The sequence below is a fragment of the Pseudoalteromonas prydzensis genome (assembly GCF_011050055.1).
Classification (GTDB): domain Bacteria; phylum Pseudomonadota; class Gammaproteobacteria; order Enterobacterales; family Alteromonadaceae; genus Pseudoalteromonas; species Pseudoalteromonas prydzensis_A.
Window position 1 is genome coordinate 1 of the sequence record NZ_DRGM01000166.1, and the last position, 51,322, is coordinate 51,322.

Sequence of the window (51,322 nt, forward strand, 5' to 3'; positions counted from 1 at the left end):
CGTACTTTTTCAGATTATGACGACATTGTGGAGCAAGTAAGTAGAGCGTGGAATGTGTTTCGTTCAAATATTACTAACATTAAGCATATGTGCTTTAGAGCATGGACAAATTTGATCACTTAATAAATAGTATTGGTATTACCAATAAAGTGATCCTGCTTTTAAACTAACATGATAGACTTTTGTTTCTATTTTCAATGCCTGTGAGGGTTACGTTGCCTACCTCAGATTACCAACATGTGTTAAATGAAATTACCGCTGAAGTTCAACCATTGCTATCTCAGGGGAAAGTTGCTGATTATATCCCCGCGCTAGCTGAGGTTGATGCCAATCAATTTTCCATTGCTATCTACACAACGGATGGACAGACCTTTTGTGCAGGTGAGTGTACTCAGCGTTTTACTATTCAGTCTGTATCAAAAGTGATGACATTGACACTTGCCTTACAGCGTTATGGGGATGAACTATGGCAACGGGTAGGCAAAGAGCCTTCTGGTACGGCGTTTAACTCGCTGACACAGCTTGAGTTTGAAAAAGGTGTACCTCGTAATCCGTTTATAAATGCTGGCGCTATTGTGACCTGTGATGCGTTATACAGTCGTTTGTCTGCACCTATGCATTCAATGTTAGAAACATTTAGGTTATTGTCTGGAAATAAGGGCATAGTGATTGATAAGAAGGTCGCTAATTCTGAGTATGAATTTCGCCATCGTAATGCTGCTATGGGGCATTTGATGAAGTCGTTTGGGAATTTTCATAATGAAGTTGATGATGTACTGTGGGCTTACTTTAACTTTTGTGCGATTGAGCTTAACTGTGTTGAATTAGCTAAAGCGTATAATTTTTTGGCGAATAAAGGTATTTGCCATTTGAGTGATAAGCGAGTGCTTTCCAGCTTGCAAACTAAACAGTTAAACTCTTTGTTATTTACCAGTGGTTTATATGATGCTGCAGGTGATTTTGGTTACCGAGTGGGGATGCCGGGTAAATCAGGTGTGTCGGGCACCATTTTGGCTGTGCTACCAGGTAAATTTACTGTGGCGGTGTATTCGCCTGGGTTGAATTCATACGGTAATTCAGTGGCAGGAATAGCAGCCCTGGAGCTGCTATCTAAAAAGCTCGATATTTCTATCTTTTAATTGATAAGGCAAGTCTACTGTTCCCAGTAGACTTGTTCTAAGCAATCTTCACGCTCAGGTAAACCGCGCGATAAGCGAGGTGAATGTTGTACTAATACTTCATAACTTGCACGGTTGGCATATTTACTGATCTGTGCCAATGATGAGTAGGTCATTGCAGGTTGTTGGTGTTTGGCCGAGTTACCCACATTGAGTTTGTGATAAACGTTGGCTGATAGGTCATGTAACACTGCTGCTAATGCACAATCACCGGCGCCATTGGTATTTTTAATTGAGTCAGGGCCACCCATGAAAGGGGCTGTGTGGCTGTAAGCGCGGATTGGCGTTTCGCAATCGGCTTTGCGCATAGCACGAGAGAATTCATAGCGGTTAAAGTCAGCTATTGCACCAGGTAATAATGGGTATTCAGTTTCCCGTTTAAATTGCTCGTCAACAAAGCCTGCCATAAATAAGCCTTTTTCACCTGCTGTGCAGATCACTAAATCGACCCAATCTAGCGCTTTATCTGCGGCCAGTAGTGGATCTTCAAAACCTGTGATTGCTAGCCCTTCTTCTTCATTCATCGCTAAAATATCAACATGCTTAGCAACAAACTCTGCCCACCAGGTTGGATCTTGCTCGATTAGGAATTTTGTTCCAAGCGTTAATACTACTGGCACGCCAGCATCATTAGCATATTTGACCGCTTGCATAGTTGCTTCGGTCATCGTCTCAGAACCTTGTGTACGCATTAAGTAAGCGCTGATCACTAAAGCTGATGAGTTTTCTATTAGCTCTTTATCAATTGATTCAGGGCGTAAATGATTCATCAGCCCGGCGCTAATTGCAAAGGTACGTTCGCCGGTATCATCAATTAAAGTGAAGCAGCGGCCAATAGGGCCATCGACAGGTTGCAAATAATCTAAATCTACACGGCTGGAGGTGTTACATAAAAAGCGATAAGCGTAGCTACCAATTTTAATGTTTTCACTCATTACACCAAGTAGCACTGAGCGATCATCAGCAAGCACTGAATAATTGTGCATCGTGTTACCAATGGTGCCACCGGCAAACTCATAGTCGACCATATCGTTGAGTTTTAAGCGGTCATATAATGCATTGGTAATATCATTATCAATAACCTGCGACATACCTCTACGCAGCTGAAATTCATCAAGGAAAGCTTGATCAACTTTAGCTTCTATATCAACCACGATTTGATCGATCCCGGTAATATAGCTGCGCTGTAACCGATCACTGGCGTTAAGTTGATTTGTTAGTGGATCTTTGGCTTCCACTGGAAAATAATGTTTATGCCTGCGGCGTCCAGGAAATTTCATTTGCTACCCGTGTGTTGTGAGCTAAATAAAAAAAGCGGGAGATTATAGCGTATATCACCTAGGGTGAGCCATGTAAAAGCGGCTTTAATTTGGTTTATTTTTGTCACTAAGTACTATGTTTAGCGTTTTAATCGCCTAAGTGAGTATAATTAAACAATAATTAGTTAAAAGGTAAGTTGATGACCGATCAATATTGGATGGCAAAAGCACTTGAGTACGCCCACAAGGCTGAACAATTGGATGAAATTCCTGTGGGTGCAGTGCTAGTTAAAAATAACCAGTTGATTGCAGCTGGGTATAATCGTTCAATTACAGATAATGACCCTTCTGCTCACGCTGAGATGATAGCAATTCGCGAAGGTGGTAAGGCACTTAATAATTATCGCTTAATCGATTGTACGCTGTATGTCACGTTGGAGCCGTGCTCAATGTGTGCGGGTTTACTGGTACACAGTCGTATTAAGCGGCTAGTGTTTGGTGCTGCTGATGAAAAAACAGGTTCTGCGGGTTCAATAATGAATTTATTGCAAGATTCAAGGTTAAATCATCAAGTTGATGTAGAAGCTGGGGTATTAAGTGAATTATGTGGACAAACAATTTCAGACTTTTTTAAACGTCGCCGCCAAGAGATCAAAGCTAAAAAACAAGCGCAGCGCGACCTGAAGGCTTAGCCTACAGGCGTAGCTGTACTTAATTCTGCCATTTGCTGCATCGCAAACATACGACGGCGCCAAATAACTTTTTTATGTAAATTACGCAGCATGATTCTGCGGCGTGTGGATGATGAATAAATCACGTTGCGTTTGAACGAATGAGTACGCCGACGTTTCAGCATGGTTGCTCCTGAAAATGTGAGAGTGAGAAAAGATAATAAGTTAATTATATACTTGATACTACACAGTAGTGATCATTTGATGACAAGTAAATAGATATTTTAGTTTGCGAGTACCTATCGCATTTAAAGTTATTTTTATTGTTCGCCGTTATCTTTTTTTGACGGTGACAGCTCATCTATACTGTCATCTTTTGTTGGGGGGAGCGTGGTTTGTATTGTGGCAGGCTTTTGATTTTTAACCTCAGCAGCTTGAGCCGCAGGTTGAGCTATTTGTTCAGCCTCATCGGGTTCTGTGGTCGGTGTGCTGATCGCATCATTTTCATCGAGCCATACCAGCGCGTCGTAATAACGGCGAATATTATCAACGTATTGCACCGCAACATCACCGCGTGAATAGCCATATTTGGTTTTTCGGTAGTATCTCTTTTTGATTAATAACGGCAGGCGTTTTTTTACATCGGCCCATTTATCAGGGCTTGCGCCTTGTTGCTCGGTGATGATCCGTGCATCGTTTACATGACCCCAACCAATATTGTATGAAGCCAACGCCAGCCAAGTGCGATCCGGCTGTGGCACACGATCAGGAATACGCTTTTCTAGTTTCATTAAATATTCAGCGCCGCCTTTGATGTTCTGCTCTGGCGCTAAACGGTTAGTGACACCTACTTGCTTGGCTGTATCGAGTGTGAGCATCATAATACCACGTACGCCAGTTGGCGATTTTGCTCGTGGATTCCACATTGATTCTTGATAACTTAAAGCTGCAAGTAGTCGCCAATCTAGGCTGCCAGCATATTGCTCAAACCAAGGTTGGTATTTTGGGAGGGTTTCTTTAATTGCTTCAATATAGGCAAGGGTATTTACGTAATTAAACTGACGTACATGACCAAAGTACTTTTCTTCAAGTACGTAAAGTTGGTTACTTTGTTTTACTTCACCGAAAAATGGCACCATTAGCGCATAGAGCGAATCATCGCCATCTTTACGAAGTAACCATGCGATAGGGTCGTTGCGTGTGACAGAAAAGCCGATGCTTAGATTGGGGTGATAACGACGAAATAAAGATAGTGTATGGGAGTCTGCTAGGGTGTAATCAATTTCGCCATCGATCACTGCTTGTAATAGCTCTTCTTCATCTAAATCTTCTGTTTCGTGCCAAGTTAAATCAGGGTGAGTTTGCTTTAGCTGTTGTAGGGCTAGTGAGTGACTACTTTTGGCCAATACGGTGAGATTATCTGTTAGATCATCAAAATCACGTGGTCTAACTCTACCTTGTTTATAAACCAACTTTTGACTAATAGTGCGGTAAGTCGGACCAAATCGATAATTTTGTGCTCGGGCTTTATTATAGGTTAGGCCAGATGCAATTAAGTCTAAATCACCGTTGTCTAAACGTGAAAACATATCGGATAAGTTAAAAAACGGCACCATTTCAAGCTCAACACCTAAGTGATCGGCAAACTCTTGCGCTAGCTCATATTCAAAACCTTGCTCGCCTTGCACCGCTTGATAATAATTACTCGCGCCAGCTAACGTACCCACTCTTATTTTATTTTGAGCTTTAATATGACTCAGTTGAGATTGTTGTTGCTGCATATCGCAGGCACATAAAAGCATTACTAACGTAATGATTGTTATTAGCTTTTGTTTAAACATACTGCGCCCCTTGAATGCTACTACTCCCTTATATCAAAACTTTTCGACGCCGTCACTTGGCGATTGGTTTTAAGTGTTGCTTTGTCACGACAACTTAAGCCACTGTAAACAGCAAACATCTTAGCTAACTGTTGGCTTTAAACAATTTTAATTCCCCCCCGATCCTGTATTTCCGAGTTACTTGAGTATATAATACGCGCCTAAAATATCGTTCAATCCCTAACCCCGGATGAAAATACCTATGTTGATCCTTCGTGGTGCACCAGCACTTTCCGATTTTAGAGTTCAGAAAATTTTAGCCCGTTGCCAACAGGCGCAACTTCCAGTTACTAACGTATACGCTGAGTATGCGCACTTTGCTGATTTAACAGCACAGCTGTCAAGTGACGAGCAAACTAAGCTTGAGAAGTTACTTACCTATGGTCCAACGATTGCCGAACATACACCTGCAGGCACTTTAGTGTTAGTAACGCCACGCCCTGGCACTATTTCACCATGGGCTTCAAAGGCGACGGATATTGCTCATAACTGTGGCTTAGCACAAGTGCACCGTGTAGAGCGTGGTATTGCTTACTACGTTGAAGGTGACTTAAGCGCCGAGCAATTAACTGAAGTTGCTGCTTTATTACATGACCGTATGACCGAAGCGACACACAGCACAATGGACGATGCTGGCAAGTTATTCCGCACTGACGCTCCAGGCAAAATGTCATCTGTTGATATTTTAGGTGGTGGTCGAGAAGCTCTCGCTACAGCAAACGTTGAGCAAGGCTTTGCACTGGCGGATGACGAAATTGATTACTTGGTAGAAAACTTCCAAAAGTTAGGGCGCAACCCGAACGACATCGAATTATTTATGTTTGCACAAGCAAACTCTGAACATTGTCGCCATAAAATCTTTAATGCTGATTGGACAATTGACGGAATTGAACAGCCTAAATCTCTGTTCAAAATGATAAAAAATACCTATGAGCTAAACCCTGAGAATGTGTTATCAGCTTATAAAGATAACGCAGCGGTAATGAAAGGCTCTAAAGCAGGTCGTTTCTTCCCAAATGCTGAAGGCGAATACGCTTATCATCAAGAGAACATTGAAATCCTGATGAAAGTTGAAACCCATAATCACCCAACTGCAATTGCGCCATTCTCTGGTGCGGCAACCGGTTCTGGTGGTGAAATTCGTGATGAAGGTGCAACGGGCCGTGGCTCTAAGCCAAAAGCGGGTTTAGTTGGTTTTACTGTATCGAATCTACGTATTCCAGGCTACGAGCAACCATGGGAAACTGATTTTGGAAAACCAGGCCGTATTGTTAACGCACTTGATATTATGATCGATGGCCCACTAGGCGGCGCAGCATTTAACAATGAGTTTGGTCGTCCTAACTTGTTAGGCTATTTCCGTACTTATGAAGAACAAGTAAATAGTCATAATGGTGTTGAAGTTCGTGGTTACCATAAGCCGATCATGCTTGCCGGTGGCTTAGGTAATATTCGTACAGACCATGTGCAAAAGGGTGATATCCCAGTTGGTGCTAAGCTGATTGCCTTAGGTGGTCCTGCAATGAACATTGGTTTAGGTGGCGGCGCCGCTTCATCAATGGCATCAGGTCAGTCAAATGAAGATTTAGATTTTGCCTCAGTACAACGTGAAAACCCTGAAATGGAACGTCGTTGTCAGGAAGTAATCGATAAATGCTGGCAGTTAGGTGATGCTAACCCAATCGCGTTTATCCACGATGTGGGCGCGGGTGGTTTATCAAATGCCTTCCCCGAGCTTGTTAATGATGGTGGCCGTGGTGGTAAATTTCAACTGCGCGATATTCCTAATGATGAGCCGGGCATGGCACCGCATGAGATCTGGTGTAACGAATCGCAAGAGCGTTATGTGCTTGCTGTAGCCGTTGAAGACTTTGACCGTTTTGAAGCCATTTGTAAGCGTGAACGTGCGCAATATGCGGTGATTGGTGAAGCCACGGAAGAACGTCATTTAACTGTTGCTGATAGTCATTTTGATAACAACCCAGTTGATTTACCACTGGATGTATTATTAGGTAAAGCACCGAAAATGCACCGCGAAGCGTATTCTTTAAAAGCTAATAGCGACGCGCTAGATACAACAAAAATTGATATCGCAGAAGCCGCAGAGCGTTTATTACGTTTGCCAACAATTGCAGAAAAAACCTTCTTGATCACCATTGGTGACCGCTCTGTAACCGGTTTAGTTGCGCGCGACCAAATGGTTGGTCCTTGGCAGGTGCCAGTTGCTAACTGTGCAGTCACAGCTGCAACTTATGATACTTACCATGGTGAAGCAATGTCACTGGGCGAACGTACGCCTGCGGCACTACTTAACTATGGTGCTTCTGCTCGTTTAGCTGTGGCTGAGTCGTTAACTAATATTGCCTGTGCAAATATTGGCGGCTTAGAAAACATTAAGTTATCAGCTAACTGGATGGCAGCAGCGGGTCACCCAGGTGAAGATGCTGGTCTTTACGAAGCGGTTAAAGCCGTTGGTGAAGAGCTTTGTCCTGCATTAGGTTTAACAGTTCCAGTGGGTAAAGACTCTATGTCGATGAAAACCCAATGGGATGAAAATGGCGAACAGAAATCTGTTACTGCACCGCTTTCATTAATCATCACTGCATTTGGCCGAGTTGAAGATGTGCGCAAAACGGTTACCCCTCAGTTACGTACAGATAAAGGTGAAACATCACTGATCTTGGTTGATTTAGGTGCTGGCAAAAACCGTATGGGTGCATCAAGCTTAGCGCAAGTTTATAAGCAGCTAGGTGATGTAACCCCTGATGTTGATAGCCCTGAATTACTAAAAGGCTTCTACAACGCGATGCAAGCGTTAGTTGCTGATAACAAGTTACTCGCTTATCATGACCGTTCAGACGGTGGTTTGTTCACTGCAGTTGCTGAAATGGCTTTTGCAGGTCATACCGGTGTAACCATTGACCTTGATGGTTTGACTGGTTCAGATATTGAAGTACTTTATAACGAAGAGCTTGGCGCTGTAATTCAAGTTGCTAATAGCGATTTAGACGCTGTAAACGCTGTGTTTGCTGAGCACGGCATTGCAGCAATTAGCCATGCAATTGGTACATTAAATAGCGATGACACAGTGGTATTTAATCGTGCAGGTAACACTGTTCTTAGCAATACACGTACTGAGCTTCGTACTATTTGGGCTGAGACTACGTACCAAATGCAAGCACGTCGTGATAACCCTGATTGTGCTAAGCAAGAGTTTGATGCCAAGTTTGATGCTAAAGACCCTGGTCTGAACGTTAAACTAAACTTTGACTTAAACGAAGATGTCGCTGCACCTTATATTGCTACAGGCGCTAAGCCTAAAATGGCTATTTTGCGTGAGCAAGGTGTTAACTCGCATCTAGAAATGGCTGCGGCATTTAACCGTGCAGGTTTTGCTGCGGTTGATGTACACATGAGCGATATTCTGGAAGGGCGTTTAAGCCTTGAAGAATTTAAAGGCTTAGTAGCCTGTGGTGGCTTCTCTTACGGTGACGTATTAGGTGCTGGTGAAGGTTGGGCTAAATCAATCTTATTTAACGATATGGCACGCGATCAGTTCCAAAGCTTCTTTGAGCGTCAAGATTCATTTAGCTTAGGTGTGTGTAACGGTTGTCAGATGCTATCAACATTAAAAGAGTTGATCCCTGGTACTGAGCATTGGCCACGCTTTGTAACGAATAAATCTGAGCGCTTTGAAGCACGCTTTAGCTTAGTTGAAGTGCAACAGAATCCTTCAGTATTCTTCAGCGGTATGGCGGGCTCTCGTATGCCTATCGCTGTATCTCACGGTGAAGGTCATGCTGAGTTTGCAAACGATGCAGCAGTGAAAGCGGCACTTGACTCAGGTACTGTAGCGGTTAAGTTTGTTGATAACTACGGCAATCCAACCACTCAATACCCTGCTAACCCGAACGGCTCGCCAGAAGGTATCACAGGTATAACGTCAGCTGATGGTCGTGCTACTGTAATGATGCCACACCCTGAACGTGTATTCCGTGCGGTTGCTAACTCTTGGCACCCAGATGAGTGGCGTGAAGATAGCCCATGGATGCGTATGTTCCGTAACGCACGTAAAAATGTCGGTTAAACTTCATTTATACACACTAGATTCATGATCTAGTTATAAAATAAAAGGCTGCACTGTGCAGCCTTTTTTGTTTATGCTGGGCAAAGATTAAAATAGTTTTAAGGATGATATGTTTAAGCGTGTAGGTTGGAGTTTATTAATTCTATTGCTAAGTGTGCTGACACTTGGCTATGTTTTTCGCATGCCGATCACTTTGCACTTTGTTGCTCCTTCACTACAGGATTCGGGTGTTGAACTGCATTGCTTGGATTGGTCGTTAACAACTAATCTAGAGCTCCATGTACAGCGAGCATGTATTGGTTACCAAGGTCAACAACTAGAACTTGCAGATATAACGGTTAATACCAAGCAGGTTATTATCAACCGCGCGAATCTTAGGTTAGCAACTCCAGCTTCATCGGCGGGATCTTCAGCTGCAACAAAATTGGCTTTAACGCTGATTGAAAATAGACCACTACTGACGGTAAACCGATTAGTGATCTCACATCCGCAATTAGCAAAGTCACTGGCTATCAGTGTGCATGAACCTATTTTAAATCAATTTGCTGTTAGTGGTGATATAACGGCTCGCGCGTCGTTATTTACAGATCACGTAACTGGACAAGTTAAGCTTGATAATGAGTTAGTTAGTAAAGTGAAGCACATTGCTCGCTTGAATATTAATAGTCAAAATCGTTTTAGTTTTGATGGTGTTGGTTTAACGCTTGATTCACAGATTGATGGGCAATACGCTGCTGAGCTTGAAAGCTGTGCGATTACATTTAAGGTCAACGGCAATGTAAGCAGTCAGTATGATTTAAATACTAAGCGATTAACCCTAGATGGCCAGCAATTAATAAGTTCGCTAGCCGCACAAGAGAATTGTTTGCAGCAAATAGCAAAGTTAACAACAGATACAAAGCAACAGCAATTTATTGCTAAGCAAACGCCACTACATTGGCAGCTGCAATTACCAGCACAAATACTCTGGCAGGATAATACCCTGCAACTAGATACAGTTAATTTTGTAGCTGCTACAAGCGAGTTAAAGGTAAACAACCTCAATGTGAATATTAACGATTTGCCCAATAGCTTAAAAGCAGAGCTCGCTTTTTCGCTGCAAAATGATGAGATTAAAAAGTTTAATTTAGCTGCTCAGATCGCTGCTCATGAAGCTATTGGTAAGTATCAGTTAGACTTAGTACAGCTGCCCGATTTTATAGTCGAGGATGCAAAAAACTTAACCAGTAATGGTGAGTTTACAGTTAACGATATTTTTACTGCAGCGTATGGTCGACTATCTGCGCAGTTCGCTATTGGCAAGCTAACTATTAACGAGCTTGTAGTAAATCGTTATCAAGGGACACTAACCGCAGGCATTAATAAACAGCGTTATTTAACTGCCGCGCTCGATAGCCAAATCGATACACTTAATGTCAGCGATTATAAATTAACGCAATTAACAAATAACTTGAATGCCTCTGGAAGTCTTGGGCTCGGTGAACTGTTTATTGATATAACCAGTGAAACAACTTTAGCTGCACTACAAAGTGAGTTAATTAACCTTAACAATATCAAGGTAAGCTCTCGTGCCATGCAAAGCCGTGCATTACAGGCTTCGCACCAAGTGATGATTGATGATATCGAAGTGATCGTTACACATCATATGAGCAGCACGGCGCACCCTGTTGACGTGATTATTCCGGAGCAATCGATAGCGCGATTTAACCCCATTTTACATCAGTTTGCTCCGCTGGCGACATTAACAGATGGCACTGTTTCAGCACAGGTTAAAGGGGATATTAATTTACTCGCTGCTGAGATGACTTTGCAGCTAAATGGCGTAAATGGTTTATATAATGATTACCTGATCAATGGCTTTAATAGTCAATTAGCAGGGCGGTATGATTCAGGCCAGCTTAATGTTAAGCCGACTAAATTTGATATCAATGAACTACGTGCCGGTGCGATTGTTGAAAATATAACGGGGTTTTTGCAACTGCAAGATAGTGAAGCTGTGCTCACAACACTTAACGGGGAAGTGATGGGCGGTAGTTTTACACTTGATAAGTACCGAGTAACAGGGCAAGCTCAGCAAGCATTGCTAACATTTAAAAATATTGATGCGAGTAAGGTGATCACCCTTGATGAAAAGTCAGGAGTCAGTTTAACGGGGCGAGTTGCAGGTACGTTACCGGTGTATTTTACTGACTCAGGTATTGAGGTGAAGGATGGTCAGCTCACCAATCAAGGAGCGGCTAAGTTACTGATCACTAATAATGCCGCTTTTAATGCGGTCAAAGCGCAGCAACAAGAGTTAGGCCCTATATTAGGGCTACTTGAAAATTTAGATATTCAGAGTATTAAAAGTAGTGTTAACTTAAAGCCTGATGGTTGGATGACCTTAGGCGTTAATTTACAAGGTTATAATAAACCCCAAGCGCAGCAAGTTAACTTTAACTACAATCATGAAGAAAATGTGTTTACGCTATTACGAGCATTACGCTTAAGTGATGAGATTACGCAAAAGGTTGAACAAGAGTATTCAACAAAAGGAAGTAATAATGACTAAATGGTTAGTGATATTTACAGCATTGGGATTACTCAGTGCATGCACACATCGTGTTGAGGTGGCAGCAAAAGAGCCAATTACAATCAACTTGAATGTGAAAGTCGATCATGAGATCCGCGTAAAAGTTGATAAAGAACTCGACAATTTATTTAGTGATGACAGCGAATTATTCTAAGGAACTATTATGAGCAGAGTAAAAAATAAAAAACTAAACATGATCACGTTATTGAGTGCTGTTTGTTTGTCGTTTTCGGCGTGGGCAATTTCTCTAGACGATGCCAAAAATCAGGGTTTAGTAGGCGAAGATAGCTCGGGTTATTTAGGCCTTGTGGTACAAAACGCAGCAGCAAAAGCGGTGGTTGATGAAATCAATGCAAAACGTAAAGCACAATATTTAAAGCTTGCGAAAAAGAATAATTTGTCTCTTGCTCAAGTTGAGGCATTAGCGGCGGCAAAGACCATCGAGAAAACTCAAGCCGGTCACTTTGTTGAAGTGAACGGCAAATGGGTTAAAAAGTAACTTTTTTTGTAAAAAGCTGAGTGATTAAGCGCTCGGCTTTTTACATCCAGCTAGGAGCTGCTGCCAAAAGTCGATGCCTTTGCGCCGAGCTAAATTAATATTGTGCTCAGGAATGGACTCAGGTTCGTCATATTCATCTAATGCGGCACTCATACTTGCTTCACGAATTAAATGTAGGGTTGGAAAAGGTGCGCGGTTAGTATAGTTAGCAGCGTCGCTGTCATCGCTATCGGCAAACACATAGTCAGGATGAAAGTTGGCTATTTGGTATTTACCTTCAAAACCTTGTGCCACTAACAGTGCATTGGCTAAATCCACTAAATCTAAAAACTCCTCAAAGTCAGTAAAGCCTTGTTCAAACATCAATAATGTAGTCTCTCGAGTCGGTTGTTGATCAAGTTCTATACATTGTTCGATCATCTCCATTACAGCATCATCAATGCTGGTGGCAAGGCTGGTTTGATAATGAATACAATTATTCTCAACCTCTTTGCGAGCGAAAGGACAAAAGTTATATTTAACAATGACATTCGATACCCATAGGCGGGTTTGCTGTTCTGCTAATGTGGGGTTTGTGAGTTTAGTCATTGTGTGGCTCTAAATATTCGTTAATGATATGGATGGTTTTGGCTATCGCGCCTTGATTATTGGCAACACATTGCGCAGCTTGCAAACCTAACTGTTGGCAAATTACTGGTTGCTGATAAAGTTTTATTAATTGCTCTGCTAAACTCGTGGCATCACTTACTTGGACACAACCACCGAGTGTAATGAGCTGCGGATAAACATGGTTAAAATTATAGGTATGTGGGCCGCTTAAAATACCGACAGAAAATGCCGCCGATTCGAGTGGGTTGTGACCACCGCGCTCAATTAAGCTACCGCCGATATAACTAATATTTGCCATCCCATATAAACATTGCAGTTCACCTAAAGTATCAGCAAGCAGTACTTGTTCGTTTTGGTAGTTATTTTTACTTCGACGGCTAAAGCTCAATGTTGAATCTTCAAGTAATGTTGCGACCTTATCAAATTGCTCTGGGTGACGCGGTGCAATAACCAGTAGTGCATCTGGAGCTATTTCTAAAAGGCGCTGATGCGCAGTTAAAATTAATTCATGCTCAATAGGGTGTGTGGAACCGGCAACCCAGATAAAACGTTGCTTGTTGTATTGGCTTTTTAGGGTATCGACTTTGTCTAACTGTTCGCTAGTTGGCTTTATATCAAATTTAATTGACCCCGTAATATGCACTTTTTTTGCATCAAGACCAAGCTCGATAAAGCGAGTGGCATCGTTTTTATTGTGACTCGCCAGTGCTGAAATAGAGGTCATCAGTGTTCGCGTCAGTGGCGCTACTTTTTGGTAACCCTGCTGGGATTTAGCCGACAACCGAGCATTGAGCACGAGTACCGGAATATTACGTTGCTGACTTTGTGCAAGCAGGTTTGGCCAAAGCTCGGTTTCTAAGATACATAATAAGGATGGCTGGAGTTTGTTTAAAAAACGCGCAGTGGCACAGGGGAAATCAACAGGTAAATAGACACATCGTACAGAGTCTTTAAAGTTGGCGTGTATTTGCTCGCGACCTGTGGGGGTGTTGCAAGTAAGCGTAATCGAATAATTGGGCTGCTGATTTTGTAATTCTTTAATTAAAGGTGTTGCAGCGAGTACTTCACCGACCGAAGCGCAGTGAATCATAATTGTTGGATTTTTACTTTGCGGATTGTTCGCGCTGACGAAGCCGAATCGCTCAGCGAAGTGGGCTCGATAGCCCGCATTTTTTTTACCTCTTAATACATATAAATAAAAAGTAATGAGGGGGCTTAGCAAATAAAGAATGAGTGAATAAAAAAAGCGTGCCATTTTCTAGCCTCAAAGTATAAAGGTTAATGATAACGCGGATACCCGCTAAGCAACATGCGAAATTGTTAAAAATCGTTACAGCAGCTAGTTTTGGGTGTTTAGTTGCGACTAATTTGGTAATATTTCTCTACCTTTATGAAAAATATAGTCGTTATGAAATTCAAATTGATAAAAGCCGCGGTATTAACCAGTTTTATAAGTTGCGCATTCTCTGCATTTGCAACACCTACTGCATACTTACCGGTTGGCATGGACGCACAGCTTGATCATCAGCTCGATACTTTATTTGCGCTTACCTCTGGCACACCTATGGCAAAGCCTTATCGCTTAACGGAAGTTGAAGCGGCGCTTACTAAATTGCAAAACTCACAACCAAGTTTAGTGTCAGCGATACGCGCTAAAATAAAGCCTTACCAAGGCACTGATAATATTACGCGTGTTGGCGTGAAACTTAGAGTTGATGGTGATAAATCAACCAAACTCGCCAATCAACGTGGTGTGAGTTCTGATGAGTGGGGGCAAGTGTTTTTCGAAGGTATTTGGCGTCCTAATGATTACACCTTAGTGCAAGTGGGCGCTGATTATCGTGCCAAGCAAAATAAATTAGTTAACTATAATAGTTTTGTGAGTTTTGCCGGCGATGATTTACAGCTCAACATTGGTTATAAAGAGCATTGGTTTTCACCATTTAAACAATCAGCGCAAATTATCTCTACTAATGCCCGTACCTCACCATCGATTTCATTAGGCATGGTGGCGCCAGCTCATAACTGGTGGAACTTTGATTTTGAATTTTATTATTCTGAGCTTGAACATGTTGAAAAAGGTATTTTATATCAAGATGAACTACATAATGGAACGCCTCGTTTAGCGGGCACACATATCAGTTTCGAGCCCGTAGCTGGTTGGAAAATTGGCTTAAATCGTATGATGCAGTTTGGTGGTGGGCCACGGGATGTTGGCTTTAGCGATGTAGTTAAAGCATTCTTTGACCCTGCGGGCAATGACAATGCAGGCATGGTTGAAGGTGGCCGAGATAATGAATTAGGGGATCAACTAGCCTCTATAACCTCCAGCTTTAACTTTAACTGGGGAATGCCAGCCGAGCTATACTTTGAATATGGTGGTGAAGACACTAATAATCATAATAATTGGCAACTTGGCAACTTGGCCACCAGTGTAGGACTGTTTTTACCAACACTTACACCCAATATTGCATTGCGTTACGAATATACCAAAATGGAAAGCTTATGGTATGTGAATGCTATTTACCCAACCAATGGAAACACAAAGGACGGTTTTGTTTTTGGTCATTTTGCTGGTGATCAGCGTACCTTTGGTGATGCCGCGCCCAGTGATATCCATGTTATTGAAATGGCATATAATGAGAACTTACATTCTTTATGGCGTGCTAAATTTACTTTAGTTGACAATACTAGTAATTACTTGAATGAACTAGGGCAATTGGGTGATGATTACGAACAAGCGATTGAATTACAGCTAAGTAATAATCGCAAATGGCAAGAGTACAATATTGAAACTACTTTGACCTATGGTGAAGATGTTTTTGGTGATAACTATACGTGGTTATCTGTGGCACTTTTTTGGTAGTAGCTAATCAGACTAATTTTAAGAGGATTACCCATGTCTAATATTGATTCTGTAGCGACCAGCTACCTAGAAAGTTTAACCCGTCACCAAATCTTGTTTGAAACGATGGAAACATATCATCCTCAAGTAATGCAATTACTTGAGGTATGCCACAGTGCCTTGCAAGCTGGTGGTAAAGTGATTTGGTTTGGTAATGGCGGCAGCGCAGCAGATGCCCAGCATTTAGCGGCGGAGTTTGTTGTTCGTTATAAGTTAGAACGTGGTCCATTAGCATCTATGGCGTTAACCACTGACACTTCCATCCTAACTGCACACAGTAATGACTATCACTTTGATACGGTTTTTGAGCGTCAGGTTCTTGCGTTATGTAAGCCTGAAGATTTAGTGATTGGTTTAACTACCTCAGGTACAAGCGCTAACATTAATTTAGCGTTAGCTGCTGCAAATGAAATAGGCGCTTATACAGTTGCATTTACAGGCCGCGATGGCGGTAAAGTAAAAGATATCGCTAAATTACCCATTATTATTAAAAATGACGAAACTGCGCGTATTCAAGAAGCACATATGTTTATTGGTCATTGGTTATGTGAAGCCATTGATATGGTTGTAGCGGGGCAGAGTTAATGGATTTAGGGCTGTTTAAAAACCTGTCGAACGCTAAAATATTAGTGGTTGGGGATGTGATGCTTGACCGCTATTGGCATGGTGATTCAGGACGTATATCGCCAGAAGCACCAGTGCCTATAGTAAAAGTAAGTAAATTTGAAGATAAAGCTGGTGGCGCTGCAAACGTAGCAAAAAACATTGCCCGTTTAGATGGTAAAGTTGGCTTGTTGGGTTTGATTGGTGAAGATGAAAGCGGGCAAATCTTAGAGCGAATTCTTGCTGATGAACGTATAGATTCACAATTAGTTAGTGTTTGTGATTTGCCGACTATTTCAAAAATGCGCGTAATTAGCCGTCATCAGCAAGTTGTCCGCCTTGATTTAGAAGAGATGTTTACTGAGCAACACAGTCAACTACTTTTAAATCGTCTGCAATTAGTTTTAGATGACTACGATTTTGTCTTGTTCTCCGATTACAATAAGGGCTCATTAAGCCTGATCCAGCAAATGATAAAACTTGCTAAAGGTGCTGGAAAAACAGTGTTAATTGATCCTAAATCCTCAGACTTAAACTTATATCGCGGTGCTGATTTTATTACTCCTAACTTAAATGAGTTTAAGCTTGCCGGTGGTAAAACAGATTCAGAACAAAGCTTAACTGATAGTGCGCGGGCATTAATTAAAGATGCAGGTGTTGCAGCAATGCTTTTAACACGCTCAGAGCAAGGTATGTCGTTGATCAGCGCCGATGAAAAACATGACTTTGCTGCACAACAGCTCGAAGTGAGTGATGTCACGGGGGCCGGTGATACCGTTATCGCAACTCTTGCGGTGATGTTAGGTGCTGGGATGCAGCCTAAAGATGCAGTTGAAATCGCTAATCTAGCTGCTGGCATTGCAGTGAGTAAGCTAGGTGCTGCGACGGTATCGCCTGAAGAGCTAAGCCGCAAATTGGGTCAATATTTACAAAAGACTGGTGAGCATTATCAAACTCCATTTGATGATGTGCTGAAGCATATTGAGTTTGCAAAACAAAATGGTGAAACTATCGTATTTACCAATGGCTGTTTTGATATTCTTCATGCTGGACATGTGCGCTATTTAGCGCAAGCTAAAGCACGTGGTGACCGTTTAGTGGTTGGCTTAAATAACGATGAATCAATCACCCGTTTAAAAGGCCCTGAGCGTCCAATTAACCCACTTGATGAGCGAGCCATGGTGCTGAGCGCTTTGGCATCAGTTGATTGGGTTATTCCATTTGGTGCAGTTGAAGAAAACGATACACCCGCTAAATTAATTGAACTGATCAGCCCTGATATTTTAGTGAAGGGAGGCGATTACACGGTTGAGCAAATTGCCGGTGCTGAACATGTACTTCGCCATGGTGGAAAAGTAGAAGTACTTGAATTTCTAAATGGCTGCTCTACGTCTAAAGTGATCAGTAAAATAAAGGCTTAACGGCTATATTTTTAGAGTGGACTGGTATGCTGTGTGTAACTGCTGCCAGTCGCTTTGTTGCCAATGCATGACTTGATTTCTGCCTTGCTCTTTATGGAACGAACGAGCAAGGCGGGTCATATTAGCTTGCTGCCAATGACTGGCAGGGGGTTTTAGTTCACCGCGGTCAAAGTCAATAATATATACCTCGCCCGTTTCATCAAAGAGAATGTTGTTAATATTCAAATCAGCGTGATACACGCCATGATTATGAAAATCCGCAATCGTATGAGCAATTTGCTCAAGCTCTTGTTTCGTTAAAGGGCGAGTTTTTAGCACATCCAGCACACTTTGCGCGCCAGCAATCGCTTGGGTAATAATATCGCCGCGGTATATTAAACCTTGTACACTGATCTTTGCTGCAATCGGCATTGGCACGTTTAAACCGAGTTCAATTAGTTGCATCATCAGCGTAAACTCTTGGTAAACACGGGTGTTTTTAATGCCTCTGTAAAGGTATTGATCGCTTAATACTTTACCCACTAAACCACCACGCCAATAATGCCTAAGTACAGCGGTTAAGTCGTGGTGACAAAAAAACCAAGCCGTGGCGCGGCCTTTTTTTGTGCCGACGATTTTTTCTTGCTGCTGCCAATATTCATTATCAAACCAATTTAAGCTAATTTGAGCGCTGTACTCAGGATGGCTTAAAATAATATGCTCATTAATGATTTGTTGATTAAACATGGCTAACTTACTTAATTGCAGGTGAAGGCACTATCTTAACCTGTTTTAAAGCCGAGCATAAGTGCTTGCAATAGTGAGCGGTTAATTTAAGATCACCCTAATTATCCAGCATAAAGCAAAGGACCCCTGTGACTGACTCAACCACCTATTCAGATATTTGTATTTTAAGACTCTCAGCAATTGGTGATGTTTGCCATGGTGTTTCAGCAGTACAAGCAATTCAAAAAGCGCACCCCAATGCAAAAGTTACCTGGGTGGTCGGCAAAGTCGAAGCCATGCTACTGGCTGATTTACCAGGTGTTGAGCTGGTGGTGTTTGATAAAAAACAAGGCAAAGCAGCTTATCAGCAGCTAAAACGTCAGTTTAAAGAGCGTCAGTTTGATGTGCTACTGCATATGCAAGTGGCGCTTCGGGCTAACTTGGTGGCGCGTTGTATCCCTGCTAAAGTTAAAATTGGCTTTGATTGGGCGCGCTCAAAAGAGTTACATAGTTTATTTATTAATAAACGCATAGCACCACAGCAACAAGCGCATGTGTTAGAAGGTTTTAAAGGTTTTGCGCAAGCGATAGGTGTAGCAGATTATCAGCCTAACTGGGATATGCCATTCAGCGAACAGGATCAAAGCAATGCAGATGAGTTACTAGGGACGGAGCGGTTAGCTGGGCGAATTTTTGTGATTTCCCCTGCGGCCAGTAACAAAGAGCGCAATTGGCTGCCTGAACGCTATGCTAAGCTTGCAGAGCATGCCCACAAGCAAGGGTTTCATGTGGTGATCACGGGTGGCCCAACTCCCTTTGAAGTGACGCTGAGTAATGAGATTATTGCAGCCACGACAACGCCTATCCTTAATTTAGTGGGTAAAACCAAGCTTAAAGAGCTGCTTTGTGTATTAAAGCGAGCGGCATTGGTATTAGCACCGGATACTGGCCCTGCGCATATGGCAGTTACCGTAGGCACTCCGGTTATTGGTTTATATGCCCACTCGAATCCAAAGCGTACTGGCCCTTATTTATATCAAAATTATGTCGTCGAGGTTTATCATCAAAACTTGCTTAAGCAAACTGGTAAAAGCGCTGAACAATTGCCATGGGGCACGCGGGTTAAAGGCAGTGACCTAATGAGCCAAATAAGTGTTGATGAAGTAACTTTGATGTTTGACCTTGTGGTTGAGAAAGAGCAACTGCTGCAAACAGAGGGGGAGCAATATGAATAAGGCCCTGTTTTTAGACCGTGATGGCGTGGTTAATATTGACCATGGTTATGTTTATGAGCCGGAACAATTTGAATTTGTGCCAGGCGTATTTACTGCATGTAAGGCGTTTGTTGATGCGGGCTATAAACTGATCATAGTCACTAATCAATCGGGGATTGGCCGTGGTTACTATTCAGAGGCGGATTTTCACGCGTTAACACAGTGGATGATTGCTCAATTTGCGGCGCATCAAGTAACGGTGACAGATGTTTATTTTTGCCCACATCATCCGAAAAAAGCATTACCCGAATACCTCAAAGAATGTGATTGTCGTAAACCAGCGCCAGGAATGTTACTGCAAGGCATCGCTGAGTATCATATAGATCCAACGCAAAGTATTATGGTCGGAGATAAACTCAGCGATATGCAAGCGGCAACAGCTGCCAATATAGCCACGCGTGTGTTAGTGCGCTCAGGGCAAAGCTTTGATGAGACTGCGATCGCTAATGCGCATCATGTGTGTGACTCCCTTGCTGATTTAGCAGAAATACTTTTAAAATAATTTTCATTCATAAACAACTGGCAGCAAAAGTTGTCAGTCCTTATTTATGCGATGAACTACAAACAGTGCATTTGTTTGGCTAAACTTTTACAATAGCGGCAAAGATGAGCCGTGTTAATTCATGTTCGCTCGCCCCGTTCAATAAATTGGAGATTTCAGATGAGAGCATCTGCGTTTTTTAGCCAGCTTCAGCAGCAAATTGATGAAGTAAAAGCTGAAGGTTTGTACAAAAATGAGCGAGTGATCACTTCACAACAGCAAGCTCAAATCCAAGTGGCTTCTGGCGACAAGGTTATTAATTTTTGTGCTAATAATTATTTAGGTTTGGCAAATAGCCCCGAGCTTATTCAAGCTGCACAAAACGGCTTAAATGACCATGGTTTTGGCGTTGCTTCTGTTCGTTTTATCTGTGGTACGCAAGATATTCATAAAACCTTAGAGCAAAAAATCAGTGCGTTTTTAGAAACCGAAGACACGATTTTATATTCATCATGTTTTGATGCCAATACCGGTTTATTTGAAACAATTTTAGGCGCTGATGATGCGATTATCTCTGATTCGTTAAATCATGCATCTATCATTGATGGCGTGCGTTTATGTAAAGCAAAGCGCTTCCGTTATGCAAATAACGATATGGCAGATCTTGAAAAACAACTGATTGCAGCTGATGAAGCGGGTGCCAAAACAAAATTAATCGCTACAGATGGCGTGTTCTCAATGGACGGTGTGATCTGTAATTTAGAGGCAGTCTGTGATCTTGCTGATAAATACAATGCTTTAGTGATGGTTGATGACTCTCATGCTGTTGGCTTTGTTGGCGAAAATGGCAAAGGCACACCTGAGTACTGTAACGTTTTAGACCGTGTCGATATTATCACCGGTACTTTAGGTAAGGCGCTTGGCGGTGCATCGGGTGGTTATACATCTGGTAAAAAAGAAATTGTTGAATGGTTACGCCAGCGCTCTCGTCCGTATTTATTCTCAAACTCACTAGCGCCTTCAATTGTTACAGCATCAATCAAAGTACTGGAAATGCTCGAAAATGGCAGTGAATTGCGTGCTAAGTTATGGTCAAACGCTAAATACTTCCGTGAGCAAATGGAAGCGGCTGGATTTACCTGTGCGGGTAAAGATCACGCGATTATTCCAGTAATGTTAGGCGATGCTAAAGTTGCGTCTGCGATGGCTGATAAATTATTAGCAGAAGGCATTTATGTCACTGGTTTTTCATTCCCAGTGGTGCCAAAAGGCCAAGCGCGTATTCGTACACAAATTTCTGCTGCGCACAGCATTGAGCAATTAGATACCGCAATTGACGCCTTTACCCGTATTGGTAAAGAAATGGGCATTATCTAATTAATTTATTTTAAACCGTCGCCTTGGCTGCGGTTTTTTTATTGAGTGTGATTCATGAAAGCATTATCTAAATTAAAAGCAGAGCCAGGCATTTGGATGACAGATGCGCCAAAACCTGAAGTTGGTCATAACGATTTATTAATCAAAATTCGCAAAACTGCTATCTGTGGTACTGACGTACATATTTATAAGTGGGATGAGTGGGCACAAAACACCATTCCTACGCCTATGGTTGTAGGCCACGAATATGTCGGTGAAGTGGTTGATATGGGTCAAGAAGTACGCGGTTTTAGTGTTGGTGACCGAGTATCGGGCGAAGGTCATATTACCTGTGGCCATTGTCGTAACTGTCGTGCTGGACGTGTTCATTTATGCCGTAACACCACCGGGGTAGGTGTTAACCGCGAAGGTGCATTTGCTGAGTATTTAGTGATCCCAGCATTTAATGCATTTAAAATTCCTGACAACATCAGCGATGAATTAGCATCAATTTTTGACCCATTCGGTAATGCGGTACACACTGCACTATCATTTGATTTAGTGGGTGAAGATGTCTTGATCACGGGGGCAGGGCCAATTGGTATTATGGCCGCCGCAGTTGCAAAACATGTTGGCGCACGTCATGTAGTAATTACTGACGTTAATGAATACCGCCTAGATTTAGCCCGTAAAATGGGCGCAACGCGTGCAGTTAATGTGGCTAATGAAAAACTTGAAGATGTTATTAAAGAGCTTGGTATGACTGAGGGCTTTGATATAGGCCTTGAAATGTCAGGCGTGCCGGTTGCATTTAATAGCATGCTAAATAATATGAATCACGGTGGTAAAATTGCCATGCTCGGTATTCCACCGTCTGATATGGCGGTTGATTGGAATCAAGTGATTTTTAAAGGCTTAGTGATCAAAGGGATTTATGGCCGTGAAATGTTTGAGACTTGGTACAAAATGGCCAGTCTTATTCAGTCAGGGCTTGATCTAAACCCAATCATCACTCATCAATATTCAATAGATGACTTCCAAGCTGGCTTTGATATGATGATTTCAGGCCAATCGGGTAAAGTTATTTTAAATTGGGGTTAATCCCAAAAATTGAAAAAGGCGGCCATATTTGCCGCCTTTTTTATTGATAATACATATTTTAAAGAGGCTGTAATGGCATTTAAGCATATTTCAATTAGCGAAACTCAGGCACTACTTAATAAAGATGATGTCGTGATTGCTGATATTCGCGATCCTAACTCGTATCAAGCAGGGCATATTCCGGGTTCAGAGCATTTATCAAATGCCAATATTGGCGAATTTATGATGAACAAAGAGTTTGATCAGCCAATTATTATTGTTTGTTATCATGGTATGAGTTCACAAGGCGCAGCCAACTACTTAGCTGAGCAAGGCTTTGAAGATGTATACAGTATGGATGGTGGTTTTACCCAGTGGCAAGCACAATTGCCGGAGCAAGTGGAACGATGATCGAACTGGGTAGTATAAATAATCCACGTGCAGCACAAGGCTTTATTGATTATATAAAAAGTCAAGGCTTACAGGGCGAGCTTCGATCGCAAGATGGAAAAACGGTGATTATTTGTGTTGCCCCTGAGCATTTCCATCAAGCCCAATCGTTATGGCAAGTATTCGTAGAAAACCCCAATCATACACGTTATCAAGAAGCATCCTGGCAAGTAGGAAGCACGCAGTCACCGTTGAGCTATCAAGGCCAAGAGTTAAATTTAAAAGCACGCTTTAAAGCACTCAGCTGGTTAAATCAAACGGTCACTTTATTATGTGTGGGTATTTACATTGCCTTCTTACTCGGTGGCTTTGAGTCAATTTATAGCGTATTACAGTTTAAACCCGATCAACCATTAACTTGGCTTACACCAGCAATTGTCCATTTTAGTGCTGTGCATTTAGTGTTTAATATGATGTGGTGGATCATGCTCGGCGATGGTATTGAAAAACTCAGTGGTAAAAGTACTTTAATAGGTCTTTTTTTAGTGACCGCGCTATTTAGTAATTGGGCTGAGTTTATTATGGTTGGCCCTAACTTTGGCGGCTTAAGTGGTGTTGTATATGGTTTACTTGGGTTTTGCTGGATCCATCGGGTATTGAACCCACAACAACCGGCTTTAGTAACCAATGGTATTATCGGTTTTATGTTAATTTGGTTAGTGCTTGGCTTTGCCGATATGCTGTTTGTAAGTATGGCTAACTGGGCACACTTAGGTGGCTTATTAAGCGGTATGGCTTATGCGTTTACCGCTCAGTTATTTACTAAAAATACAGTTAAACATCAGTGATAAAGATATTTAGTAAATAGCACTTCGCGGATGATCTCTTGTCCTGTTTCTTGTTTTAGCAGGGTTTTGAGTTTATCCGCACAGCGCTTTCTGATCTCTTCACGGCCAGTCAGTGATTTAATTTTCTCTTCAGACTCTTTGGATAGAATTTCTACTAAGGCATCTCTAAGTAACGGGGTGTGATGCTCAACAATAGCAATGTTTGACATATCACTGAGCATTAGATCTACAGTAATGCGCACATAACCCAACTTTTTATTACTCTGACCAATGTAGTTGGTAATGATATCGGGTTCAAAACCAAAGTAGCCCACAGTTGATTCAGCTTTGCTTGCAAAGCTGCTAAACAAACCAATAAATAAAGTGCTAATTAATATGCCAGCGTAAAGCGTTTTTTTCATATCCAGTAGAGAGCCCTGTAATTAATTGTTATTAGTCTATACGTAATAATGGCTAAGATACAGGCTGATGCAGCTATTATATTCATTAATCATCACTTTTTCCCCGACGCGGGCAGTGGTATCATTTACAGGGTTATTATTAAATAGAGTTATCGTGATCACATTTCCTGTTTCTGTAACTGCAAATTGGCAGTTAGGTACATCAATAAATTCTTTGTCGGGTAACGAGCAAGACTGGCTACTTGAGCCCAACTCACTGACGGCTAAATTAAAAACACAGTGTGTCAAATTCTCTGTAGAAGTGCTTAGTGAGAAAGAGTTTGAACTGAGTACTTCACAACAACAATTATTAGATTGTTCACAGCGTATTGGTATCAATCGTGAAGTTTTATTGCTTTGTGATGGTATTCCTATGGTGTATGCACAAAGCTGGCTGCCTGCTACCGATGATATGCAACAACAGCAATTACTGGCACTGGGTAACCGGCCTTTAGGTGATGTTATCTTTCAGCATCCTGATCTTAAACGCACCGACATAGAAGTGGCACAGTTTGATTGCCAGCATCCAGTGCAGCAGCTTGTTAGCCAATATTCAGAGGTCACAAAGCCGTTATGGGGCCGCCGCAGTGTATTCTCATTGGCACAAAGCCGTTTTTTAGTGGCTGAAATATTTTTACCAGAGGCTTACCTATATTTATGAAATTTGCCGCCTTACACATTGCTCATATACCTTATTATAAGCAGTTAATGCGCACCGATAAGCCCATCGGTACCTTATTGCTATTATGGCCTACATATTGGGCGTTGTGGCTTGCAAGTGATGGTATGCCAAGTTTACTTAACTTTGTGGTATTTAGCTTGGGTGTATTTGTTATGCGCAGCGCAGGCTGTGTTATTAATGATTACGCAGATCGTAGAATTGATGGCGCGGTAAAACGCACCGCACAAAGGCCTCTTGCCGCAGGGTTGGTCAGTAGTGGCGAAGCTCTGAGTTTATTTTTATTGCTTATCATAATTGCTTTTATACTGGTGTTGTTACTGAGTTGGCAAACCATATTATTGTCAGTAGGGGCATTGCTATTGGCATTTAGCTATCCCTTTATGAAACGCTATACTAATTTACCGCAACTGGTGTTAGGTGCTGCCTTTGGCTGGGCTATTCCGATGGCTTTTATGGCTGCAACAGGCACTATCCCACTGCTTGGCTGGTTGTTATTTACCGCTAATATTGCGTGGACTACCGCCTACGATACTATGTATGCCATGGTAGACAGAGATGATGATTTAAAAATTGGCGTAAAGTCTACAGCGATACTGTTTGGCAGTGCCGATCGAGTTATTATTTTTGCGCTAAATGGTGTTTTTGTTGGTTTGTTGGCTTTAATTGGTTATATGAGTCAAATAGCCATGCCGTATTGGCTTGGTTTATGTGTGGCATGTGGCTTTTTGGTTTACCAACAATTGCTAATTCATAGCCGCAATAGAGAACAATGTTTTAAAGCTTTTTTAAACAATCATTATGTCGGTATGGTGGTTTTTATTGGCTTAGTGGCATCCTTGCCATTTAATCTATAGTGTTAGCGAGGTGGGTCAATAACGCCACTGATTGAAGTATTCTTCCTAAACCAGCCCGCGACTGAATAACGGTTATCGACGGTCGGCAGTACTTCATGCATAAAGCGCTCGCTCTCAAACATCACCAATGTGCCAGCTTTAGGCTGAATAGTGATTTCGACGTCTTTACTTTTAGGTTTGTAAATCACTAACTCACCACCAGATTGCACGGTATTCAAGTAAAATACGGTGGTAAATACACGGTTCGATCGTCCTTTGAACGCGTCATAATGCTTTTTATAAAAGTCGCCATGTTGGTATTTGGCGTAGTGACACTCATAATCAAATAAACCCAAAAAGAAATAACGATTCAAGTTTACTCTAATATCTTCCAGTGCATTTTGATAATCAATTTGAGCTTGGCTACTACCATCAAACCAAAAGGTCTTGTCGGTGCGTATGCTTTTGTCTATTTGTAAATCCTGCTGACGGCCAATACCCGCTGATTTAAAGTTGGGGTTAATACGATAACAATCTTGCATCAGAGCATTAGTCAGTGTTGTATCAAACATATTTTCGATCACGGCGTAGCCATGAGTTTCTATGTCAGTTAAATAACGTCCAGGGATCAGGTTAAGGCTCATTAATTGTACTATATAGCAGCGAAGGTGCGTAGTTTAGCTTAAAAAGAACAGAAGGTACTACTGTAGATTTAGAAACCAAGCCTAAGAAATGCTTTCGGCTTGGTTTTCATGCTGTTACTTAAGAATTTATTGACAACGCTGTCTTTTCTATCAGTGACAGTAATTGATTTATAGGGTCACCAGCGGCAACTTGCTGACTGGTTTGTACAATCAATTGCTCGTGGGATAAATTTTTATTGGTCTTTAACTGTAATAAGTTACTGTTCTCCGCGACTGAACTGGCGTGTTCAATACTACAAATAGCAACATGGTTTGATTTACATAACCCATCCATAACTTGTTCAATACTGCCTACTTTAATACTGCTAGTTTTGTTTAGGCTATCGACAGCTTCATTGAGCATCGCTTGAATTTGTTTTGATTGTGAAAAACAACTATACATAGGGTAGTCAGTTAAATCTTGCTTGCAAAGATCACTCTTATTGGCAAGAGGGTGGTTTTTTGCCACGAATAAAATCAATTGATCAGGTAAGTGTATGTCATTGCCAATGTTATTAACTGCTTGCGAACAAACGCTAATATCAATTTCCCCTAACTGCAGCTTACGTACCAGTTCACTTTGTTCTTGTAATTGCATTTCGATTTTTACATGCGGGTATTGTGCTAAAAATTGGCCACATGAAATAGGCACTATGGCACTGGCATTGTTGGTATAGCCAATCACCAGCTTTTCATTTGAGCAGCCATTAAGAGATTGGAATAATCGCTTTTTAGTGTCTTCAAGCTTAGTGAGCGTGTCTTGTGCGTACTCTAAAAAAAGCTCACCTTCCGTCGTTAACTTCACTGAGCGAGTCGAACGTTTGACTAATTCATAGCCAACTTCATCTTCTAAGGTCTGAATACTGCGTGTTAATGCTGAGGTGCTAATTTTTGTTGTTTCGGCCGCTTGGCGAAAATGCCGTAGCTGACCCAATGCTACAAATTGTTCTAATTGTTCAAATCTCACTTTTATAGTCCTTTGTATAAGTAAGTCGCACTACTGGCGAACATAATTGATATTATTTTAATAGATAGTAATCCATTGTACCCAATTTGAAAAGTGCATTTCACACAATTGTTACAACTATCAGTTAGGGTAACGCTCTTTTATCTCCAAAAAAAGTGTTAAATTGTTAATAAATATGTCTACAAGTTTTGGCTCAAACTGTTTGCCACTTTGCTCCTTAAGCAAATCGAGTACTTCTTCAAGCGGCCACGCTTTTTTGTAGCAACGATCGCTGCCCAATGCATCAAATACATCAGCAAGTGCAGTTATGCGTCCAACTATATGAATATCTTTACCTGCAAGTTGATTGGGATAGCCAGTACCGTCCCATTTTTCATGATGAGAATGAGCAATGATTGAACCACACTTTAAGATTTCGTTATTTGAATTTTTGAGAATATCATAACCAACTTCGGCATGAGTTTGCATAATTGCCCACTCTTGAGCATCCAGCTTACCGGGTTTATTGAGAATATGATCTGGGATACTTATTTTTCCAATATCGTGCAAGGGTGAGGCGAGCTTTATTACTTCACACTCGAAGTTATTTAAGCCATATAACTTACCCAACAGTTCACTATAGTGAGCAACTCTTTTAACATGTGAACCGGTTTCTTTTGAGCGTTTTTCAACAGCTTCACCGAGAATATACGACAGCTCTTTTTGCGAATCCTTCATCATTTCACGTAATTTTAGGTTATCGTAAGCCAGTGCAATGTTATTAGCAAAAAACTCCAAAAGCTGATAATCGGTGGTTCCTAATAACGAGCCTTTACGTACATACAACATGGTTTCAAGGCCTGCCTGAGTTGGAAAATAGCCGATGTAGTCATGCATGGTTTTTTGTGATGATTTGCGATTGTGAGCCTCAACAAATAATTGCTTTACATTTTCGGGGATCACATTGGCATTAGGCTCAGGCTCAACACCTGACGCTGCCAGTAGCTTAAAATCAGTTGCCGGGGATGTTTGTTGGTTAACAGCTGCAGCACAATAAATTTCAGTGTCATCTAAGCCCATAACATTGGTTACATGGGATAAAATTGTTGATGCAAATTCATGGACGCTATCACATTTTAAAAATGAGCTAGAGGCGTTGATTATTTTTTCAAGCCCTTTTCTATGGCGCTCAATAATTTGAATATCACGATGTGAACGCAGCGCTGAATACAATAAGGTTTTCATTTTTATTGCGGTCAGCTCGGTTTTATTTTTGTAATCGTTAATGTCGTATTCACGGATCACAGCTTCTTCAGGGGCTTCACCAGGTTGACCTGTTCGTAAAATAAGGCGGATGTCGTGGTTATTGATATCATCACGGATAAACTTTATGAGGTCTAAACCAGCATGACTGGTTTCCATTACTACATCGATTAAGCCAACCGAAAAATCGAGGTCTTGTTGTAATAATTCTTTTGCGGCTTGCGCTGAGTAAGCATGATGCAAACATAAGGCTTTATCTTCAAAGGTAAAGCCTGATAATACAAGCTTAGTGACTTGGTGAATATCATCCTCATCATCAACCACGAGGATATTCCAGAACGCTTGTGGTGACTGAGCTTCTGACTCTTCAATGGCATTTTCTGAAAATAAAAAGTCGTTCACATTTACACCGTTAGTTTAATAATCCTGCTAAAGAGTATAGTGCTTGTTTTTTAGTCTGTCTTATTGCTCAGTGGTTTTTTTTCAATGTTTTTAAGCTCAATTTCAATCGCATCACATGAAATATGTATTTCATATAAAGAGGTTAGCAACGATAGCGCAAGGCACGCTAAGCTTACCCCAAATAAAATCACACCAGTGGTTTTAAACTCGATAAATAATGCAAACATTGACAGCGTACACATTAAAAAAGAAGCAACGCCATAGACTTGCATGGTTCTTATAAGTTTAATGCGTTTTCTTAGATTAGTGATTTGTGCGACAACGAGCGGTCGTATAGTATCGCCTTCGCGGGCATTGAGTTCACGAATTAATTGCGCAAGTACTAAAAAGCGGTTGGTGTATGCTAATAACAACAAAGAGATTGCAGGGAATAGCAGTCCAGGTGTTGTGAGGGTCATGATTATTTCCTATATAACAATTACTTCGCTTAGAGTAGCTTAGGGTAATTAATTCGCAAAGTAAAAGAGGTTGTCATTGCAAAATAAAATAAATAACAATACAGAACAAGCGCCATTTCAATGGTTAACTATCTATTGCGCTGCGAATGCTGTAGAGGCAAATATTGTGAAAGGATTATTTCTTAACAATAATATTGAATGTCAGTTACTCGGTGAATCGTTACAAGGAGCTGTTGGCGAAATACCTTTAGATCAAACCCAAGTCAGAGTGCAGGTTTTTGTGATTAAAGAGCGCCAGGCGCGGCAAATATTGGTAAACTACACTCAAGTACAACAATCCGCTCCTGATTGGGTATGCCCCAACTGTCACGAGCATAATGGGCCAACATTTGAAATTTGTTGGTCTTGTAGGACACCAAATAATGACTAAAGCGAATAATTTTCAGCGTATAAGAGAGCTTAACTATTTGCAACAAGCGGTATTGGCGGCAGCATTAATTGAGCGCATGTTACCTAATTATGGTTTATTTAGTGAAGCAACAGGATTTGGTGACGAAGCTATTTTACGCAGTGCACTTAATTTGTGTTGGGAAAAAATCTTACTGCCGAAAAGTAAAATAAGCCTTGAAAAGCAAATTGAGAAAATTGAACCAAATGTCCCTGAACTTGCTGATTTTGATATGTTCGGTACTTATCCAGCAATTGATGCAGCCACCGCTTTATTAGGTTTAATGCATGGTTTAATTGCCAAAGATGAGCAAGAATTTATCAGCATTAGTAAAATATCACAGGCGACTGTTGCGCGTTTTATTGAATATCAATTAACGGTTGAAGGTGAGCTGGCTGATAATACCGCGGTACGTGAACATCCGTTGATGCAATACGAAATTGAAGTGTTAGGTGAGTTAATTGATTTTGTTGAGCAGATGGGCAGAGTAACAGCTGAAAACGTGAAAGCGTTAAAGCAACACGCTATCGCTGATGGACAAACAAACATTGGTATTACGCTTTAATTACTTCACTATTTTAAAAAGTGCCAAAGGGCATGGGAGAAAACAGCAGTGCGAATTTTAGGCATTGAATCGTCGTGTGATGAGACGGGAATTGCAATTTATGATGATGAACAAGGTTTGCTTGCTCATCAACTCTACAGCCAAGTAAAAGTGCATGCAGATTATGGTGGTGTAGTGCCAGAGCTTGCATCTCGTGATCATGTTCGTAAAACCTTGCCATTAATCGATGCTGCTTTTGCACAGGCCGGTTGCGGACCTGAGGATATCGATGGTATTGCTTACACCGCAGGTCCAGGACTAGTGGGAGCATTATTAGTGGGCACTTCAATTGGACGCTCTCTTGCCTATGGCTGGAATATTCCTGCAGTGGCTGTGCATCATATGGAAGGTCATTTACTGGCGCCTATGCTTGAAGAAAACGTGCCTGAATTTCCGTTTATTGCTTTACTAGTATCAGGTGGACACACCATGATGGTGAAAGTAGCAGGGATTGGCCAATATGAAGTATTGGGTGAATCGGTAGATGATGCAGCAGGTGAAGCATTTGATAAAACCGCCAAATTACTCGGTTTAGATTACCCTGGTGGCCCACGCCTCGCTAAACTTGCCGAGCAAGGTGTGCCTAAGCGTTTTATCTTTCCACGACCAATGACAGATAAACCTGGCCTTGATTTTAGCTTTAGTGGCTTAAAAACAGCGGCAGCAATCACTATTCGTAATAATGATGACGACCAGCAAACCAAAGCCGATATCGCTCATGCGTTTCAAACCGCAGTTATTGATACCTTAGTTATTAAATGTAAGCGCGCCTTAAAGCAAACAGGTATAAATCGCTTAGTAATTGCTGGTGGTGTCAGCGCCAATGTACAGCTACGTGCGCAGCTAGAGCGGGTAATGCAAGGCATGCAAGGGCAGGTTTATTATCCGCGCACAGAGTTTTGTACTGATAATGGTGCCATGATCGCCTATGCGGGTATGCAGCGGCTAAAGGCAGGGCAGTTTGCCAGCCTAGATATGAAAACCAAACCTCGCTGGCCGATTGATAGTTTAGAGGCTATCTAAGTATTGTTATCATCTTTAGTTGGCGGTGTTTTTTTGTCGCCAATTTTAGGTTCTTCGCCACTAAATAAACGTTTGATATTAGCGTGGTGGCGAAAGATTATCAAAATCGTTAAAAAAGTAACCGGTAAAGTGTACAGCGGTTTGATCCACCAAGTGTATAATGGCGCTAACGAAACGGCGATTAACGCGCCAAGTGACGAATAGCGCGTAATGGCAACAACTGCCACCCAAGTTGAAATTAATAACCCGCCTAGCAATAAGCCAATGGGGAGCAATGTTCCAAATGCAGTTGCTACCGCTTTACCACCTTTAAAGTGAAAGAATATCGGAAACATATGCCCTAAACACGCAGCAACCCCGACCAATCCCAGCATTAGTGGATCAAGTTGTAAAAAATAAGCGCCCCAGACAGGAATCGTTCCTTTGAGAATATCAAACACTAAAACTAAGCAGGCAGGAACAGCCCCGCCAAGACGATAAACATTAGTTGCGCCTGGGTTGTTTGAGCCATTGCTGCGAGGATCGGGTAGTTTAAACAGCCGAGATACTAGAATAGCCGATGAAATCGACCCCAGTAAATAGGCTAAAACTAACATTAAAACAGCTATCACGCGCTTCCTTATTTTTTAATCACCGTTTTTCGGCTATTATTGGCCGCAAAAATCGCATTCATACTTTTTGTAATTGAAATAGCAGATACATGATGTACCTATTCGCTTTATTATATGGGTAATTTTATATGATGTACCTATAGACTATTGTATGGGTAATTTTTACATAATAAAACACAGTTAAAGTGTATAAACGCTATAAATGCAAATTATAGCCGATGTAGACTCAAGTCAATGAGTTTTAAGTTTTTGCCAGTTGGAGCAGTTATGGATAAGGTTTTTATATCGCAACTACATGTTGACACTATCATAGGCGTGTACGATTTTGAAAAAGAAACTAAGCAGAGTTTGTATTTTGATATCGAAATGCTGTGTGATATTAAACCTGCAGCAGCAACTGATGATATTGCTCTAGCACTTGATTATGCAAAAGTAAGTGAGCGCGTTATTGCTCACACTACATCAAAACCGGTTGAGTTATTAGAGACTTTAGCTGAGCAACTAGCAGCGATTATTTTAACCGAGTTTGCTACAACACAAGTGACCATTCGGATTAGTAAGCCCGCAGCTGTGGCGCAAGCACGCACTGTAGGTGTTGAAATTACTCGACGCAAGGCTTGTTAAGATGGCGCAAATTTACATTAGCCTTGGCTCCAATGTTAATAAAGAACATTATCTTCGCCAAGCGCTAATCGCCCTTAAAGCTCATCTGACTGAGTTTCAGCACTCCAGCGTATTTGAAAGTGAAGCCGTTGGTTTCGCAGGTAATAATTTTTACAACTCAGTCATTGGTGCGCAAACACAAATACCGCTTGCTGAGCTTTGCCAATTACTGAAACAGATTGAACGTGATAATGGCCGCACCGATCACGACAAAAAATTTAGCCCACGTACACTTGACCTCGATTTATTATTTTACGACGATGTGATCTGTGACACACCAGCGCAGTTACCCCGTGATGAAATAACCAAGAATGCCTTTGTACTGCAGCCATTAGCTGAAATAGCCCCCGATTTTTATCATCCCACAGCAAAGCAAACAATCGCCCAGTTGTGGAGTGCTTACAACAACCCCAAGCAAAAACTATGGCAGGTGGAGTTTACTAACCCATGAGTATTATCGAAATTATCGTTTTAGCCCTGATCCAAGGATTGACTGAATTTTTACCAATATCTAGCTCAGCTCACCTTATTCTCCCTTCACAAATTCTTGGCTGGCAAGATCAAGGCCTTGCCTTTGATGTTGCGGTGCACGTTGGCACCTTGATTGCCGTAATAATTTACTTCAGAAAAGAGGTTGTCGAAATACTTGCTGCATGGTTTAAGTCATTTGGCGCACAAGGTGCTACAGATGACAGTAAGCTTGGCTGGTGGATTATTATAGGCACAATACCGGCCGCTGTACTGGGTTTAATTTTTAAAGACTTAATCGAGCTCTATTTACGCAGTGCGTGGGTAATTGCAATCACGACTATTTTGTTTGGTTTATTACTTTGGTATGCCGATGTAAAAGGTAAGCAAACTAAAACAATTTATCAATTAACTTGGAAATCAGCATTGATGATCGGCATGGCGCAAGCGATGGCGATGATCCCAGGTACATCACGCTCGGGTATTACTATGACCGCCGGTTTAATGCTTGGCATGAATAAACAAAGCGCTGCGCGTTTTTCATTTTTACTGGCAATTCCAGTGATCTCAATGATGGGCTTGTATTACACCATAGAACTTGCCTTAGGCGATCATATCGTTGATTGGACTACGTTAATTCTAGGCGCTGGTTTATCGTTTATCTCTGCGTATACATGTATTTTCCTGTTCTTAAAAATTATTGAACGTATGGGTATGATGCCATTTGTTATTTACCGATTATTATTAGGCGTTGGTTTAATCGCATTTTTAATGATCTAACACTGATCTAGAAAAGATAAATAAAAACGCCTTAACTCAATGAGCTAAGGCGTTTTTTTACAGCTAAATACAATTTGAACTAGCAGCTATATTTAGCATCGAATGGTAAACGCCAAGCGTTCACATCAGAAACTTATCATCATCATGATTAAGCGAGTTAATTAGCTTTGTTTTGGCAAAAGTGTAATGCTAGATGGCAATGGTAACTAAGCGCTATTTTTGGCATTATGGCGGGTATATTACTGGTATTTAAAAAGTGCTGCGCGCAATAAATGCAGCAAAGGAATAATATGCATATTCATATTTTAGGCATTTGCGGCACCTTTATGGGTGGTATTGCAGCGATAGCTAAGTCGTTAGGTCATACCGTCACGGGCTCTGATCTAAACGTATATCCGCCAATGAGCACGCAACTCGAAGAGCTTGGTATTAAATTAACCCAAGGTTATGATGTCTCTCAGTTAGAACCTGCGCCAGATATGGTGGTTATTGGCAATGCAATGAGCCGCGGCAACCCGTGTGTTGAATATGTATTGGATAAGGGCTTAGCGTATACTTCCGGTCCTGAATGGCTAAAGCATAATTTATTACAAAACTGCTGGGTACTGGCGGTTGCTGGAACGCATGGTAAAACCACCACTGCAAGCATGCTGGCATGGATTTTAGAATTCGCGGGTTTAAAGCCGGGGTTTTTGATTGGCGGTATCGTGCAAAATTTTGGTTTGTCGGCACGGGTTGGCGAAACGCCATTTTTTGTTATTGAAGCTGATGAATACGACACTGCATTTTTTGATAAACGCAGTAAGTTTGTTCATTACTTACCGCGCACACTAATTTTAAACAATCTTGAATTTGATCATGCTGATATTTTTGAAGATTTAAACGCGATTAAAAAACAATTTCATCATTTGATGCGTACACTACCAAGTAGCGGCAAAGTTATTTGGCCACAACAAGATGATGCTCTGCAAGATGTGCTCAGGCAAGGTTGTTGGAGCGAAAGTGAAACACTGGGCGCCGATTGGGGATATGAGCTGATTAATGCTGATGGCAGTGAGTTTGCAGTGTCACTCAATGGTGAATACCAAGGCACGGTAAAATGGCAAGCGTTTGGTGAGCATAATGTTAAAAATGCTATTATGGCGATTGCTGCCGCGCGCCATGTCGGGATTGCCATAGAGCACAGTATTGCGGGGTTAGGGGAATTTATTAGTCCTAAACGCAGAATGGAACTAAAAGCCGATATTGCCAATATTAAAGTGTATGACGATTTTGCTCATCACCCAACAGCTATCACTACAACCCTTGCGGGGTTACGTGCAAAAGTAGGCAATGAAAAAATTATTGCCATATTAGAGCCGCGCTCAAACACTATGAAAATGGGCGTGCATCAACATACGTTATTAGCGTCATTAGTTGATGCTGATGAGGTGTATTTATTCGAGCCAGATAATTTAAGCTGGTCGTTAAGTGAGCAAGCCAAACAGGCTGGCATGGTATGCTTGAGTGATACCGATAAGATCGTTGAGCAAGTAGTCTCGCAAGCGCAGCCGCAACAACATATTTTGATCATGAGTAATGGTGGCTTTAATGGCCTCCACGACACATTGATAACAGCTTTGCAGCATAAATTTACCCAGCAATAAACCGGAGCGACAGTGCAATATAAAGAAACCATTACGCTTGCTTTTAGTGGTGCGTCAGGCGCGCCATATGGCTTACGATTACTCGAAGTATTGCTCGCGCAGCAGTTTCGCGTGTATGTATTGATCTCCAGTGCAGCTCGAGTGGTGTTAGATACAGAATCAAATATCAAGCTTTCAGGAAATGAAGATAAAGCGACCGAACAGTTAAGCACGCTCTTTAATGCTGCTGAAGGTCAATTACAGGTGTTTGGCAAAGACAATTGGTTTAGCCCAGTTGCATCAGGTTCCGCCGCGCCGAAAAAAATGGTCGTGTGTCCGTGTAGCGCAGGCTCGGTTTCTGCCATTGCGATGGGAGCCTCGGATAATTTATTAGAGCGCGCCGCAGATGTCGTGATTAAAGAGCGTGGGCAACTAATTTTAGTGCCACGAGAAACCCCGTTTAGTGAAATTCACCTTGAGAATATGCTTAAGCTCGCGAAGCTTGGGGTGACCATTATGCCAGCTGCACCTGGATTTTATCATCAACCGCAAACCATTAGTGACTTAGTTGATTTTATGGTGGCACGTATTTTAGATCATTTAAATATTGCACACACACTCACGAAACGTTGGGGTTATGGAGAAGGTAAATCATGAGTAAAGCATTGGCTTTGAATATTGAAGGCCTTACCAAGGTTTATAAAAATGGGGTTGAAGCCGTTAAAGGCATTGATTTACAAGTTTATGAAGGCGATTTTTTTGCGTTATTGGGCCCAAATGGCGCGGGTAAGTCAACTACCATCGGGGTGATCTCATCATTGGTTAATAAAACCAAAGGTTTAGTAGAGGTGTTTGGTCACAATATAGATTCAGATTTAGAAGCCGCCAAGTCACAATTGGGCTTAGTGCCACAAGAGTTTAACTTTAGCCAGTTTGAAACCTTGACACAAATACTGGTCAATCAAGCGGGTTATTATGGAGTACCTCGTAAGGTGGCGCATCAACGAGCGGATAAATATTTAGCGCAGTTAGGCTTGCTGGAAAAGAAAGACAAACAAGCACGTACTTTATCAGGTGGTATGAAACGCCGCTTAATGATTGCTCGTGCCTTAATGCATGAACCAAAGCTGCTTATTTTAGATGAGCCAACCGCTGGTGTTGATATTGAATTACGCCGCTCGATGTGGGATTTTTTAAGACAAATTAATCAGCAAGGGGTGACGATTATTCTCACCACCCATTACTTAGAAGAAGCAGAATTACTGTGTAAAAATATTGCCATCATTGATTCTGGCATTATCGTTGAAAACACTACCATAAAGGCCTTACTAGCTAAATTAGATAAAGAAACCTTTATTCTTGATTTAAAACAGCCAGTACAGCCCGTTACCGTTACGCTTGATGGTTATAAGTTTACGATGGCTGATGATCATACCATTGAGGTGGAAGTGGCTAAATCACAGGGCTTGAATGCAGTATTTACAGCATTAACCGAGCAGGGTAATACCGTGCTCAGCATGCGTAATAAAGCTAATCGATTAGAAGAGTTATTTGTCGGTTTACTAGAGCAAGGGCGGGGCAAGTAGATGTTTAAATATGGCGTAGCCTTAAAGAGCTTATGGTTTAAAGAGTGCATTCGATTTTTACGTATTTGGGTGCAAACCTTGGTACCACCTGCAATCACGATGAGTTTGTACTTTGTGATTTTCGGTAATCTTATTGGCTCTCGGATTGGTGATATGGGTGGCTTCAGTTATATGGAGTTTATTGTACCGGGTCTTATTATGATGTCGGTGATCACTAATTCCTATTCTAATGTGGCATCAAGCTTTTATTCAACCAAGTTTCAAAAAAGTATTGAAGAGCTGTTAGTCGCTCCTGTGCCAAATTACATTATTGTGCTTGGCTATATGGGCGGCGGTATGACCCGCGGCATGTTGGTGGGATTAATTGTTACCTGTGTGTCGTTATTGTTTGTTGATATTCAAATCCATAATATTTTTGTGATCATCGCTACAGTAATGTTAACCTCTGCGGTATTTGCGTTAGGCGGTTTGATCAATGCTATTTACGCCAATAGTTTTGACGATATCAGTATTATCCCAACCTTTATTTTAACGCCATTGACCTATTTAGGTGGGGTGTTTTACTCAATCACATTATTACCTGAGTTTTGGCAAGGTGTATCGCAGGTTAATCCAATTATTTATATGGTTAATGCCTTTAGGTATGGTTTCTTAGGCGTGTCGGATGTTGATTTAACGGTCGCATTTGGCGTGTTGTTATTATTTATTACAGTCTTATTTACGTTAGCTTTAACGTTAATTAAAAAAGGTGTGGGGTTAAGACACTAATGAGTGATGCAAATTCACGTAGTATTGTATCGAATCAACTAGGCTTACATGAAAAGCTGGATGAAATAGTAACTAAGCATTTAACCGCAGAGTTCAAAAAGCCTATTGCAGCACATACGCAAACGGCGTTCGATCAAGTAAATGAAAAAGTACAGGCATTTGCTGGGCCACTTATTCTAGATTCATGCTGTGGCGTCGGTGAGAGCACCGCTAACTTAGCAAAGCGTCATCCCGATGCACTCGTCATTGGTATTGATAAATCATCGCATCGTTTAGATAAGCATGACATTGAATATAAACAAACTGACTCAGGTCAGTACATTTTAGTGCAAGCGGATCTCAATGACTTTTGGCGTTTAGCTGTGGCTGCCAATTGGCAGCCAACGCATCATTATTTGCTGTATCCGAACCCTTGGCCTAAAGCGAAGCATCTGCAACGTCGCTGGCATGGTGCTGCTATCTTCCCATTTATAGTAAAGCTAGGTGGTCGTTTAGAGGTGCGCAGTAACTGGGATATATACGTTAAAGAGTTTGCGCAAGCACTTCACCTCGCTGGGTACAGCTGTGAGGTCGAGCAATATGAAAGTGATATTGCTATCACTCCGTTCGAACGTAAATATTGGGCGAGTGGTCAACAGAGTCACCGGCTAGTGCTCCCATTGGCAGCGCGTTCTTAACTACTGGGTTTACTTGTGGCGCTGCTTCACTAAAATGATTACCTTGCATCAGCGTCACATTCGCTTTACGTAGCGCATTTACGATGGGGCGGCTTTCCACATTTTCAGCTATTAGTTGTAAATTAAGTTGTTTTGCAAAACTGGCTATGTGCTCAATATATAAATAAATATCTTGGTCGTTAACTATTTGGCGAATTAAAGTACCATCAAGTTTAATACCATCCACTTCTAACTTCAGTACATTAGATATATTCGAATAACCAGTACCAAAATCATCGATGACTACACGCACACCGCGATTTTTTACCATGGTTATAAACGCTTTTACTTCAGAAAAGTTAGCAATCGCCTCGGTTTCTAAAAGTTCTAAGGTGATATTACGCGGTTGTGGGTAACGTTTAAGTTCATTTTCCAAAAATTCCGTTAGGCTTGGGTCGAGCATATCTTGAACGGTAATATTAATGCTCCAGCAAGTACTGGTTTTTCTAAAGCGCGCAAAGCACTGTGTAAGCATAGTGCGGGTTAACATGCCATCCATTCTAGAGCGATTCACAACGTCTAAGAACGATTTTGGTTTAAGAATTTCACCATGGCAAGTGATCATTCTAGCTAAGCACTCATACTGAATAATGGTATTTTTTTCACTGTTATAAATAGCTTGAAAGTAAGGAACAATTCTATTATTTTCAAATGCTTCTCGTACTTCTTTGGCCATGGCTACATTGTATTGATATTGATTTTTTACATTATGAAGAGCGCTTGAATAATTAACTACAGTGTGACGACCTTGTTTAGCTTGTAATGCAGCAATATGCGCATTTTCAAGTAACATTGACTTATTGCCGCTAGCGATGCCTGCGCATAACGTTATATAAATAAAGGGATCAGTTAGCAGTGGTGTACTGTAATTATAGGCTTGGATCATCTCAGTAAAGCTCATGTCATCATCATTGAAAGACGCTATAAGGACAATTTTATTCGTTGCTAAGCGAAATATCTGGCTCGTCGCAGGGCGATTCTTTTTAAAATGTAGTAACAGACTTTTCATCACCCGATCACTTACTTCAGTACCATAAAAGCTACTTATATCTTCTAATTCATTGACCCAAATAACGGCCAGTTGCATATGATGGTTCGGTGATTTTTTAATGTAATATTCCAGCGCAATGTGATTGGCAAAACCACTGCTTGTATCTGTTGAAATCGCGCGCTTTAATAAATACACATAAATGCCTGCAACTAACAGGGCAATAAAAAAGAAAAATACCGCCATGGCTGCGGCTTTCGATACACTTTGCGCTAATCGTTGATTGAGGTCGTATATAGTAATATCGGCCCCCGTTAGATAGGTCACTCCGTTGGCATCAACAAAGGGCACAAAAATGGTTTTAAAATGACCCCATTGGTCTTTTGAAATTTCAAATACTGGCTCGGTTGAATAAAACGCGCCCACATTGGCCGCAGTTGCTTCGGGGTATAAATCGAGGAACTGGGTAACTTTGCCGCTATTTTGATCGTTTTGTGTGTAACTAGAGGCACTAAAATGCACATTGTCATCTTTTAATACCATGGCATAAACGTAAGCGATGTTTAACGCATTGGCAAACTCTGATAATTGACGGCTTTTTTGTTGGTATACGGAGGGTGGTATGCGAAGACCTGCATTAATTTTTTGATGGTAATCATCACCAAGCATATGCTTAACACTTAATGCTGCATCAAGTAAGCGAGTATCAACGCTTTGCATTATTTCGTTCCGGGTGCTGTTATAGGTGTAATAGATGTAGCCTAATAAACTGATAAAAAACAGCATGAAACCCGCGATTATCCAATTCGTCCGTAAATTTGTGTTTATCATGTTCATCCTTTATTTATTGTCCTTTGCATTATACAAAAAAAGCCTGCATCGCCTATAAAAATATAGTTAGGCAATTTAAGAGTTAATCAATTTATCATCAATCTGTCATGCAATTGACTGCTTTTATGGCTTAATACGAGACATTTCTACTGTATTGCAGTAAAGTTAACGCATTTCGTAGAATCATTGTAGTTGACGTTATTGCTAATGAAGCCGCTTACTTAGGCGCTTTAGCTAAAGAAAACTACATTTATTGGGTATAAAGATGGATCAAAAGCGTTGTGCCGTCGCCTCTAAAGAAACTCTGATGCGTATATTTACTGTGCCTGAAGCACCAGACTCAACGTTGAGTAAAATCGAACTTGAGATCTCGAGCAATTTAGCAGGTTTTTTGAATGAGAACATCGCGGCGATTGAAAAGCCATTGCATGAAATTGAAAAAGATTTTCAATCTGCAGTCATCCCAGAAGATCCGACCTTTGTTTCAGCTTATGCGCAAGACATTATGGAGCAACTTGTTGCTCATTCAGTGCATACTGCTGCGCCAAGCTTTATTGGTCATATGACGTCAGCATTACCTCATTTTGTATTACCACTTTCCAAGTTGATGGTTGGCCTTAATCAAAACTTAGTAAAGATTGAAACCTCCAAAGCTTTTACACCGCTCGAACGCCAAGTATTGGGCATGATGCATCATTTAGTATATGGTCAAGATGAGGCGTTTTATAGTAAATGGATGCACAGTGCTAAAACCTCACTAGGCGCTTTTTGTTCTGGTGGTACAATCGCAAATATTACCGCACTGTGGATTGCCCGTAACCGACTATTAAAAGCAGATGGTGAGTTTAAGGGTATTGCTGCTGAAGGTATCGTTAGTGCAATGTTGCATTATGGCTATAGAGGCTTAGCTGTTTTAGTATCAGAGCGCGGCCATTATTCTTTAGGCAAAGCGGCCGATCTATTAGGCATTGGCCGCGATAACTTTATTGCCATTAAAACTGCTGATAACAATAAGGTTGATGTTGCTGCAATGCGCGCCAAGGCTCACGAGCTTGAAGCGCAAGGCATAAAAGTAATGGCCATTGTTGGTGTAGCAGGTACTACTGAAACGGGTAATATTGATCCACTTGATGCTTTGGCCGAGTTGAGCGTAGAGCTTAATTGTCATTTTCATGTCGATGCAGCCTGGGGGGGGGCAACGCTGCTTTCTGATACTTACCGCCCTTTACTCAAAGGTGTAGAGCGAGCAGACTCAATCACCATTGATGCACATAAGCAAATGTATGTGCCGATGGGAGCAGGGCTGGTGTTATTTAAAGACCCTGCTGCGACAGATGCAATTGAGCATCACGCTGAGTATATATTACGTAAAGGCTCAAAAGATTTAGGTAGTCATACGCTTGAAGGTAGCCGTCCTGGTATGGCGATGTTAGTGCATGCTTGCTTACGCGTTATTGGCCGTAAAGGCTATGAAATACTGATTGATAAAGGTATTGAAAAGGCCCGTTATTTTGCTGATTTAGTGAAAGCAGATGATGATTTTGAATTGATCTCAGAGCCTGAATTATGTTTGCTTACATACCGTTATGTACCAAAACAAATTAAGCAAAAAATAGCTGAAGCTGATGAGCAAACCCGTTTGGACATATTTGCTTCGCTAAACCGTTTTACCGCCAGTATGCAAAAGCGCCAACGTGAAGCCGGGCGTTCATTTGTGTCGCGTACGCGATTGACGCCAGCTCAGTATGATCACCAGCCAACGGTGGTCTTCAGAGTCGTGCTTGCGAACCCACTTACTTCTGAGCATATTCTTCAAGAAATACTTGCAGAGCAAAAGGCGCTAGCGAAAACAGATCCTGTGTTTAAAAAGTTCTTATCTAAATATATGAATTAGTAAATCAGTGGTATTGCTAATACCACTAAACTTTTGATTTTAAATAAAGCAACTCGCTTTAATCATTTCACTAATAATATGTTGCGACGGTTTTATTTTTTCCATCGCTAAAAACTCATCAGGTTGGTGGGCTTGGTTAATAGAGCCCGGCCCCATTACGATAGTCTCGCAGCCAAGTTGCTGAATAAACGGCGCTTCGGTGCAGTAATTTACGGCAACGGCTTGCTCCCCCGATATTTTTTCTGCTAATTGTACTAATGCCGTGTCGGTACTGCCGGTAAAGGCTGGAATAGGCTCGTGCATATCCATCACACTCACTGCATCTGGATATTGATTATTTATTTCTGCCGCTATTTTTAACAACATCATTTGCAGTTCTTGCACACTTAAACCTGGTAATGGGCGCATATCAATATGCATTTCACAGCAGCCACAAATACGATTGGCGTTATCACCACCATGAATATGTCCTAGGTTTAATGTTGGGTAGGGAATAACAAAGTGCTCTACTGAATATTTATTCTTTAATTCGTCTTTTAAAAGTAACAATTTTGCAATTACTTTATGCATCACTTCAATGGCGTTTAAACCACGTTCAGGATCAGAGCTATGACCTGAGCGACCGACCACGCGAATAGCCGTACTCATATGACCTTTGTGAGTAAATACTGGTGTCATATCAGTAGGTTCACCAATAATGCAACGCGCTGGTTTTAAATTTTTGTGCTGACAAATTTGCTGCGCACCAGCCATAGTCGTTTCTTCATCGGCGGTGGCTAAAATTAAAATTGGTTGAGTTTGTGTGGTTTCATCGAGTTCACTAATTGCTTGCAGTACAAAAGCAAAAAAGCCTTTCATATCGATACTGCCTAAACCATATAGTTTATTGTCATATTCGCTTAATTTAAACGGATCATAATTCCAGCGACTATCATCAAAAGGAACCGTATCGGTGTGACCGGCAAGCATTAAACCGCCATCCCCTTGGCCGCGTTTGGCGAGCAAATTAAAGCGACCTTTAGGGCCTGATAACTCTGTAATTTCGCATTCAAAACCTAAGCTGCTACACCAATTGGCAAGTAGCTCAATGACGCCTTTATTACTCATGGCTAACGATTCATCCATAGCACTAATGGAAGGGGCGGCAATCAACTGCTGATACATGGACAAAAAAGACGGTAAAGGCATAAAAAAAATCCAAAATAATTATTCAATCTAATTGCATAACAATATAAAAGTATTTATGATGAATATCAATTCACTTTTTAAGCATAAATATATTAAAGCGACGCAATGAATATAAAACGACGATAATCCAGTTTCATTCCCAAAACAGTGTGTTTATGCACTGTCTAACCCGATTTGAATGTAAATATAGTAGTAAAACCCAAAAAGAGTAACGAATGAAAGTAGTGATTATTGGCGCAAGTGGTTATAGCGGCGCAGAATTAGCAAGTTTAGTCGTAAAACATCCACAATTAACCTTAGTAGCGTGTTATGTATCTGAGCAAAGCTTAGATAAAGGTAAGTTATTAAGTGACTTGTATCCTGAGCATGTTGGTTTACTTGATTTTCCTTTATTGCCGCTGAGCGAAAGCGCATATAGCGATATCGAAAGCTCAGCTGATTTTGTGTGTTTATGTACTGATCATAAAGTGAGTGTTGATTTAGCGCCACGTTTTTTGAAGATGGGTAAAAAGGTTTTTGATTTATCTGGTGGCTACCGTTTAAGTAGCAATGAAGATTATCAAACTTATTATGGTTTTGAGCATCAACATACTGAATTACTTAAACAAGCTGCCTATGGCTTGGCTGAATGGAATAGTGACGCAATCGCTAAAGCGCAACTAGTTGCCGTAGCGGGCTGTTACCCAACTGCGGCATTAAATGCGTTAAAGCCATTGCAGCAAGCCGGTTTATTGGCTGATCAGCCAGTGATTATTAATGCGGTATCGGGAGTAACCGGTGCCGGGCGTAAAGCCAGTGTAGGCACGCATTTTTGTGAAGTATCGCTTGCACCATACGGGTTATTTAACCACAGACATAGCCCTGAGATTGAACAGCACTTAGGCCATAAAGTGTTATTCACGCCACATTTAGGCAATTTCCCTCGTGGCATTTTAGAAACTATTTATGTGCAATTAAAAGCCGATGTTACTCCAGAGCAAGTCACGCAAGCTTATCAAGTACTTGCCGATGAGCCGTTGATCAGATTGCTTGGTAATAAAATACCTTCAATTAAAGGGGTGGCTAAGCAGCCGTTTGTGGACATTGCTTGGCAACAACAAGGTAGCCAACTGATTGTGATGGCAGCGATTGATAACTTATTAAAAGGTGCTGCAGGCCAAGCACTGCAATGTATTAATTTAGCTATGGATTTACCTCATAGCACAGGTTTAAAAGGGTAACAGTAATGCAAACATGGGTCATCAAACTCGGTGGTGCAGTACTCAACACAGAAGACGCGGCAAAAGCGTTATTTGAAGTGCTAGCTTCACAAACTCAAGCACAGTTTGTGATTGTACACGGTGGTGGGGCGTTAGTTGATAGCTGGCTAAAAGAAGCGGGTTTTGCCAGCGCGAAACATCAGGGCTTACGTATTAGCCCAAAAGAGCAAATGCCGTATATTGTTGGTGCATTGGCTGGTTGTGCAAACAAACAATTAATGAGCCAGGCAATCGTTGCAGGCCATAAACCTGTTGGCCTTAGTTTATATGAAGCTGGCATTATTACGTCGCAAAAGCTCAAAGCACTTGGTCAAGTTGGTCAGTGTAACGGTGGCGTGCAAAGTGTGATACCAGAGTTATTAAAACTTGGGCGTCTACCTTTAGTTAGTTCAATCGGTTTTGGTGACGATGGTCTTTGGTATAACGTGAATGCAGATGAAGCGGCGGCGGCGATTGCTAAAGAGCTCGATGCAGAAATTATTTTTATGACCGATGTAGAAGCCGTACTTGATGCAAATAAACAGCCGTTACATCAACTTGACACAAATCAGATCAATACTTTAATTGCAGAAGGAGTAATTTTGGGTGGGATGGAGGTCAAAGTTAAGACCAGCCTTCTTGCTGCCCAGCACTTACGACGTGGCGTTTACATTTCGAGTTGGCAAAAGCCAGAAAATTTAGTCGCTTTACTTGCGGGTGAGCACGTCGGAACAAAAATTACACCATAGGTTTTATATGTTTAATCATTTTTTATCGGGTCTTGAACTAGACCAACAAGGCGCACTTAACTTACTTAATCTTGCGCAAAAAATTAAAGCAAACCCTGCTGATTTTAGCCAAGCACTGGCTGGTAAATCAGTGGTTACTTTATTTGAAAAACCAAGCTTACGTACGCGTTTATCGTTTGATATTGGTATCAATAAGCTCGGCGGTCATGCGGTGTATCTTGATTCACAAAATGGTGCCATGGGCGCACGTGAATCAGTAAAAGATTTTGCATTAAATATTGCCAGCTGGGCTGATGGTATTGTGGCACGTGTTTATCAGCACAAAACCTTAACCACACTTGCTGAATTTTCGAGCGTACCTGTGGTCAACAGTTTGTGTGATTTATATCACCCATGCCAAGCATTGGCTGACTTTTTAACATTACAAGAAGTATACGGGGATGTGAGCCAGCTAAAACTTGCCTATTTAGGTGAAGGTAACAACGTAACGCACTCACTGATGTTACTTGCAGCAACGCTGGGTACTGATTTTGTTGCAGTATGCCCTAAAGGCAGCTCACCGGATTCGCAAATTCTTAAGCAAGCTGAGCAAATAGCAGCAATGAATGGCGCATCGGTCATGGTTAGCGATCGTGTTGAAGCGGCTGTTGGGGCTAACGCTGTGTACGCCGATACTTGGGTATCAATGGGCGACGACACACCGCTTGAACAAGTAAAAGAAAAGTATATGCCGTATCAATTAAATGCCGCATTACTTGAACAAACAGGGGCTGACACTGTGTTGCATTGTCAGCCTGCACACCGTGAGTTTGAAATTACCTCAGAAGTAATGGACGGCCCGGCGTCAAAAATTATACAACAAGCAGAAAACCGTATGCATGCGCAAAACGCATTGCTTGTTTCATTATTAAATCCAAATTTTGTGTAAGGTATCACCAATGAGTTCTATTAAAAAAGTTGTATTAGCCTATTCTGGTGGTTTAGATACGTCGGCCATCGTGCCATGGTTAAAAGAAAACTACGGTTGTGAAGTTATTGCATTTGTAGCCGATGTAGGTCAAGGCGCAGAGGAGCTTGAAGGCGTAGAAGCAAAAGCGATCGCCTCTGGTGCATCTGAGTGTTATGTCGTTGACTTAAAAGATGAGATGGTAAGTGATTACATCTACCCAACGCTAAAAACGGGGTCTATCTACGAAGGTACTTATTTACTAGGTACATCAATGGCACGTCCTATTATTGCTAAAGCACAAGTTGAAATTGCCCGTAAAGTAGGTGCCGATGCGTTATCGCATGGTTGTACTGGTAAAGGTAACGACCAAGTACGTTTTGAGTCGTGTTTTGCAGCCCTTGCCCCTGATCTGCAAGTAATTGCACCGTGGCGTGAGTGGGACTTATCAAGCCGTGAGTCATTACTTGATTACTTAGCTGAGCGTAATATTCCATGTTCAGCATCAGCGACTAAAATCTACAGCCGTGATGCAAACGCGTGGCACATTTCTCACGAAGGTGGTGAGCTTGAAGATCCGTGGTGTCAACCAAGTGAGCAAGTGTGGACGTGGACTAACTCTCCAGAGCAAGCCCCTAATGAACCTGAATTTGTTACCTTAAACGTGGTTGAAGGTGAGGTTGTTGCTGTAAATGGTGAGCAACTTAAGCCGTACGACTGTTTAGTTAAATTAAATGAGATAGCGTCGCCTCATGGTGTTGGTCGCGTTGATATCGTTGAAAACCGTTTAGTAGGTATGAAATCACGTGGTTGTTATGAAACTCCAGGTGGCACAGTGATCATGGCAGCATTACAAGCAATTGATGAACTGGTACTTGATAAAGCAAGCCGTAAATGGAAAGCAGTACTGGGCGGCGAGTTCTCACATTTAGTGTATGACGGCCGCTGGTTTACACCACTTAAAGATTCAATCTTAGCGGGCGCAGAAGCGTTATCAACCGTGGCAACGGGTGAAGTCGTACTTAAGCTATACAAAGGCCAAGTGACTGCGGTTCAGAAAAAATCACCAAATAGCTTATACAGCGAAGACTTTGCAACATTTGGTGCTGATGATGTGTACGACCAATCGCATGCTGAAGGTTTTATTCGTTTATTCTCGCTTTCAAGCAGAATTTCAGCACTAGCGAAGAAGTAATTTTACTACAGCCCCGTAACTAAAACGGGGCAATTTCAGGGTTTGGAGAGATTTCATGGCATTATGGGGCGGACGTTTTTCTACGGGTCCAGATGAGGCGTTTAAACAATTTAACGACTCACTTCCCTTCGATTATCAACTGGCAGAGCAAGATATAGTTGGCTCTGTGGCGTGGGCAGGTGCCCTTAAGCAGGTTGACGTACTAACTAGTAGCGAGCACCAATCACTAGTAGCAGCATTATATGAGTTACTTGACGAAGTAAAAGCTGATCCACAAGCGGTGGCAACGTCAGGAGCTGAAGATATTCACTCACATGTTGAAGCTGCTTTAATCGAAAAAGTAGGTGATTTAGCTAAGAAGTTACACACCGGACGTAGCCGTAACGACCAAGTCGCAACCGATTTTCGTTTATGGTGTCGTGATACCGCAGATCACTTACTTGCAGCACTTGGCCAGTTAAAAGGCGAGTTTATTGCGTTGGCTGAACGCGAGCTGGGTACTATTTTACCTGGTTACACCCATTTACAACGTGCGCAACCACTCTTGTTTAGTCATTGGTGTATGGCGTATGTTGAAATGCTCGAACGTGATGAAAGTCGTTTAAGTGACGCTAAAGCTCGGATGAATTTTTGCCCTTTAGGCAGTGGCGCTCTTGCTGGTACTGCGTACCCAATTGATCGGCAAGCACTTGCCGTGGGGCTAGGTTTTACCGCGGCAACTAAAAATAGTTTAGATGCCGTATCAGATCGTGACTTTGTGGTTGAGCTATTAAGCTGTGCATCAATCTCTATGATCCATTTATCGCGTATGTCAGAAGATTTGATCTTTTATAATTCGGGTGAAGCGGGTTTCATTGAGTTAGCAGATAATGTTACTTCAGGCTCATCATTGATGCCACAAAAGAAGAATCCCGATGCGCTAGAGCTTATTCGCGGCAAAACAGGGCGTGTATTTGGTGCCTTTAGTGCCATGATGATGACGTTAAAAGCACTGCCACTTGCCTATAATAAAGATATGCAAGAAGATAAAGAAGGCTTATTTGATGCCATGCCAACTTGGCTTGCCTGTATTCATATGGCGCAAGCGTGTATCAAAGGTATAAAAGTAAATGGCGAGCGTACTTTAGCCGCAGCTAAAGGCGGCCATTCAAACGCGACAGAGCTTGCTGATTATTTAGTCGCCAAAGGCATCCCTTTCAGGGAAGGTCATCACATTGTTGGTGTACTGGTGCAAATGGCTATCGCACAAGGGAATAACTTAGAAGATTTAAGTTTAGAACAATTCCAATCTGTACATAGTATTTTTGCACAGGACGTATATGCTGTATTAGAAATAGACGCATGTATTAAAGCGCGCCAAGCACTCGGTGGCACATCTTTAGAGCAAGTAAGCATTGCCGTTAAAGATGCCAAAAAAAAACAGCAAATAACGGTTCGTGACGCCAATCTTGATGATGTCGAGTCGATAGCTAAGTTGATCCAGCACTGGGCTACAGTAGGCGAAAATCTACCGCGTGCTAAAAGTGACATGGTGCACTCAATTAATGAGTTTGCTGTGACTGAAGTTGCTGGAAAAGTCTCTGGCTGTGCGTCACTGTATATTTATGATACTGGCCTTGCTGAAATTCGTTCGCTCGGTATAGATCCCGAAACCGGTATTACCGGACAAGGTCGTCAGTTAGTTGAGCACTTATTAGTTAAAGCCAAAAAATTGGCACTGAATCGCATCATTGTTTTGACGCGAGTACCTGATTTCTTTGAGAAACAAGGTTTCACATTCTGTACTAAAGACAGCTTGCCGGAAAAGGTAATGAAAGATTGTGAACTATGTTTGCGCAGAGACAATTGCGATGAAGTCGCAATGGAATTTATTTTGAAGCTAAGTAGTAATACGGAGATCCCGTGTAAAAACGTGGCCTAGAAATCCCTGGATGTAAAAGACGTACGGTTACCCCTGTGCGTTTTTTTATGCCCCGATACATCTGGTATGACCTGTTTATCTGTTATTCCCCTGTGAGTTTAAAGATCAAAAAAAGATCGTTTTTAAAAATGTTGGATCGGTAATTGCTACCTATAAAGTGTACGATGACTCAGTGTGAGTTCATCTTAAAAGCGCCAATAAATAATCAGAGCGCTAAAGCAACAGTAACTTATTAAACAAGTTATTAATTCAACATTTTTGAAAGGATCAATCTCATGCAAATTACAGCTAACAACCAACTGCAAATGCAAGCATACAACTCTATGCAACAATCAAAGCCAGCACTTGAACAAAGCGCTAGCAATAAAACCCTACAATCTGATACAGTGTCTATATCTAATGAAGCATTAGCCGCAGCTGGCGGTGGTGCTGAAATTCAACGTGGCGGCGGCGGATTAGTTTTCCCTGATAAAAAGCCAACATAGTATTGGAATTTATAAAATAGATGTATTTTGATTTAAGCTCGCTAGGGTTACATTTTGACACAATCATAGTTTTAGGGATGTTACTCGCATTTTTACTAAATCTGTTTTTTTATGTCAGTGAGCTTAATCAAGATAAATCTTTAGTTATAACCTCTTTTTTTATGGCTGTATCTTATTTCTGCAGCAATCACTTCATTGTCCTCGAAAATTCGAATATAAATATTTATATTGAATGGTTCATGTATGACTTCATCACTTTGCTACTAATTATTTTATCTCATCGTTTTTTTTCAGGTATATCTACTGCAACAAAGTATATTTATGTAGGTCTAGTAATAAACAGTATTTTGTACGCACTAATTCATATTGATTTAATGGTTTTATGGAATCGAGAAGTTTGGTGGTTTTGGACATTCTACTCATTTAGTGTAAACATTGTTGATTTCTTGATGATAGTAGCACTGATCACAAATAAAGACTTTTTATTGGTAAATAAAGTTAAAAGCTCCTTATTTCAAAAAAAATGCAAAAAATATTCTAATATTTAACAGAATTAGTCATGGAAGTATTTCAACAATACATTAGCTTTTACATCGCCACTTTTGTCATGTGGGGCTTCATGATGGCGTTTCTATACAACGTTGTTAAAAAATCTTCTATGCCAGGTAGTGATGCCACAGTAATGTGGATGTCCTTGGCTATTTTCTTATCTTATCTTGTTTCAGATCCTTTGCTCAATTTATCACTTGGGGTTGATATGATGTATAGCTATTACAGCTATTCTATTTGGGCTCTTTGTGATTTATTTATCCTCGTTGTGATTTTGCTAATAGCTAAAAACAAATCTTTTAAACGCTGTCCTGCTAAGCTATATCTCATCATAGGTTTAACGGTGAACATGATGTTATTCATTGGCATGCATATAGATACCAACTTTGTTAATCGTTTTGAACCTTGGTGGTTTTGGTCTTTTTATTCTGTCACGGTTAACGTGATGGATGTGATGATGATTACTGCACTATTATGCAATAAAGATTTCTTCGGTTTGGTGCGTGGTTATAATCGATTGC

General features: G+C 41.3%; 50 protein-coding genes. 36 read left to right on the forward strand and 14 right to left on the reverse strand.

Translation table 11 applies throughout. The features are described from left to right. The first annotated feature begins 215 nt into the window (after positions 1–215). Entirely contained in the window at positions 216–1,139 is a 924-nt protein-coding gene (gene glsB, locus ENH88_RS15505; protein WP_304183544.1) for a glutaminase B, read from the forward strand. Between the two features lie 14 nt (positions 1,140–1,153). Here the strand turns inward: glsB and ENH88_RS15510 are convergent, their stop codons facing one another. Continuing rightward, the gene (locus ENH88_RS15510) at positions 1,154–2,458 is read right to left on the reverse strand and encodes an inosine/guanosine kinase (RefSeq protein ID WP_304183546.1); all 1,305 of its coding nucleotides are present in this window, start codon (positions 2,456–2,458) and stop codon (positions 1,154–1,156) included. 179 nt (positions 2,459–2,637) lie between these two features. On the opposite strand from ENH88_RS15510, the gene tadA reads away from it, so the two are divergent. Next, positions 2,638–3,129, forward strand: a complete 492-nt coding sequence (tadA, locus tag ENH88_RS15515) for a tRNA adenosine(34) deaminase TadA (protein WP_304183547.1) — start codon at positions 2,638–2,640, stop codon at positions 3,127–3,129. Here the strand turns inward: tadA and ENH88_RS15520 are convergent. Both ENH88_RS15520 and mltF read right to left on the reverse strand, forming a co-directional pair. Next, positions 3,126–3,293: a hypothetical protein gene (locus ENH88_RS15520; RefSeq protein ID WP_167542981.1), complete on the reverse strand. Its 168-nt coding sequence runs from the start codon at positions 3,291–3,293 to the stop codon at positions 3,126–3,128. The genes tadA and ENH88_RS15520 overlap by 4 nt on opposite strands. A gap of 135 nt (positions 3,294–3,428) precedes the next feature. Next, positions 3,429–4,949: a membrane-bound lytic murein transglycosylase MltF gene (gene mltF / locus ENH88_RS15525; protein WP_304183548.1), complete on the reverse strand. Its 1,521-nt coding sequence runs from the start codon at positions 4,947–4,949 to the stop codon at positions 3,429–3,431. Between the two features lie 241 nt (positions 4,950–5,190). Here mltF and purL point away from each other — a divergent pair, with 241 nt between their 5' ends. From purL to ENH88_RS15545, 4 genes are all read left to right on the forward strand, one after another. Then, on the forward strand, positions 5,191–9,075 hold the full coding sequence (gene purL, locus ENH88_RS15530; RefSeq protein WP_304183549.1) for a phosphoribosylformylglycinamidine synthase: 3,885 nt from the start codon (positions 5,191–5,193) through the stop codon (positions 9,073–9,075). A gap of 109 nt (positions 9,076–9,184) precedes the next feature. Continuing rightward, a complete protein-coding gene (locus ENH88_RS15535) occupies positions 9,185–11,626 on the forward strand; it encodes a YdbH domain-containing protein (protein WP_304183550.1) in 2,442 nt (813 codons plus the stop codon). Continuing rightward, entirely contained in the window at positions 11,619–11,801 is a 183-nt protein-coding gene (locus ENH88_RS15540; protein WP_304183551.1) for a YnbE family lipoprotein, read from the forward strand. Before ENH88_RS15535 ends, ENH88_RS15540 begins: the two co-directional genes overlap by 8 nt. A gap of 9 nt (positions 11,802–11,810) precedes the next feature. Next, positions 11,811–12,146: a YdbL family protein gene (locus tag ENH88_RS15545; protein WP_304183552.1), complete on the forward strand. Its 336-nt coding sequence runs from the start codon at positions 11,811–11,813 to the stop codon at positions 12,144–12,146. Between the two features lie 24 nt (positions 12,147–12,170). Here ENH88_RS15545 and ENH88_RS15550 read toward each other — a convergent pair whose 3' ends face one another. Together ENH88_RS15550 and waaA are read right to left on the reverse strand one after the other, a co-directional pair. Then, entirely contained in the window at positions 12,171–12,734 is a 564-nt protein-coding gene (locus ENH88_RS15550; RefSeq protein ID WP_304183553.1) for a DUF1415 domain-containing protein, read from the reverse strand. Continuing rightward, the gene (waaA, locus tag ENH88_RS15555; RefSeq protein WP_304183554.1) at positions 12,727–14,010 is read right to left on the reverse strand and encodes a lipid IV(A) 3-deoxy-D-manno-octulosonic acid transferase; all 1,284 of its coding nucleotides are present in this window, start codon (positions 14,008–14,010) and stop codon (positions 12,727–12,729) included. Before waaA ends, ENH88_RS15550 begins: the two co-directional genes overlap by 8 nt. A 153-nt stretch (positions 14,011–14,163) precedes the next feature. Here waaA and ENH88_RS15560 point away from each other — a divergent pair, with 153 nt between their 5' ends. The 3 genes from ENH88_RS15560 to hldE are packed head-to-tail and all read left to right on the forward strand — an operon-like array spanning position 14,164 to position 17,684. Further along, positions 14,164–15,621 carry a capsule assembly Wzi family protein gene (locus ENH88_RS15560; protein WP_304183555.1) on the forward strand — a complete coding sequence of 486 codons (1,458 nt, stop codon included), beginning with the start codon at positions 14,164–14,166 and terminating at the stop codon, positions 15,619–15,621. Positions 15,622–15,654: 33 nt separating this feature from the next. Continuing rightward, complete coding sequence (locus ENH88_RS15565) at positions 15,655–16,245, forward strand: SIS domain-containing protein (RefSeq protein ID WP_304183556.1); 591 nt, start codon at positions 15,655–15,657, stop codon at positions 16,243–16,245. Continuing rightward, entirely contained in the window at positions 16,245–17,684 is a 1,440-nt protein-coding gene (hldE, locus tag ENH88_RS15570; RefSeq protein WP_304183557.1) for a bifunctional D-glycero-beta-D-manno-heptose-7-phosphate kinase/D-glycero-beta-D-manno-heptose 1-phosphate adenylyltransferase HldE, read from the forward strand. Before ENH88_RS15565 ends, hldE begins: the two co-directional genes overlap by 1 nt. 3 nt (positions 17,685–17,687) lie before the next feature. On the opposite strand, the gene ENH88_RS15575 is transcribed toward hldE, so the two are convergent. Further along, positions 17,688–18,410 (reverse strand): 3-deoxy-D-manno-octulosonic acid kinase, encoded by a 723-nt coding sequence (locus tag ENH88_RS15575; protein ID WP_304183558.1) that lies wholly within the window; start codon positions 18,408–18,410, stop codon positions 17,688–17,690. A gap of 128 nt (positions 18,411–18,538) precedes the next feature. Between ENH88_RS15575 and ENH88_RS15580 the strand changes: the two genes are divergently transcribed. The 6 genes from ENH88_RS15580 (at position 18,539) to glpG (ending at position 23,818) form a co-directional block, all read left to right on the forward strand. After that, positions 18,539–19,624 carry a glycosyltransferase family 9 protein gene (locus ENH88_RS15580; RefSeq protein ID WP_304183559.1) on the forward strand — a complete coding sequence of 362 codons (1,086 nt, stop codon included), beginning with the start codon at positions 18,539–18,541 and terminating at the stop codon, positions 19,622–19,624. Beyond that, entirely contained in the window at positions 19,617–20,165 is a 549-nt protein-coding gene (gene gmhB, locus ENH88_RS15585) for a D-glycero-beta-D-manno-heptose 1,7-bisphosphate 7-phosphatase (RefSeq protein WP_304183560.1), read from the forward strand. Before ENH88_RS15580 ends, gmhB begins: the two co-directional genes overlap by 8 nt. A gap of 159 nt (positions 20,166–20,324) precedes the next feature. Beyond that, entirely contained in the window at positions 20,325–21,521 is a 1,197-nt protein-coding gene (locus ENH88_RS15590) for a glycine C-acetyltransferase (protein WP_064668024.1), read from the forward strand. Between the two features lie 54 nt (positions 21,522–21,575). Next, the gene (gene tdh, locus ENH88_RS15595; RefSeq protein ID WP_304183562.1) at positions 21,576–22,601 is read left to right on the forward strand and encodes an L-threonine 3-dehydrogenase; all 1,026 of its coding nucleotides are present in this window, start codon (positions 21,576–21,578) and stop codon (positions 22,599–22,601) included. A gap of 72 nt (positions 22,602–22,673) precedes the next feature. After that, positions 22,674–22,991: a thiosulfate sulfurtransferase GlpE gene (gene glpE / locus ENH88_RS15600; protein ID WP_304183563.1), complete on the forward strand. Its 318-nt coding sequence runs from the start codon at positions 22,674–22,676 to the stop codon at positions 22,989–22,991. Further along, the gene (gene glpG, locus ENH88_RS15605; RefSeq protein ID WP_304183614.1) at positions 22,988–23,818 is read left to right on the forward strand and encodes a rhomboid family intramembrane serine protease GlpG; all 831 of its coding nucleotides are present in this window, start codon (positions 22,988–22,990) and stop codon (positions 23,816–23,818) included. The genes glpE and glpG overlap by 4 nt, the downstream gene beginning before the upstream one ends. Here glpG and ENH88_RS15610 read toward each other — a convergent pair. After that, complete coding sequence (locus ENH88_RS15610) at positions 23,812–24,219, reverse strand: flagellar basal body-associated protein FliL (RefSeq protein WP_304183564.1); 408 nt, start codon at positions 24,217–24,219, stop codon at positions 23,812–23,814. The genes glpG and ENH88_RS15610 overlap by 7 nt on opposite strands. A gap of 154 nt (positions 24,220–24,373) precedes the next feature. Between ENH88_RS15610 and ENH88_RS15615 the strand changes: the two genes are divergently transcribed. Beyond that, positions 24,374–24,919, forward strand: a complete 546-nt coding sequence (locus tag ENH88_RS15615) for a chorismate--pyruvate lyase family protein (RefSeq protein ID WP_304183566.1) — start codon at positions 24,374–24,376, stop codon at positions 24,917–24,919. After that, positions 24,916–25,794: a 4-hydroxybenzoate octaprenyltransferase gene (gene ubiA / locus ENH88_RS15620; protein WP_304183568.1), complete on the forward strand. Its 879-nt coding sequence runs from the start codon at positions 24,916–24,918 to the stop codon at positions 25,792–25,794. The genes ENH88_RS15615 and ubiA overlap by 4 nt, the downstream gene beginning before the upstream one ends. Before the next feature lie 2 nt (positions 25,795–25,796). Here the strand turns inward: ubiA and ENH88_RS15625 are convergent, their stop codons facing one another. The 4 genes from ENH88_RS15625 to ENH88_RS15640 form a co-directional block, all read right to left on the reverse strand. Then, positions 25,797–26,417: a 2OG-Fe(II) oxygenase gene (locus tag ENH88_RS15625; protein ID WP_304183569.1), complete on the reverse strand. Its 621-nt coding sequence runs from the start codon at positions 26,415–26,417 to the stop codon at positions 25,797–25,799. Between the two features lie 118 nt (positions 26,418–26,535). Continuing rightward, a complete protein-coding gene (locus ENH88_RS15630; RefSeq protein ID WP_304183571.1) occupies positions 26,536–27,423 on the reverse strand; it encodes a LysR family transcriptional regulator in 888 nt (295 codons plus the stop codon). A gap of 120 nt (positions 27,424–27,543) precedes the next feature. Then, on the reverse strand, positions 27,544–29,067 hold the full coding sequence (locus ENH88_RS15635; RefSeq protein WP_304183572.1) for a response regulator: 1,524 nt from the start codon (positions 29,065–29,067) through the stop codon (positions 27,544–27,546). Positions 29,068–29,117: 50 nt separating this feature from the next. Then, positions 29,118–29,525 carry a DUF2721 domain-containing protein gene (locus tag ENH88_RS15640; protein ID WP_304183574.1) on the reverse strand — a complete coding sequence of 136 codons (408 nt, stop codon included), beginning with the start codon at positions 29,523–29,525 and terminating at the stop codon, positions 29,118–29,120. A gap of 76 nt (positions 29,526–29,601) precedes the next feature. Here ENH88_RS15640 and ENH88_RS15645 point away from each other — a divergent pair, with 76 nt between their 5' ends. From ENH88_RS15645 to tsaD, 3 genes are read left to right on the forward strand one after another with little or no spacing between them, the layout of a single operon-like run. Beyond that, positions 29,602–29,955, forward strand: coding sequence for a DUF2007 domain-containing protein (locus tag ENH88_RS15645; protein ID WP_304183575.1), 354 nt, complete (start codon positions 29,602–29,604; stop codon positions 29,953–29,955). Next, positions 29,948–30,538, forward strand: coding sequence for a YjaG family protein (locus ENH88_RS15650; RefSeq protein ID WP_145235087.1), 591 nt, complete (start codon positions 29,948–29,950; stop codon positions 30,536–30,538). Before ENH88_RS15645 ends, ENH88_RS15650 begins: the two co-directional genes overlap by 8 nt. 48 nt (positions 30,539–30,586) lie before the next feature. Beyond that, positions 30,587–31,600, forward strand: coding sequence for a tRNA (adenosine(37)-N6)-threonylcarbamoyltransferase complex transferase subunit TsaD (gene tsaD, locus ENH88_RS15655; protein WP_304183577.1), 1,014 nt, complete (start codon positions 30,587–30,589; stop codon positions 31,598–31,600). Here the strand turns inward: tsaD and plsY are convergent. Then, a complete protein-coding gene (gene plsY, locus ENH88_RS15660; protein ID WP_304183578.1) occupies positions 31,597–32,211 on the reverse strand; it encodes a glycerol-3-phosphate 1-O-acyltransferase PlsY in 615 nt (204 codons plus the stop codon). The genes tsaD and plsY overlap by 4 nt on opposite strands. A 267-nt stretch (positions 32,212–32,478) precedes the next feature. On the opposite strand from plsY, the gene folB reads away from it, so the two are divergent. The 8 genes from folB to trmB all read left to right on the forward strand — a co-directional run bounded on the left by folB (position 32,479) and on the right by trmB (position 38,778). Further along, on the forward strand, positions 32,479–32,835 hold the full coding sequence (gene folB / locus ENH88_RS15665) for a dihydroneopterin aldolase (RefSeq protein ID WP_304183579.1): 357 nt from the start codon (positions 32,479–32,481) through the stop codon (positions 32,833–32,835). Between the two features lies 1 nt (position 32,836). Beyond that, entirely contained in the window at positions 32,837–33,325 is a 489-nt protein-coding gene (gene folK / locus ENH88_RS15670; protein WP_304183580.1) for a 2-amino-4-hydroxy-6-hydroxymethyldihydropteridine diphosphokinase, read from the forward strand. Then, the gene (locus tag ENH88_RS15675) at positions 33,322–34,122 is read left to right on the forward strand and encodes an undecaprenyl-diphosphate phosphatase (protein WP_304183582.1); all 801 of its coding nucleotides are present in this window, start codon (positions 33,322–33,324) and stop codon (positions 34,120–34,122) included. Before folK ends, ENH88_RS15675 begins: the two co-directional genes overlap by 4 nt. Before the next feature lie 290 nt (positions 34,123–34,412). Continuing rightward, positions 34,413–35,768, forward strand: coding sequence for a UDP-N-acetylmuramate:L-alanyl-gamma-D-glutamyl-meso-diaminopimelate ligase (mpl, locus tag ENH88_RS15680; protein ID WP_304183585.1), 1,356 nt, complete (start codon positions 34,413–34,415; stop codon positions 35,766–35,768). 12 nt (positions 35,769–35,780) lie between these two features. After that, on the forward strand, positions 35,781–36,404 hold the full coding sequence (locus ENH88_RS15685; RefSeq protein WP_304183587.1) for a flavin prenyltransferase UbiX: 624 nt from the start codon (positions 35,781–35,783) through the stop codon (positions 36,402–36,404). Further along, positions 36,401–37,333 carry an ABC transporter ATP-binding protein gene (locus ENH88_RS15690; RefSeq protein ID WP_304183590.1) on the forward strand — a complete coding sequence of 311 codons (933 nt, stop codon included), beginning with the start codon at positions 36,401–36,403 and terminating at the stop codon, positions 37,331–37,333. Before ENH88_RS15685 ends, ENH88_RS15690 begins: the two co-directional genes overlap by 4 nt. Next, positions 37,334–38,101, forward strand: a complete 768-nt coding sequence (locus ENH88_RS15695; protein WP_304183592.1) for an ABC transporter permease — start codon at positions 37,334–37,336, stop codon at positions 38,099–38,101. Beyond that, positions 38,101–38,778 (forward strand): tRNA (guanine(46)-N(7))-methyltransferase TrmB, encoded by a 678-nt coding sequence (gene trmB, locus ENH88_RS15700; protein WP_304183593.1) that lies wholly within the window; start codon positions 38,101–38,103, stop codon positions 38,776–38,778. The genes ENH88_RS15695 and trmB overlap by 1 nt, the downstream gene beginning before the upstream one ends. Here trmB and ENH88_RS15705 read toward each other — a convergent pair. After that, entirely contained in the window at positions 38,699–40,636 is a 1,938-nt protein-coding gene (locus ENH88_RS15705) for a bifunctional diguanylate cyclase/phosphodiesterase (RefSeq protein ID WP_304183595.1), read from the reverse strand. The two genes, trmB and ENH88_RS15705, sit on opposite strands and share 80 nt — an antisense overlap. A gap of 265 nt (positions 40,637–40,901) precedes the next feature. Between ENH88_RS15705 and panP the strand changes: the two genes are divergently transcribed. Then, the gene (gene panP, locus ENH88_RS15710) at positions 40,902–42,530 is read left to right on the forward strand and encodes a pyridoxal-dependent aspartate 1-decarboxylase PanP (RefSeq protein ID WP_304183597.1); all 1,629 of its coding nucleotides are present in this window, start codon (positions 40,902–40,904) and stop codon (positions 42,528–42,530) included. A gap of 39 nt (positions 42,531–42,569) precedes the next feature. On the opposite strand, the gene argE is transcribed toward panP, so the two are convergent. Continuing rightward, the gene (gene argE, locus ENH88_RS15715; protein ID WP_304183598.1) at positions 42,570–43,718 is read right to left on the reverse strand and encodes an acetylornithine deacetylase; all 1,149 of its coding nucleotides are present in this window, start codon (positions 43,716–43,718) and stop codon (positions 42,570–42,572) included. A 215-nt stretch (positions 43,719–43,933) separates the two neighbouring features. Here argE and argC point away from each other — a divergent pair, with 215 nt between their 5' ends. From argC to ENH88_RS15750, 7 genes are all read left to right on the forward strand, one after another. Beyond that, positions 43,934–44,938 (forward strand): N-acetyl-gamma-glutamyl-phosphate reductase, encoded by a 1,005-nt coding sequence (argC, locus tag ENH88_RS15720; RefSeq protein ID WP_304183600.1) that lies wholly within the window; start codon positions 43,934–43,936, stop codon positions 44,936–44,938. A gap of 5 nt (positions 44,939–44,943) precedes the next feature. Continuing rightward, positions 44,944–45,705: an acetylglutamate kinase gene (argB, locus tag ENH88_RS15725; RefSeq protein ID WP_304183601.1), complete on the forward strand. Its 762-nt coding sequence runs from the start codon at positions 44,944–44,946 to the stop codon at positions 45,703–45,705. Between the two features lie 7 nt (positions 45,706–45,712). After that, positions 45,713–46,633, forward strand: coding sequence for an ornithine carbamoyltransferase (locus ENH88_RS15730; protein ID WP_304183602.1), 921 nt, complete (start codon positions 45,713–45,715; stop codon positions 46,631–46,633). A 10-nt stretch (positions 46,634–46,643) separates the two neighbouring features. Beyond that, complete coding sequence (locus tag ENH88_RS15735) at positions 46,644–47,846, forward strand: argininosuccinate synthase (protein ID WP_304183604.1); 1,203 nt, start codon at positions 46,644–46,646, stop codon at positions 47,844–47,846. Positions 47,847–47,901: 55 nt separating this feature from the next. Further along, complete coding sequence (argH, locus tag ENH88_RS15740) at positions 47,902–49,767, forward strand: argininosuccinate lyase (protein WP_304183606.1); 1,866 nt, start codon at positions 47,902–47,904, stop codon at positions 49,765–49,767. 275 nt (positions 49,768–50,042) lie between these two features. Then, a complete protein-coding gene (locus tag ENH88_RS15745) occupies positions 50,043–50,252 on the forward strand; it encodes a hypothetical protein (protein WP_304183609.1) in 210 nt (69 codons plus the stop codon). A gap of 559 nt (positions 50,253–50,811) precedes the next feature. Beyond that, the coding region (locus ENH88_RS15750; protein WP_304183611.1) for a hypothetical protein at positions 50,812–51,322 on the forward strand (511 nt) is incomplete at its 3' end.

Bases quoted from the DNA above. Each gene is read 5' to 3' on its own strand.
- ENH88_RS15510 (WP_304183546.1), bottom strand. From the start codon at position 2,458: ATGAAATTTCCTGGACGCCGCAGGCATAAACATTATTTTCCAGTGGAA.
- tadA (WP_304183547.1), top strand. From the start codon at position 2,638: ATGACCGATCAATATTGGATGGCAAAAGCACTTGAGTACGCCCACAAG.
- ENH88_RS15520 (WP_167542981.1), bottom strand. From the start codon at position 3,293: ATGCTGAAACGTCGGCGTACTCATTCGTTCAAACGCAACGTGATTTAT.
- mltF (WP_304183548.1), bottom strand. From the start codon at position 4,949: ATGTTTAAACAAAAGCTAATAACAATCATTACGTTAGTAATGCTTTTA.
- purL (WP_304183549.1), top strand. From the start codon at position 5,191: ATGTTGATCCTTCGTGGTGCACCAGCACTTTCCGATTTTAGAGTTCAG.
- ENH88_RS15535 (WP_304183550.1), top strand. From the start codon at position 9,185: ATGTTTAAGCGTGTAGGTTGGAGTTTATTAATTCTATTGCTAAGTGTG.
- ENH88_RS15540 (WP_304183551.1), top strand. From the start codon at position 11,619: ATGACTAAATGGTTAGTGATATTTACAGCATTGGGATTACTCAGTGCA.
- ENH88_RS15545 (WP_304183552.1), top strand. From the start codon at position 11,811: ATGAGCAGAGTAAAAAATAAAAAACTAAACATGATCACGTTATTGAGT.
- ENH88_RS15550 (WP_304183553.1), bottom strand. From the start codon at position 12,734: ATGACTAAACTCACAAACCCCACATTAGCAGAACAGCAAACCCGCCTA.
- waaA (WP_304183554.1), bottom strand. From the start codon at position 14,010: ATGGCACGCTTTTTTTATTCACTCATTCTTTATTTGCTAAGCCCCCTC.
- ENH88_RS15560 (WP_304183555.1), top strand. From the start codon at position 14,164: ATGAAATTCAAATTGATAAAAGCCGCGGTATTAACCAGTTTTATAAGT.
- ENH88_RS15565 (WP_304183556.1), top strand. From the start codon at position 15,655: ATGTCTAATATTGATTCTGTAGCGACCAGCTACCTAGAAAGTTTAACC.
- hldE (WP_304183557.1), top strand. From the start codon at position 16,245: ATGGATTTAGGGCTGTTTAAAAACCTGTCGAACGCTAAAATATTAGTG.
- ENH88_RS15575 (WP_304183558.1), bottom strand. From the start codon at position 18,410: ATGTTTAATCAACAAATCATTAATGAGCATATTATTTTAAGCCATCCT.
- gmhB (WP_304183560.1), top strand. From the start codon at position 19,617: ATGAATAAGGCCCTGTTTTTAGACCGTGATGGCGTGGTTAATATTGAC.
- ENH88_RS15590 (WP_064668024.1), top strand. From the start codon at position 20,325: ATGAGAGCATCTGCGTTTTTTAGCCAGCTTCAGCAGCAAATTGATGAA.
- tdh (WP_304183562.1), top strand. From the start codon at position 21,576: ATGAAAGCATTATCTAAATTAAAAGCAGAGCCAGGCATTTGGATGACA.
- glpE (WP_304183563.1), top strand. From the start codon at position 22,674: ATGGCATTTAAGCATATTTCAATTAGCGAAACTCAGGCACTACTTAAT.
- glpG (WP_304183614.1), top strand. From the start codon at position 22,988: ATGATCGAACTGGGTAGTATAAATAATCCACGTGCAGCACAAGGCTTT.
- ENH88_RS15610 (WP_304183564.1), bottom strand. From the start codon at position 24,219: ATGAAAAAAACGCTTTACGCTGGCATATTAATTAGCACTTTATTTATT.
- ubiA (WP_304183568.1), top strand. From the start codon at position 24,916: ATGAAATTTGCCGCCTTACACATTGCTCATATACCTTATTATAAGCAG.
- ENH88_RS15625 (WP_304183569.1), bottom strand. From the start codon at position 26,417: ATGAGCCTTAACCTGATCCCTGGACGTTATTTAACTGACATAGAAACT.
- ENH88_RS15640 (WP_304183574.1), bottom strand. From the start codon at position 29,525: ATGACCCTCACAACACCTGGACTGCTATTCCCTGCAATCTCTTTGTTG.
- ENH88_RS15650 (WP_145235087.1), top strand. From the start codon at position 29,948: ATGACTAAAGCGAATAATTTTCAGCGTATAAGAGAGCTTAACTATTTG.
- folB (WP_304183579.1), top strand. From the start codon at position 32,479: ATGGATAAGGTTTTTATATCGCAACTACATGTTGACACTATCATAGGC.
- folK (WP_304183580.1), top strand. From the start codon at position 32,837: ATGGCGCAAATTTACATTAGCCTTGGCTCCAATGTTAATAAAGAACAT.
- ENH88_RS15675 (WP_304183582.1), top strand. From the start codon at position 33,322: ATGAGTATTATCGAAATTATCGTTTTAGCCCTGATCCAAGGATTGACT.
- mpl (WP_304183585.1), top strand. From the start codon at position 34,413: ATGCATATTCATATTTTAGGCATTTGCGGCACCTTTATGGGTGGTATT.
- ENH88_RS15690 (WP_304183590.1), top strand. From the start codon at position 36,401: ATGAGTAAAGCATTGGCTTTGAATATTGAAGGCCTTACCAAGGTTTAT.
- ENH88_RS15695 (WP_304183592.1), top strand. From the start codon at position 37,334: ATGTTTAAATATGGCGTAGCCTTAAAGAGCTTATGGTTTAAAGAGTGC.
- trmB (WP_304183593.1), top strand. From the start codon at position 38,101: ATGAGTGATGCAAATTCACGTAGTATTGTATCGAATCAACTAGGCTTA.
- ENH88_RS15705 (WP_304183595.1), bottom strand. From the start codon at position 40,636: ATGATAAACACAAATTTACGGACGAATTGGATAATCGCGGGTTTCATG.
- panP (WP_304183597.1), top strand. From the start codon at position 40,902: ATGGATCAAAAGCGTTGTGCCGTCGCCTCTAAAGAAACTCTGATGCGT.
- argE (WP_304183598.1), bottom strand. From the start codon at position 43,718: ATGCCTTTACCGTCTTTTTTGTCCATGTATCAGCAGTTGATTGCCGCC.
- argC (WP_304183600.1), top strand. From the start codon at position 43,934: ATGAAAGTAGTGATTATTGGCGCAAGTGGTTATAGCGGCGCAGAATTA.
- argB (WP_304183601.1), top strand. From the start codon at position 44,944: ATGCAAACATGGGTCATCAAACTCGGTGGTGCAGTACTCAACACAGAA.
- ENH88_RS15730 (WP_304183602.1), top strand. From the start codon at position 45,713: ATGTTTAATCATTTTTTATCGGGTCTTGAACTAGACCAACAAGGCGCA.
- ENH88_RS15735 (WP_304183604.1), top strand. From the start codon at position 46,644: ATGAGTTCTATTAAAAAAGTTGTATTAGCCTATTCTGGTGGTTTAGAT.
- argH (WP_304183606.1), top strand. From the start codon at position 47,902: ATGGCATTATGGGGCGGACGTTTTTCTACGGGTCCAGATGAGGCGTTT.
- ENH88_RS15745 (WP_304183609.1), top strand. From the start codon at position 50,043: ATGCAAATTACAGCTAACAACCAACTGCAAATGCAAGCATACAACTCT.